The organism is Thermosynechococcus sp. HY213 (assembly GCF_031460975.1).
GTDB lineage: Bacteria > Cyanobacteriota > Cyanobacteriia > Thermosynechococcales > Thermosynechococcaceae > Thermosynechococcus.
This window is the reverse complement of record NZ_JAVKVB010000011.1, coordinates 393,273-434,800: the sequence shown is the minus strand read 5'-3', so window position 1 is coordinate 434,800 and position 41,528 is coordinate 393,273. Positions and strand designations below refer to the sequence as shown.

Sequence of the window (41,528 nt, the reverse complement as noted above, 5' to 3'; positions counted from 1 at the left end):
TATGCCGAGGCACAAGAGGAAGGGTTACAACGGGGCTTACGGCAGGGATTGGAGCAAGGATTACAGCAAGGACTGCAACAGGGATTGCAACAGGGATTGCAACAGGGATTGCAACAGGGATTGCAACAGGGATTGCAACAGGGATTACAGCAGGGAGAAGCACTGGTTGTTTTGCGCTTCCTCAGGCGACGGTTTGGGGATTTACCGGCTGACCTTGAAGCAGCAATTCGCCAACTCCCATCCACCCAGATTGAGACTTTGGCAGAGGCACTCCTTGACTTTGCGACCCTGGAAGACCTGAGGGACTGGCTCAGGAATCTCGGTTAGGGAGAATCCTCCTTTAGTAAAGACTTGCAAACAAGCGTGAAGGAGGCTCAAGAATCCTGATACAACAATTGATGGAGTTGCAGCCGAACGTCAACCGATTCCTATGAATATTGCTGTCATTGGCTTGAGTCACAAAACCGCCCCTGTGGATGTGCGCGAAAAATTGAGTGTGCCAGAGGATGTGCGGGAGCGGGCACTGCAACATCTATGCGGCTACGCCCATATTCAGGAAGCGACCATCCTTAGCACCTGTAACCGCTTAGAAATTTACATTGTTACTAGTGACACTGAGGTGGGCGTGCGGGAAGTGCATCAGTTTCTCAGTGAGTGGAGTCATATTCCCCTGCCCCAACTGCGTCCCTACCTCTTTATCCTGCTGCATCAGGATGCGGTGATGCACCTCATGCGGGTGGCTTCGGGTCTGGATAGCTTGGTGATTGGCGAGGGGCAAATTCTCTCCCAAGTGAAGCGCTGTCATCAGTTAGGGCAGCAGTACAAGTCCATTGGGTCTATTCTCAATCGCCTCTTTACGGGGGCGATCGCGGCCGGTAAACGGGTACGCACAGAAACCAGCATTGGGACGGGGGCGGTCTCCATTAGCTCAGCGGCGGTGGAACTCGCCGACCTGCGGTTGCAAAATCTCCAGAACTGCCGCATTGCCATTGTCGGTGCGGGCAAAATGTCCCGCTTGGTGGTGCAACACCTGATTGCCCGAGGGGTGAAAGAAATGAGCATTATCAACCGCTCCTTGGAACGGGCACAGGAACTGGCGCAGCAGTTTCCCGAAGTACGCTTTGAACTCTTTACGATGACAGATCTACTGCCGATTGTGGCAGCAATGGATTTGGTCTTTACGGGTACAGCAGCGACACAACCCCTCTTGGATCGCGAGAATTTAGGGTCGGTGCTCACGGGCGATCGCCCCCTATCAATCATTGATATTTCCGTGCCCCGCAATGTCCATGCCAACGTGACGGAATTGGCCTCCGTACAACTGTTTAATGTGGATGATCTCGAAGCAGTCGTCGCCCAAAACCAAGAGGCGCGACGCCAATTGGCTCAAGAGGCCGAGGGTATCCTTGAGGAAGAATTAGAGACCTTTTTGGCTTGGTGGCACGCCCTAGAAACGATTCCCACCATCCGCAGTCTGCGCCAAAAAATGGAAGCGATCCGTACCCAAGAGCTGGAAAAAGCCCTCTCCCGCTTAGGCAGTGAGTTTGGTGAGAAACATCAAGGGGTCATTGAAGCAATGACGCGCACAATTATTAACAAGATTCTCCATGATCCAACGGTGCAACTGCAATCACAGCGGGATTTAGAAAGTCGTCAACGCGCTATGCAGACCCTCCAAGACTTGTTTAATCTCGAACCCATTGAAGCCTAGGGCCTATGCGCCACGTGGGCGATCGCGGGGAAGCGGTAGTTGTCGCGTGGCTACAAACCCAGCAGTGTCAAATTTTGGCTCAGAACTGGTCTTGCCCTTGGGGTGAGCTGGATATTGTTGCCTGTGATCCGCGGGGGGTGGTGCGCTTTGTCGAAGTGAAAACCCGCCGTTCCCGCAACTGGGATTGTGATGGCCTCGGTGCGATTTCCCCTAGCAAGCAACGCAAACTCATTTTGGCCGCCCAAGCCTTCCTAGAACGTCAGCCCCAGTGGCAGGATCATCCCTGTCGCTTCGATGTGGCCTTGGTGCGATACCAAGCAGGTACCTATCAGCTGCATCAATACTTGGAGCACGCATTTACGCTGGACGCCACCGATTGAGCACTTTACCAACTCAGCAGTTTTTGCAGGCGATCGCGAATCCAGTTAATCGGACGACTTTGATCCGCCTCTTGGCGACTCAGTTGCTGAAGCTCCTGTTGATGTTGCGCCAGCACATCCTGACGGCGGGCGATCGCCACGGCAATATCATCAGCAAGGGAAGGATGTTCTTTTAGCAACTGTTCAAATCCCTCCCGTGGTAGGACAAACAAGACCGTATCCGTCATTGCCATCATCGTTGTTGGGCAGGCCACCCCCAGCATTAGTGGTAGCTCGCCAAAGTGCTCCCCCGGATTAAACGTCATCATTGGCTTGAGTTCACCATTCTCCTCATAGACCGCCGCCATCTGCCCCTGCAATACGATGTAGAAGTTACTGATTGCCTCCTGAGCACGGAACAAAATTTCCTTCGCTGCCAAGTGCTTGCGGTAGCCCGATTCGATGAGAAAGCGTAATTGCAAGTCATTCATGCACTGAAAATAGCTCACCTGCTGAAGCAGCGACTTTAAAGAGGGCGTTGCCGGTGCCAAGGGCATGCCTACCGTTTCGGCTGGCTCATTGAGGGGAGAGAGCGCTGGCGCATTGCGGATCCAGATGTCCCGTTGCGGGAAAGGAATCGAGATATTATGCTGCCGAAAGTAATAATCAATCTTGAAATTGAGACTGCTCTTGATGAACACTCGCCGCTCAATGGCATCCGTCCATACCCAGAGTTCAAACTTAAGGGCAGAATCGCCAAATTCACGGAAAATCACCCGCGGGGCTGGCTCCCTGAGGACATCTGGTTCAGAATGCGCAATATTGAGCAAGACTTCCGTCACCAAAACTGGATCTGTCCCATAGGCCACCCCAATGGCAATATCAATACGACCGCGATGGGTTTCGTAGTACCAATTCAGCACCGGACTATCGGCAAGGTAGGTATTGGGCACCACCACATTTGAACCGTTAAAGGTTTGAATCACCGTGGCTCGCATCGAGACTTCCTGAACGTAGCCGCTGATGTTTTCAATTTCCACAAAGTCGCCGACACGCACTTTGCGCTCAATCAGGAGCGTCAGGCCACTGATGAGATTGCGGGTGACATCCTGCAAACCAAAACCAATCCCCACCCCCAAGCCACCAATAATCACCGCTAGGGAATCGAGATTAATCCCCACTGCTTGCAAAACAATAATGTAGCCCAGTGCTCCCCCGGCACCACTCATCACAGTGGAAATGGCCTCACGGTTGCCTAAATCCAAACCAAGGCGCGGTAGGAGTTGATTTTTCAGCACCCCCTTGAAAAAGCGCGCCAAAATGGCAACGAGGATGAGCAACAGCACCACTTGAAACAGCCAACGCAGGGAAATCGTTTCCCGCCCAAGGCGAAACAACGGTGCATCGGCAATACTAACGAACGATGACCACAGTTCAATGACTTGGGATGGCATTCTCCACAGTCTCCTCAGGGGTTCACCAACTTAGACAGTGCCTAAGCTAACCCCCTCACTTTAGCAGGGGGCAATCGTCAACTGAAGGAACTTTCTCGCGCCATTAAGTGGCGATATTTTGGTCATCAAAGGCTTGGGTGCAGCATATCCCACAATAGCCAAAGGGCGATCGCCAAGAGACTACCACCCGTCAGCGTTTGTAATCGCTGTTCCGAGAGGTACTGTGATAGCCAGCGACCAATCAATACCCCAATCAAACTAGTGGTTACTAAGGCCAAAGCTGCTCCCAAAAACACCAACCAAGGGGAGGCAGCGCGGGCAGCCATGAAAAATACAGCAATTTGAGTTTTATCGGCAAATTCAGCCAAAAAAACGGTTAAAAACGCAACCCCGAACTCTCGCCATGGCAACGCGCGCTTAATCACCGACTGCCCTCTAGGCGTCCGTCATTTCCTCAACCGTCTCGGTGGTTTTCGTCTCTGGGCGATTCTCCGTATTTAGGCGGCGGCTGTAGCGACCCGAAGAACGCTTGCGAAACTTGCGAGCATAGGCTTGGTTACGAAGAGCTTTTTCTTTCTTGGGATTGCGGCGTTTGGCCATGCTTACCTCAATGGTGGGGTGGTCTCAGCACTCAACAAAAATTAAGGACAGAAACTTTATTCTATCGGAATTTTTCCCCTAGCACAAGAAGCCTGTGATCGAAAAAACTGTGACTATACCCCCTCACAAAAATGAGAAACCCCCTAAGCTTTCACCTAGGGGGAGGAGGAGTCTTGTTCTGGCAGAAAGTTGCGAATTTAAGGGACTACTTGGTTTCCGAAAACTCAGCGTCAATCACTTCGTCACCACCACCACTGCTACCGCTGCTGCTGGAGCCAGTTCCATCACTGGACTGCGCACTTTGATAAACACTGGAGCCGACGCTGTAGAGGGTTTGTTGCAGATCCTGCATCAGCGATTTCACCCGTTCAAAATTAATGGATTCAATGGGTTTCTTCTCGGCTTCAGTGCCGATTTCCGAGCGCAGGTTAGCAATGAGGGCGGTGAGGCGGTCTTTATCGCTGGTGGAGACTTTGTCAGCCAATTCGGATAGTTGTTTCTCCGCTTGGTAGCAGAGTTGTTCCGCTTGGTTTTTGGTCTCGATTTTCTCGCGTTTGGCTTTATCAGCAGCGGCATTCATTTCCGCTTCGCGCACCATGCGTTCTACTTCATCCTTAGGCAGCGTTGAGGCGCCGGTGATGCTAATGGACTGCTGTTTGCCGGTGCCTTTGTCGCGAGCGGTGACGTTGAGAATACCGTTGGCATCAATATCAAACGTGACTTCGATTTGGGGCACACCGCGGGGTGCCGGCGGAATGCCATCCAAACGGAAGGTGCCGAGGCTCTTGTTATCGGCGGCCATTTCCCGCTCCCCTTGCAGGACGTGGATCTCCACATTGGTTTGACCATCAACCGCAGTAGAGAAGACCTCGGATTTTTTCGTCGGGATCGTGGTGTTGCGGGGAATAATTTTCGTCATCACGCCGCCAAGGGTTTCCACCCCCAAAGACAGCGGTGTGACATCAAGGAGAAGAATGTCTTTCACTTCCCCTGCCAGCACCCCAGCTTGAATAGCGGCACCCACCGCCACGACTTCATCGGGGTTCACAGTCTGGTTGGGGTCTTTGCCCAATAGCCGTTTGACCAGCTCTTGGATGGCAGGAATGCGGGTAGAGCCACCCACCAGTACCACTTCGTCAATTTGATCTTTGCTGAGTTTGGCATCCCTGAGGGCTTGCTCAACGGGTACGCGACAACGGTCAATGAGGTCAGAGCAGAGTTCCTCAAATTTGGCGCGGGTGAGCGTCATGTCGAGGTGCTTAGGCCCATCCTGCGTTGCAGTAATGAAGGGCAGGTTAATTTCCGTTTGCATGACGCTGGAAAGTTCAATCTTGGCTTTTTCTGCCGCTTCTGTCAGCCGTTGCAGCGCCTGTTTGTCTTTGCGCAGGTCAATGCCTTCTTGGGCACGGAAGGATTCAGCCAAGTAGTCCACAATTTTCTTGTCAAAGTCGTCACCACCAAGGTGGGTGTCCCCGGAGGTGGCGAGCACTTCAAAAACGCCATCACCGACTTCAAGGATGGACACGTCAAAGGTACCACCGCCAAGGTCAAAGACAAGGATGGTTTCATTGGCTTTTTTATCTAGGCCATAGGCCAAGGAAGCGGCGGTGGGTTCGTTGATGATCCGCAGCACTTCAAGACCGGCAATTTTGCCAGCATCTTTGGTGGCTTGGCGCTGCGAGTCGTTGAAGTAGGCGGGCACAGTAATCACCGCTTGGGTGACTTCCTCGCCAAGGTATTTGCTAGCATCCTCTTTTAGTTTGCGCAGGACTTGAGCAGAAATTTCTTCGGGGGCAAACTGTTTGCCAAGGGCGGGGCAATCCAGCTTGACGTTGCCATTGACGTTCAAAACTTTGTAGGAGACCTCGGTGGCTTCGTGGGTCACCTCATCAAAGCGACGGCCAATAAAGCGCTTCACAGAATAGAAAGTATTTTCGGGGTTCATCACTGCTTGCCGTTTGGCAATTTGACCCACGAGGCGATCGCCATTTTTGGTGTAGGCAACAACGGAGGGCGTTGTCCGAAACCCTTCAGCATTGGCAATAACCGTGGGCTTGCCCCCTTCCATGACGGCCACACAGGAGTTGGTGGTCCCCAGATCAATTCCGACAACTTTTGCCATAGCGACGAAAACTCCCTTTGCAGGCTAACTTCGATGCGGGGCACAGCACCCATATTGGGCTTAACCCTCTCTCCTTCCTATAGTGCGATCGCTCCCGCTCTCTGCAAAAGGGGGATTTACCGAACCTACACAGGGTGGTCAGCCGCGTAGGGCAAAGGATCCACAAGCCCTAATTCGGCAAAGGCCGCTAAACGCAATCGACAGGCATCGCAGCGACCACAGGCCTGTTGGCCATCGCTGTAACAGGACCATGTTTTTTCCCAAGGAACGCCGTACTCATTCCCCAGACGAATGATGTCTTTTTTGTGGAGTTCAATGAGGGGGGTGACAATTTCAATGGGCTGGCCTTCACGCCCCTGCTTGGTACCCAAGCGATAGACCTCCTGCATTGCAGCAATATAATCAGGCCGACAGTCGGGATAGCCAGAGTAATCGAGGGCATTGACGCCAATATGAACCGTTTGCGCCCCTAGGGCTTCGGCATAGGCAAGGGCAACACTCAAGAAAATCGTATTGCGGGCGGGGACATAGGTAATGGGAATCTCTTGGCTCATGGTAGCCAGATCGCGATTGCGAGGCAAGTCAATCGTTAAATCAGTCAAGGCAGAGCCGCCCCACAACTGCAAATTCAAGGAGACCATTTGATGCTGAATCACGCCGGCGGCGGTGGCAATGGCGATCGCGGCTTCTAATTCCCGCCGATGGCGCTGCCCATAGTCAAAGGAAAGGGCATAGCAAGCATAACCCAGTGCCTTGGCACGAAATAACACCGTGCTGGAGTCTAACCCCCCTGAGAGCAACACGACGGCCTTTGGTGTCGTCATCATAGCTGTCTATCAAAACCTTTACATTTGGCAATGCTGTGGTAGCATCTTTCTGAAAATGTTCATTCTGTGAGTTGCTACTTACGGCGGGCGATCGCCAACACCAAGCCTTTCCCCGGTTGCGTAGAGGAGTGAAATAACTAGACATGAGTTCTGCCGTCCGTCCCCAGCCCGAACCACTGCGCATTGGCGTTATCGGTGTTGGCAACATGGGTCAGCACCATACCCGTGTTTTGAGTTTACTCAAAGATGTCGAACTTGTGGGCATTTCTGACGTGAATCTGGAGCGGGGCATTGATACCGCTAGCAAATATCGGGTGAAATTTTTTGAAAACTATGTGGATTTACTGCCCCACGTTGAGGCGGTGTGTATTGCCGTGCCCACCCGTCTCCACCATGAAGTGGGCATTACCTGCTTGCGCCACGGGGTACATGTCTTGGTGGAAAAACCGATTGCCGCCAGTATTAGCGAAGCAGAATCGCTCGTCAACGCAGCAGCGGAGTGCCAGTGCATCCTCCAAGTCGGACATATTGAGCGCTTTAACCCTGCATTTCAAGAACTGAGCAAAGTTCTGCGCACTGAGGAAATCCTTGCCCTTGAAGCCGATCGCATGAGTCCCTACTCCGATCGCGCTAATGATGTCTCAGTGGTTCTCGACTTAATGATCCACGATATTGACTTGCTATTGGAACTCACCAATTCCCCTGTGGTGCGCCTAACGGCCGCCGGCAGTCGCTCTGCCAACTCTGGGTATCTGGACTACGTGACCGCCACATTGGGCTTTGCCAACGGCATTATTGCCACCCTCACGGCCAGTAAAGTCACCCACCGCAAACAACGACGCATTGCTGCCCACTGCAAAAATTCCCTCACGGAGGCCGATTTCCTGAAAAACGAGATTCTCATTCACCGCAAAACCACCGCATCGTGCAGTGCCGATCATGGCCAAGTTCTCTACCGCCAAGACGGTCTCATTGAGAAGGTCTATACAAGCAATATTGAACCCCTCCATGCTGAATTGGAGCACTTCGTCAACTGTGTTCGTGGTGGTCAACCTCCCTCGGTGGGTGGAGAGCAGGCACTCAAAGCGTTGCGCTTGGCCAGTCTCATTGAGCAGTTAGCCCTTGATGGCCACAGTTGGGGACAGTTGGATGCTTCCTTGGCGGCACTGATTCGTTAGCACGCATCGCCCTCGTTTCCTTGCGCTAGGGTAGTAAGTACAGCAGCGAGGGTTGTGTCAATGACGGATCTGGAAGGTTGTGCCTTTTTGGCAGCCCAAGCAAAGGTGAAGTCCTATCTCGCCTACTGGTTTCAGCTGGGCAAACGGCTGTGTATTTGGGGCGGAGCGCATACGGTGCTGCCGCAACCTGTCCTTCAGGGCGATCGCTACAGTCAAGCCTTTGAGGCCTGCTGGGCCTATGTGATCTCTGGTCAGGCAGGAGACTGCTTTCTTGAGGACACGGCGGAGACGATTACGCAACTCTTGAGCGACTGTTGGGACATTACCCCCTGTGCCCGCTGCCAAATGCCTGTGCCTCTACCCTGTCATGGGTTACCCCCTGTACACTGTCCCTGTGCCAGTCTGCCCAATTGGCCGAATTTTGAGTTACCGCTGCCCCGTAGCCCCATTAATCCCCGCACTCACCTATTGTCACTAAAAAAACGCCTCAGTCTTTAATGTGTGGGATTTGCCCCTACCCCCGATTGTTGCCCCTCAATGGCAGGCGCCACACGACAATCTCACCTTGTATTCCCATGCGCTGCATCTTTGGTGGTTAACGCTTCCCCCTGATGTGCCCCGTGAGGTTACCCTGCGCGCCTATTTACGACGCTATCAGCCGAATCTTGGCGAGAAGCCTCTACCGCGTACCGCTGGGGGTAAGCCCTATTTGGATGCTTTGGAATTTAATTGGAGCCATAGTGGTAACTTAGCGGTGTTGGCCGTGAGTGGCCGGGCGGCTGTAGGGGTAGATGTAGAAATATTGCGCCCCTGTCCTCAGCGTTCAGCCATTAGTCGGCGGTTTTTTGGGGCGGCTCTGCAACAAAGGATATTAGAGGGGAGCGATCGCTCGTTTCTACAGGCTTGGACATACTATGAAGCGTGGCTCAAGGCTCAGGGGATCGGGGTATGGCAGCGGACGGCGGCTCAGCCTTTAGAACATTGGGCAGTCAGTTTCCCCGTGGGCGATCGCGCCATTGCCAGTGTTGTTGTGCTAACGCCAACGCCGCTCCAGTGTGTCTTTTTTCGGCCAGAAGTAGTGGGATAAATGAATGTTCACACTTGAAAACGACGTAGATGCTCCAAGATATTCATCGACGCTTTAACCTGCTACTGCTGACCATGAATAGATGAGATGAGGCTGCCACTCACTGGGGGGCTGTTGGGTGTAGGCTTGGCGATCGAGATCCATCGGTAGGTTGAGCATTGGATCGCTGCCGGTGGCCACGAGAAACTCAAATCCCTTCAGGGTTGGCCATTGGCAAAATTGCCGCAGCAGGGTTTGCACCGCCAAGACATAGGGATGTTCTGGCTGCTGATACCACTGGCGATCGGCCACATGGGGTTGGTCAAAGCCAAAGTGAACAATCAGGTCAGGATGTCCAAAGATGGCCTGCGCAACGGGCCGAGCTTCTTCGCGCACTAGCAAATGGACGCCTGCGGCCAGATGACGTATTTTTTCCAACCGCTCATAGCGATCGCCCGCATCTAATTGCGACTCCTGCCAGCGAAAGGCCACTGTGATCAGGTAAGTTTGTAGCAGTAGATGCCCCAGTTTCTCCGCCTTAGTCGTCAAGTAGGGGGTGTTGTAGGGCGTCGCTTCAATCAGCAGGGGCACCCGATCCACCACTTCGAGGCCATAGCCCTTGAGGCCAGCAATTTTACGGGGGTTATTGGTAATCAGGCGAATCTGCTTCACTCCCAAGTCATTGAGCATTTGGGCGCCAACGCCATAGTTACGCAAATCCGCTGGGAAGCCGAGGTGCTCATTAGCTTCCACGGTGTCCATTCCCAAATCTTGCAGGGAATAGGCACGTAGCTTGTTGACTAGGCCAATGCCACGACCCTCTTGGCGCAGATAAACCACCACACCGCGTCCTGCCGCGTTAATCATTTTCAGAGCCGCTTGCAGTTGCATCCGACAATCGCAGCGCAGTGAACCGAGGGCATCGCCCGTCAAACATTCAGAATGAACGCGCACCAGCACGGGTTGCTCGCTAAACGTGGCAGGATCTCCTTTGACAATGGCGACGTGCTCCGATTGATCGAGGGAATTGCGATAGCCATAGATTTGAAATTCACCGAACTCCGTCGGTAGCTTGGCCACAGCTTCGCGGCGGACAAAACGCTCATGCTGGAGACGATAGCTAATTAAGTCGGCAATGCTAATAATCTTCAGTTGGTGGGTGCGAGCATATTCAATGAGTTGGGGCAGCCGCGACATGGTGCCGTCGGGATTTTGAATCTCACAGATGACCCCCGCTGGGTAGAGACCTGCCAACCGTGTCAGATCGACGGCGGCTTCGGTATGGCCGGCTCGCTTGAGAACCCCCCCAGGGCGCGATCGCAGGGGAAAGACATGGCCGGGGCGACGTAAATCTTGAGGCTGGGTCGTCGGGTCAATGAGGGCTTGAATGGTGCGGGCACGGTCTTCGGCGGAAATGCCTGTGGTCACGCCCCAACGGGCACCGGCATCAACACTCACCGTAAAGGCAGTTTGGTTGCTATCGGTATTTGTTGTTACCATTAAGGGCAAATCCAATTCATCGAGGCGATCGCCCTCCATGGCGAGGCAAATCAATCCTCGGGCATGAACCGCCATAAAGTTAATCATGGCTGGGGTCACACGCTCAGCGGCACCAATGAGATCCCCCTCATTCTCACGATTTTCATCATCCACCACGACGATAACTTCACCCCGCCGCAGGGCATCCAACGCAGATTCAATCGAGTCAAACACAGGCACATCCGCCAAGGCAGTTCCTTCCAGAATTTTTAAGGCTCCTTATTATTAAGTTACAGCCTTTTTCACGAGGATTGGGTGCCCGCAGCACTAGCAGGTAGGATTGCACCAACTTTTCAAGATAGTATTGAACAGCGTACGATCTCCCACGAAAACCCATCTGTGGCTCTTTCCCTTGTGGAAATGCTAAAAACCTCGTCATCATAGTGAAAGGTTTCACCAGCCAATCTGCTGCATGTCTCATCTATTGCTCATACTGGTTATCATTGTTGGCGCGTTAGTCCTCCTAGGGTTAGCGCTTTATCTCCTGTTTCCTCGCAAGTACGAGTCTGCCCGCTCTGTCGCCGAGTCCTATGACGACTGGACCAATGACGGCATTCTTGAATTTTACTGGGGTGAGCATATTCACCTTGGCCACTATGGTTCGCCCCCCCGTCGTAGGGACTTTCGCCAAGCAAAGGCAGATTTTGTCCATGAAATGGTGCGCTGGGCGGGTCTCGATCGCCTGCCGCCGGGGACAACGGTTTTGGATGTGGGCTGTGGCATTGGCGGGAGCAGTCGTATGCTAGCGCGTGACTATGGCTTTCACGTGACGGGAATTACAATCAGCCCTGAACAGGTACGGCGGGCGCGGGAACTCACTCCTGCGGATCTCAATGTGCAGTTTCAGGTGGATGACGCTCTAGCCTTGTCATTTCCAGATGCCAGCTTTGACGTGGTTTGGTCAATTGAGGCCGGCCCCCACATGCCCGATAAACAGCAGTTTGCTAAGGAATTACTCCGTGTCCTAAAGCCGGGGGGGATTCTTGTGGTTGCCGATTGGAACCAAAGGGACGATCGCCAGCACCCCTTGAACCTCTGGGAGCGGCTCATTATGCGGCAGCTATTGGATCAATGGGCACACCCCGCCTTTGCCAGTATTGAAGGCTTTGCCGAAGCCCTTGCCGCAACGGGTTTAGTGGCTGGAGAGGTAATCACCGCCGACTGGACGCAGGAAACGCTCCCCTCGTGGTTGGATTCAATTTGGCAGGGAATTGTGCGACCAGAGGGGCTGATTCGCTTTGGCCTACCGGGGCTAGTGAAATCTTTGCGGGAAGTACCCACCTTTCTGTTGATGCGGCTTGCCTTTGGCATGGGACTGTGCCGCTTTGGCATGTTTCGCGCCGTGCGAGCAGAAGTTCCTGCGGTCTCCCTTGACCCAGCCTCTCAAGTTAACTGCTGATAGATGATTGGATACATCATGCCCCAAATGGCCGGCTGTACATCCTTGAGAGCGTGATCACTGTCCAATTCCACCCGACTCACCCAAGGGCGGCCTTCACAGTAGCGACGACTGGCTTCGATGGGAATCACCTCATCCTGAAGACCATGGAAAATGAGGGTAGGCACAGGCCGCTGCAGCTGGCGATCGTCGTACTCTAGTAAATCCTTGGCAAAGCCATAGCTAAGGGGGAGCAGGCGCTCTTGCGTGTAGTGATACACCTCCAGCACACCCGTTTCTTGCCAGCGGCGGTATTGATCGCCCAAGCGCGGCAGCCAATGGATCGCAAACTCAAAGGCAGGTGCCAGCAGAAACAGTTGCACCACTTGGGAATGCTTTTGCGCTAGCCAAGCAGCCGTCAGGCCACCAAAACTGGAGCCAATCAATGTGACGGGTTCCTCTGGGGCGAGCAGCGCTTCTACTTGGTCAATTTGACGACTTAAGGTCAAATGAAAAAAATCCCCCTGATTGAGATCAGGAATGAGTAGCGGTTGACCGAGTTCCGCAAAGCGATCGCGAAAATACTGAGCTTTACTTGAGCGCGGCGACGAGGCAAATCCATGGAGGTAGAGATATTGCATTGCTCAATAATCCCTTGTGAGGAGCGGACATATTTTTGTCGCACTTTGTCAATAATCTTAACAAATTAGCCCTTTAGCCATAGGTTGTTCAAGGGTGATCATTGAAAATAATTCAGAATGCTGATCAAACAGCTCAACAACAATTCCTTATTTTGAAGGAACTGTTACAGTTTCTCACAACTCGCATCAACACCGCGATTTCAATGCTACGATGCCGTTGAATCTGGCTACAGCCCTTTTCGCAAGGAGGGCAAACGCTCAAAACTGCGAAAGCCCCTATGGGAGAGGATTGCATCCCCTTTATGGTTCCCATATCCAAGAAAAGGGTTGTATCTGGCCGATCTTAAGAATGAAAACGTGAGAGATTGAGGATCGAACGCATGACAACACTCACTGGGCAACCCCCGCTCTATGGTGGCAGCACCGGCGGCCTCCTCAGCGCAGCGGACACCGAAGAGAAATACGCCATCACCTGGACAAGCCCCAAAGAGCAGGTTTTTGAAATGCCGACGGCTGGGGCTGCGGTTATGCGTGAAGGGGAAAATCTTGTTTACCTTGCCCGTAAGGAGCAGTGCCTTGCCCTAGCCGCTCAGCAACTGCGTCCCCGCAAAATCAATGACTACAAAATCTACCGCATTTTCCCCGATGGTGAAACGGTGTTGATCCATCCCAAGGATGGTGTTTTCCCTGAGAAGGTGAACCAAGGGCGTGAAGCCGTCAACTCAGTGCCCCGCTCCATTGGCCAAAATCCCAATCCTTCGCAACTGAAGTTCACCGGCAAGAAGCCCTACGATCCATAGGTCGGTGCTGAGCTATCTCCTGATGACCCCCTATGGATCAACCATGGGGGGTATTGATTTTAAAGCAACGTTGTGATTGAGCAGTGCTGCTGTAGAGGTTTTTAACTCATCGGGATTCAAGAGTGCTGCCGTAGAAGCCTTTAACTCCCCATGGGTTTGGCGCAGGGTTCTCAGGTTCTGCGCAAGGGTGAGGATCGGCTCAATGGCTGCCTTGGCATCGGCATACCCTTGTGCTTGCAGGGCGGCAATGCGATCGCTCCGGAAATCGAGCAAGCTTTCTAGACTCCCCAGTACAACCGTGTTTGAAGTATTCAGCACTGTCTGTGGTCGAATCTCAATGATTGTCAAATTAGGGAAGTCATAACGATTCCAGGGCACCCCATCCTCAAGGTGAATGACAATGGCATGGGTACAGCCCCGCTGCGCCAACGCTCCCAAGGGCACATTATCCTGAAGTGCCCCATCCACATAGGTTTGACCATTGACCTGTCGCTGCGGAAAGGCCAAAGGAACGGCCGCACTCGCCAGCAGCAAGTTCAATAACGTCTCTGGGTCATCCATATCCTGTGCCCGCAGCCACTCAGCTTTTGTGCCTGTCCAAACGCGACACATGTCAATCAATGTCATCAACAGGTTATAGCCCAGACCCGGAATTTGCAATGAGGGAAAAACCGTTACCCAAAGCTCCGTACCCCGTTTCAGTTGGTTGTAGTTTACATAGGAGTGCACAAGTTCTTCGATCGGGCGCGGGTCAAAGAAGGAATAGCATTTGGGGAGAATCCCCGTCACTGTCAAAAAAGTATTGATCCATCCCCCAAATTCAGGTAAGGCAGATTGGATGCCATAGCTGATGAGAATGCTGAGCCAGTTGGGGTTGGCGGAGATGATATTGGCGGCACCAATCTCACGCCAAATCTCCTCGAGCTTGCTCACACCCCGAGCCAATTGCTGGGGATAGCTGGCAATGATGGCGCCATTGAGGGCACCGATACTGGTACCTGCAATAATGTGCGGTTCAAATCCCTGTTCAGCGAGGTAGCGCAGTGCCCCCACTTGGTAAGCACCTTTGGCACCACCACCCGTGAGGACTAAACCAACTTTTGAACCAGTGTTTAGCATAATCACTCCTTGGATTTCAGAGACTGGAGGGAATGCAACGTTGCAGCGGCAGTTTCATGAACAATCCGCTGAATGACTTCTTTGGCATCTAGGGTATAAGGAGGGTGCTGAAGGACAAAGGAAGGCTGCTGTTGGCAGTATAGTGTTGACATATTGTGCAGCAAGGGATAGGAGTCTGAATAGCGGCAACTCGCCAGAATGTCGTAAACGATCTCTGTATCCTCTTGTGCTGTTGCTTGCCGAGTTACTTTTAGCAGCGTTGCGGTACTGAAGAAATGCTTGGGTAAGTAGTGCCGCTGGTGCGCCAAAATTTCATTCACCAGTAGGTCGCGATAATAAGTGACTTGTTGTTCAAGTTCTAGGTAGGCAATGGAACTGTTGTAGATTTCGCGGGCTAAAAATAGGATTTGGATAGCCCAAGGGAGATCGTGATAGCTTTGGCCACTTCGCCAGAGAGAGAAAATGCGATCGAAATCTTCCCGTGCCGTCACTCGCCGTTCAAGGGTAGCAATACGTTTCTCTTGCTCTTGAAACTTGCGATCGCAGGTCTCAATTAAACTATTCAATAAACTATTCAATGCCTGCGTGTTGTGATTAAGCCCCTCACGAGTTTCTCGAAGAGAGTGCTGCGTAGCTACAAGACATTCACGAGTTTCTCGGAGGGAGTGTTGGGTAGTGACAAGAGCATACTCAGTAAATTGCAGCTTTTCAATCAGTTCATTGGTAATGCTCAGTAATGCTTCCTGTCCTCGGGTCAAGTTTTGGGCAAGAAGGGTATCTTGCTGGTAAGTGCGACCTGTTAAACTATCCAGTAACCTACCCAAAAAACCTCGATTGGCGCGATACGCTATCAAAGACTGATTTGTGTGAATGCTGTTAGCTAAATCAATCAGTAGCTGATCATTGGCAAGAGGGATTCGCTCTTCAATGGCTAAGTAATTCATAAAATCTACAACGCAAAAAATTACTTTAATCGACTTAAATAAATCGGCATCATCAGCAGTCAGGGAGTACTGGGGGCTAGGTTAGCACAAAAGATAAAAAGTGTTGACACTGTAGGGTAAGGAAAGTCGAATCTGCAATAAAATTTAATAATTTGTCAACTCAGTATTCACCTTCAATACTGCTGATCAGAACTTGCTCTACTCGGCTCGAATAAATTGAAATATCACACTTCACTTTTTGAGCATCCTCCTCGAGCTGCTCTAGTTGCTTCATCACTTCTTTTTCAACCTCAAGTATACCTAGGGTTGCTTGATAGCTTCTTTTTCGCAAATTAATGTCTTCAAGAAGCTTATGAATAAAGCCGTGAGTGATGTTTAGAGATTCCCTGATTACTTTCGGTGCAGCAATTTTAATGAGTTCACTAATCACTTTAGTGAAAAACTGATAAAATCCTGAGCGTTCATACCACTGCTTTCTAGCTTTCTTAGTAAACGCGTCTTTGTCAATCTCTTTTAAGTTTTGTTCCCAGTCATCCCTAAGAATTTCTCTTGCCAAGTCTTTGGCTTCAGGTCGAGTCCGCCAGTCTTCTCCTAAGCCATGCTGCTTCAGGAAACGAGCAGCACAATAGGCTCGTTGGGCAGATACCTCGAAAACATGAGAGCTAGGAATTCTAAATTCCTGCTGCACAAACTCCCGCACTTCTTCAGGAGTCATATCCCCTCTGCGTCGTTGATCAACTTTGTTTACGAGGGCATAGATATTTTCAGTTCCACCACGAATCTCAGCAATTGCCTGAACGGTTTCTTGAACACTTTTAGCCGCTTCGGTCTTGAGCTGGGTAAAGTCTAGGACAACCAAAATGAGACTACTACGCTCAAGTTGTTCAGCAAAAATATTCTTGATTTCTAAGTTCTCGCCTGCTTCGTTAGGACCTGGAGTGTCAATAATGACAAGGTTGCCCAAAGCGGTGTTGATAGCCTCGCCTTCAGAGGTAAAAGGTGCTACTCTGATCTGGGGTAGCTCCCGCATCCGCTTTACAGGGTTGTAGGCAGGAACTATTTGGCTGGCTAAACGTACCAAATCATTCATTAGTTGCAGGGCTTCACGCACACTTTCGACACCTGTTGTTTCTTCTTTGAACAAAGTGCCGTCATTCCTGATAATGTTTTCAAATGTGGTGTCAAGATGAGGATATTTCTGTAACTTAGCTTTAACGTTGTCACGATTCCTATTGTATTCTTGGCGGATTTTCACCGCTGCCTTTTTGAATAAAGCGAGGGTTTCTTCGGGGACAAAGAGAACAGGTTCAGGGTAGTTTGTATCTAAAACGATTTCCGTTGCAGTAGCGGTCATGGCAGTATTGCGAGCAGGCAAAAGCGGTTGACCGACAATTGCATTGATAATCGTGGATTTGCCGGCTTTCATGGGGGCGACCACGGACATGCGTAGAGCCATTTCCTCAACGTTGGTGAGGGCTTGCCGAATCGCTGCTGTACCTGAAAATTCTGTTTTTTCTTGAGATGAATCCCTCTCTGCTGTTTTATGGAGGCTGTTGTAGCGTTCAACAATGCCAACGGTCTGTTTCAGCAAATGAATGACATCTTGGCGCAAGTCTTCTAGTAGGGTCTCACTTGGCTGAACGTCTTGGGGAATGCCGGGGGGGATAGCCGTAGCCATACAATCAGCAATTAAGAGCAATTAAAAGAGAACTGATGCCTATGGTAGCACAAAGAATAAAAACTGTTGTAATCTACAGCTCTTTCCTAAAAGAAAAAGGACACGCTCCCTGTAAACATTGATTTTGGCTGCTTTGAGCGCATTCAGGACTTAGGGAAAAGACCGTTAGGGTTTTAGTTCTTAACAAAAATTAATGATTAGCCTTCTATGGGTGAGCCTGATCCTTGTCCACAGGTGTTTTCCCGATTACTATCCCATGATCGGTCTGTTTTAGCGATCGCCCCCCTTGACTGGTACAAATAGAGTGAATGAAAAAGCGGTGACCTAAATGAGTCGTACCCCCTTAATTGAACGTCTTGCGGCTGAAATTGGCCGCGATATCTATATGGATGTGGCCAAATGGCATCTGTATCTCGCTGATGCCAAGCTGGCAGCCCCCCTTGCCGAAGCCTTTTTGCCCCTCCTAGAGCAGGGGGAGGTTAATTCGGCGCAGGTCACGAGTGTCTTGCAGGAGGTTTCAGTTCCCCTTGGCGGGGGTCAGCAGTCCCTTTCCCTCGATCGCCTGATTCCCAAGGCCAACCAAGAGCTGCTGGTAGAACTACTCAACCGTTTTCGCCAAGAGGAGCTTTAGCCCTAGTGCACGGTGCCCCATTCCTGTTGGGCATTGACGGGGGGCAAGAGATACAGGCGCAACAGGTGGCCGGCGATCGCCAACTGGTGAGGAAGCTTCCGCAAGGCCTTCAGCCACTTGGGTTGCTTGCTGGCTTCAATGGCTTGGAGTTTTTTATGGATTTCGACACAGCGTTGCAGCCGCGGATAAAAGTCAGGGTGATCGACATTGAGCACCACCGAGAAGGTGCGAGCGGCCGTTTCATTGGTTTTGGCAATGACCTCGCGATCGAATTCCGTGGCATCAAGACCAAGGGCTTCATAGAATTTGGCACGCTCATGCACCGTCAGCGTATGGGTGGCAAACACCGTCAGCAGGAAGAAGCGCATCCATAGTTTGGCACCCCAGCCTTGAATCAATTGGGGTTGGGAGTGGATCAAGGCCTTGAAAATATCGCCGTGGCGGTTTTCGTCTTGGCACCAACTTTCAAAGTAGTTAAACAGGGGATAGAAGGAATGTTCGGGGTGCTTTTCTAGGTGACGGTAGATGATGATGTAGCGCCAGTAGCCAATTTTCTCCGATAGATAGACGGTGTAGAGCACCCATGGCAGGGGGAAAAACGTGTAGGTACGCGCCTTAGAGAGATAGCCCAAGTCCATGGCATGGCCAAAATCCATCATTGCCTTGTTGAGAAACCCTGCGTGCCGCGCTTCATCCCGTGCCATGAGGTGAAAGATTTCCGCCAAGAGAGGGTGGCGATTCTTCAGCTTGCGCGAGAGTTCCTTAAAGAGCAAAAACCCTGAAAACTCAGAGACACAGGAGCGCTCGAGGTAGTCAATAAAGGCTTTGCGGGTCTGTGCATCCAAGGTGTCCCATGTGCCTTTGAAGGCGTCGTCGCGGACAAAGTGATGGCGGTTGTAGTCTGCCCGCATTTCCGCCAACATTGCTTCGAGTTGTTCCTGCTGGCGACTCAGGTCAAGTTTTGCTGCCTGTTCAAAATCTGTTGTGTAAAAGCGGGGGGTTAAAAGGTTTTCGCGAATAGTTTTAACGCTCTGACTCGCATCGGGATTGGGGGCGATCGCCACCATAAGCCTTTCACTCCTATAGAACTAAACCTATGCAGGTCATACCGTTTTACTATACTATATCCCTCAGGACGGTCAATAACCGTCTTGACGATTTTGCAAAAGTAGGCAGTTTTGTAATGTTTTTTGAAGTTTCGCTTGACAGCCATATGGTCAAAAAGTAATACTCACCCTTAGTTTGCCCTTCTGCCCCCGTTCAGCCCACGGCCATTCGTCGTTGGCAGGATGAACTCATCTCAAAAAAGATTGTTAAAAACTGATTTCAGGAGTTACAGGTATGACCGTGCTCTCCCTTGCGCTGCGGGAAGGAACTGCTGAGGCTCACAGCTTGGCCGAACACACCGCCTTCATGAAATGTTTTGTCCGCGGGTTGATTACGCCGAGCCTCTTCCGCCAGTTCTTGGCCAATCTCTACTTTGTGTACACTGACCTCGAAGCTGCCTTAGCCAGTGCTACGAGCGATCGCCTGCGGGCGATGTATTTTCCCGAACTCAACCGCAGTGGCCAACTGGCCGAAGACTTGGCCTTCTACTACGGCGACAATTGGCGCGATCAGATTACCCCCCTCACAGCCACTCGCGTTTACCTCAGTCGCATTCATGACCTCGCCCAAAGTGATCCTCTGTTGCTCATTGCCCATTCCTACACCCGCTATATGGGGGATCTCTCTGGGGGACAAGCCCTGAGTAAAATTGTGCGTTCCCAGTTAGCGCTCCCCGAAGGCAAGGGCACCGCCTTTTACGAGTTTCCAGCCCTGCCGACCCCAGAAGACAAGAAAGCCTTTAAGCAGCGGTATCGGGAAACCTTGGATAGCCTCAGCCTCGATGAGGTCGCGATCGCCCGCATTGTCAAGGAAGCCAACTTTGCCTTTACCCTCAACTGCCACCTCATGCACGCCCTAGAGTCGGAGCTAAAAGCCACCGTTGGCGAGCAGGTCTGGCAGTCCGTTGTTGAGAACCAACCGAGTCGGCGGGAGCAACCCCGTCCTGAAGCTGTTGCCGTTTAAGGCCCACTGTTGATCTTGTTAGGAGCTTGCAAACATCCATGAGTGTGGTTCAGCCAATTCAATTTGATGGGGCATTGCTGCAAAAATACGATCGCCCCTTGCCCCGCTATACCAGCTATCCCACGGCTGCCGAGTTTACTGCTGACTTTGATAGCCATTGTTTCCAGCGGGAACTGCTGCGGAGTAACGCAGGGCATCTGCCTCTGTCCCTATACGTGCATATTCCCTTTTGCCAAACCGCCTGCTATTTTTGCGGCTGCAATGTCATCGTCACCCAAAGCCAAACGATTGCCAAAACCTACTTGGATGCCTTAGCAGAGGAAATTGCCCAAGTGGCGGCACGGCTGGATCGCACTCGTCCAGTGATTCAAATGCATTGGGGCGGCGGTACCCCCAACTATCTCACCATTGACCAAGTGGAATCCCTGTGGCGGACGCTCACCCACCACTTTGAATTTGCCAACGATGCCGAAATTTCCATTGAGGTCAATCCCCGCTATATCGACCGCGAGTATCTCTTTCGCTTGCGCGATCTGGGCTTCAACCGCATTAGCTTTGGTGTGCAAGACTTTGATCCTCAAGTTCAGCTGGCTGTCAATCGGGTGCAGCCGGAGGCGTGGCTCTTTCAAGTGATGGAGTGGATCCGCGCTGCTGAGTTTGAGAGTGTCAACATTGACCTGATCTACGGCCTGCCTTTTCAAACGGTGCAATCTTTTGAAACCACAATTGCCAAAACAGTGCGCCTTGACCCCGATCGCATTGCGGTCTTTAACTTTGCCTATCTTCCCAATTTGAAACCCATCCAAAAGCGAATTGACCCTGCTACCCTACCCGATGGCACGACCAAACTGGCCATTTTGCAGCGGGTCATTGAAACGCTAACTAGCCAAGGTTATCAGTACATTGGCATGGATCACTTTGCCAAGCCCACGGATGAGCTGGCGATCGCCCAAGCAGCAGGAACGCTCAAACGCAACTTTCAGGGCTATACGATCCTGCCCCCTGCAGATTTGATTGGCTTTGGTCTGACCTCAATTAGCATGTTGCAGGAGGCCTATGCCCAAAATCAGAAGCATCTAGCCACCTACTTTAGTGACATTGCGGCGGGGCAATTGGCTACAGAACGCGGGATTCAACTGCGCCCTGAGGATCTGCTGCGCCGCACCATCATCATGGCACTGATGTGCCAATTTACCTTGGACAAGGGGGCGATCGCTCGCCAGTTCCAGCTGGACTTTGATGCCTACTTTGCTCCAGAGTTGGCCGCACTCCAGGACTTGGCTGCCGATGGCCTGATTCATTTAGGGCGCGATCGCCTAGAGGTCACCCCCGTAGGCCGACTCCTCATCCGCAATGTGGCTGCCGTCTTTGATACCTACCTGCAACACAAATCTGGTAAGACATTTTCTAAGGCCATTTAGGCTCAGCCGAGGATTGCCCTGAGGATTGTCTTGGTGGCTCAGATTCTCTAGATTACAACTTGATTTCAACTTGCGTCTAAATCTGCACACGGTGTTGAGGAGTGCCCATGTCATCATCCCTAGAACTCCAACCTGAAACTGCCCGCCTCAATTGGGCCTTTGTGCTTTTTTTAACGACGGTTCATGTCTTGGCCGCGGTTGCTCTCTTCTTTTTTTCTTGGTCAGCCTTGGCGGTCACCATCTTTCTCCACTGGCTCTTTGGCAGCATCGGCATTTGCTTGGGATACCATCGCCTCCTGAGTCACCGCAGTTTTCAAGTGCCCCAGTGGTTGGAATACATCATTGCTGTTTTGGGTGCCTTGGCCATGCAGGGAGGTCCCATTTTTTGGGTGGCCGGTCACCGCTTGCACCATGCCCACACCGAAGATGAAGTCAAAGATCCTTACTCAGCGCGGCGGGGCTTTTGGTGGAGCCATATGCTCTGGCTGGTCTATCCCCATCACCAATTTTTTGAGGCTGAGGAGTATGCCCGCTTTGCCCCAGACTTGGTGCGGCATCCCTTTTACCGCTGGCTGGATCGCTACTTTTTGCTGCTGCAAGTGCCCCTTGCTTTGCTCCTCTATGGCCTTGGGGGTTGGTCATGGCTGCTGTGGGGGATGTTTGTGCGGGCGGTCTTCCTCTGGCACAGCACGTGGTTGATTAACTCCGCCACCCACAAGTGGGGCTATCGTCGCTTTGAGACCGATGATAACTCTCGCAATCTTTGGTGGGCAGCCCTCCTCACCTACGGCGAAGGTTGGCACAATAACCACCATGCCTATCCCCACGTGGCCAAGGCCGGCTGGTACTGGTGGGAAGTGGATCCCACTTGGTGGGTGATTCGCACACTCCAAGGACTGGGGCTTGCCTCCAAGGTACAGTTGCCCCCCTCCACCGCCCTGTCTAAGTTACCGTAAATTGCGCCGGCTGCGGTGGGCGATCGCCAAATTGCTCAGGCGATCGAGGCCAACCTCCTCAGCGGTCATTAACTCTGTCCACAGGGCATTCACCTTGGGGTCAGTTGGCTGTTGCTGCCGCAGTTTGACCAATGTCTCGAGGGCATCGTACCACAGGCCATGGCTAGCCAGCAGGTTATAGCGTTCTACAGGACTGACCTGGGGCAGTTGCTTGTTCGGGATCCTTGGTAGTGTTACCCGCCGTACCCAGCCTTCCACAAAGCGAATCTGTGATGGATCAGGATCTCGGGGATTGCAAATGAGACTCACCGTCCAGCGGTAGTCCACCCCCTCCTGTAGGGGCGGTACGTCACCCGCCAACGTAATACTGTCTAGGCGCGGGCGATTGGCCATCGGAAACTGCTGCTTGTAAATTTGCACCTGCGTCCCGTCGGCAAGGTTCTGAAAGAGGGCAAACTCAAGAGCTTGGTAATTATTGGCGGGTAAATACCAGTAAAACGTGGGGCGATTAACTGCCGTTAAACCAATATTACTTGCTGGTACTAGGGCGATTAAATCCGGTTCGTTCGCCGCTGTTTGCACTCTACAGACGCCGCGGGTGGCTGCCCCCTCCCGATTCCCCGGCCGGGATAGGTTTTTGGGGGGCGTAAATCCCGCCCAACTCAGACCCGCATTGAGGATGAGTACGGCCAAGCTCCAAGGAACGAAATATCGCAGTGACGTGAAAATAGGGCGTTTCATAGGTCAAGATCCTTAATGAAAAGCGGTAGCGGGAAGTGTTAGGGGGGCCTATCGTTAATCTTTGGTCATTTCCCTACCTGCCACACTACTACCATAGGAGTTGGGTGTGGGCTGCGGGGTGATAGCGCCAACGAGATGGTGATGATGTCCATCACGTACTGGTATTGCGCTGGCTCACAACCTGAGTAGTTTTCAAGACGAGGACAGCACCCTAGCAGTTCCAAAGTGGCGCGGGCATGATGTCAGCAGCAGGCATATTAGCAAAGGGCTATCTCTATACTGGAAAGTACCTATAGAATTTTTGCGCTGAGCGCTGTTCCCACTACTTTTCTAAATTTCTTGATCTAGTGGTGTTGCGTGACTCCTCGCTGTGAACACTCTCTCCCTTAAGTGGTTTCTCTTGCCCCCCTTCAGTGTTGTGGCGGGTCTCAGCATCTTTTTGGTGGGATCAAGGGGGCTGTCGGCAACGGCAGCAGAACGGATTATTTTTCGCTATGGCCCCTTCGAGCGATCGCTCCCCATTGCTGATTTAGAACGCTTTGCTACCACTGGCCAAGCCTCCCCAGAACTCGCCAGCTATTTACGGTTATTGCCGCCTGTGCATCAGCAGCAATTGCGGTTGGCCTTACAAGAACGGCTGCGCCTCTCGCCGGTGGCTGTTGCCCAACTCCTGTATTCCCCCCTTGGTCAAGAATTGATGGTGCAAGCGGGCCGAATTCTCGAAACCCAAAGCCGCCAAGAAAACGCCCGTGCCCTGCGATCCGCCCTGATTCTCGCTGCCACTGATCCCAAGGGTCTGACCGCGTTGAGTGTGATGCGCCATTACCCCTCCCCCAGTATCCGCTTTGATCTCAAGGAAGGACTCGCGATTCTCAAAAACTTCCAGCATACAATCCGCGAAACAGAGACAATTCTGGATGTTGTTCGTCAACAGGCGATCGCAAATCAGCCAGAATCTATTCCTGCCAGTGTGCAATCACTGCCCCAACCGGGGCCTTGGCGGTGGCTAGAGATGCCTTGGACAGCAGTGGATGCATCGCCTCGGCGGTTGCAGTTGACGGGACATTCCCGCCCCATTGCAGCGGATCTCTATCTACCCATCGTTCCTGCGGGACAGCGGGTTTCAGTGGTCATCATTTCCCATGGATTGGGAGCCAATCGCTACAGTTATCGCTATTTGTGTCAACATCTGGCCTCCCATGGGTTTGCCGTCATTGCCCTAGAGCATGTGGGCAGCTCCACCCGTCAGTTGCTGTCCTTTGCCATAGGCCATGTCACTCCTAGGGTGGCGGCTCAAGAATTTCTGGATCGCCCCCTCGATGTCACGTTTGTCCTCAATCGTTTAGGGACATTTCCTGAGCAACTCTATCCTTGGGCAGGGCGGCTAGATTTGGAGCGGGTGGCAATGATTGGTCAGTCCTTTGGCGGCTACACGGCTCTCGCCCTCGCGGGGGCACCGTTGGATTTTCAACAACTGCGGCGACATTGCACAAGAAGTGTTCTCGACTCGTTTAATGTGTCACTGCTGCTCCAATGCCAAGCGCAAGCATTACCACCAAAGGTCTATTCCCTACAGGATCCCCGTGTGCAAGCGGTGATTGCTGTTAACCCGATTACCAGTGCTGTCTTTAGTCCTGAATCCTTGAGGCAGTTGAAAATTCCCGTTATGTTTGTGGCTGCCAGTGACGATCCGATCGCCCCAGCGGTCGAGGAGCAAATTTATCCCTTTACATGGCTGACGACGCCCGATCGCTACTTGGTGTTGATAGACGATGCCACCCATTTCTCAACCATTGGTGAGGCGGGTCAAAATGAACCGGTGCTGCCTGTGCCCCAGTCCCTTGTCGGTGCCATGCCCCCGCGATCGCGCACCTATCTGCGAGGATTAAGCTTAGCCTTTTTACGCTTGCACCTTCTAGGGGATGAACAGGCACGGCAATGGCTGACACCGGCCGCAGCAATGGCCTTGAGTTCGCCCACCCATGGCCTGAACCTGACTCAATCCCTAGCCCCGGAACTGTTGGAAAAGGTCCCACAGGCAGCGAAGTAATGATCAACTCGACCATGAATGCTAAATCCCTGATGGTGGTGGGCACCAGCTCCCATGCCGGTAAATCTCTCCTCACAGCGGTGATTTGTCGTTGGCTGGCGCAGCAGGGCTACCGTGTCACTCCCTTTAAGGGACAGAATATGGCCTTGAATGCTTACGTCACCCGTGAGGGCGGTGAAATTGGCTATGCCCAAGCAATGCAGGCCTGGGCGGCAGGGATAGAACCCGAAGTGGCGATGAACCCGATTCTCCTCAAGCCCCAAGGCAACATGACCTCCCAAGTGATTCTCAAGGGGCAGGTGGCGGGGGTCACCCAAGCAGCAGACTACTATCGGGACTATTTTGAGCGGGGTTGGCAGGCGATTACCGAGGCCTTGGCGGATCTGCGACAACGCTTTGACTGGATTGTGTGTGAAGGTGCAGGGTCACCCGCAGAAATTAATCTCAAGCACCGCGATCTCACCAATATGCGGGTGGCGACGTATCTTGGGGCACCGACGATCCTTGTGGCGGATATTGATCGGGGGGGCGTCTTTGCCCACATTGTCGGGACATTGATGCTTCTTGATCCTGCTGAGCGATCGCTCATTCAGGGGATTGTCATTAATAAATTTCGTGGCCAGCGATCGCTCCTTGACAGTGGTGTGCAATGGCTAGAGGAGACCACAGGAGTACCGGTGTTAGGGGTGATTCCCTGGCTCGAGCGCCACTACGCTGCCGAAGATTCCCTTGATCTATGGGATCCGCGTCCCCAACGCCAAGGGGCAGACTTGAAAATTACAGTCATTCGACTACCGCGTATTGCCAACTTCACCGATGTCGATCCCCTGCTGGCGGAACCCAGTGTCTCCCTTGAGTTTCTACCCCCCCATCGTCCCTTGGGGCAACCCGATGCCGTGATCCTGCCGGGGACGAAAACGACGATTGCTGATCTCCACGTCCTACAGCAAACGGGGATGGCAGCGCAACTACAAGCCTACGCTGCCCAAGGGGGAACCATTCTCGGTATTTGCGGTGGGTGGCAGATTTTGGGTACCACCATCAGCGATCCTCTGGGCTTAGAGGGCTGCCCCGGCACCTATAAAGGACTGGGACTCATGCCGCTGCACACGCAATTGGGGGTAAGCAAATGTACCCAGCAACAACAAACCCAATCCATTTATTTCCCCGGTCCTGAGCCGATCGTGGGCTATGAAATTCACCAAGGCCAAAGTGAATACACAGGCGATCTCAACGGTTGGCAGCCCCTTTTTTCTGCCTCAGAACTCGGCCTTGTTAACACGGCGGGCACGCTTTGGGGCACCTACCTGCATGGGCTATTGGAAAATGGTGCTTGGCGTCGCCATTGGCTAAATGGGTTGCGATCGCGCCGGCAATTACCCCCCCTACCCACAGCCATTCCCCACTATGCCGAGCAACGGACTGTTGTACTGGATCAACTTACAGAAGCCGTGATGGCTCACCTGAACCTAGAGAGCATTTGTAAATTATGTTGATGTAAAAATTTCAAATTGTTAGCAATTGTCATCCCTTGCAAATGACTCCCCTAGACTGAGGAACGATGTGCTGATGATAGGGAGTGCAAAAGGACAATGACAGTGGCTGCTTCTTGGTCAGTGGGAACCTTAATTGTTTCAGCGATCGCCGCCCTGAGTGGCTTAAGCTGGCTCTTGTACACAGCTTATCAAGAGGAAAAACAATGTCCCCTGCGGGAGTATTCCCCCCAAGAGGCCTATGGTGAAACCCTCTGGCGCATGATCTTTGTCTATTGGCTCGTCTATTGTGGTGCGCGGGGTCTGCAAATCGCTGTACCATTAGAAGGCACTGATTTAGGTCAAATGTGCAAAATCACCGCACTCTTGGCCTTTTTGCTCACCACCTCTTCGCTGCTTTGCTTACCGATGCACTATTGGCAGGCACGCCAGCGCCAGCAACAACTCAATTAACCCTCGATTCGTCTCCTCCAAGGTTCAATTAAGGTTCAATGTGGTCTGACCTGCTCCAACAACTCCTCGATCGCCAAGCCCTGACGCAAGAGCAGGCCACCCAGTTAATGCAAGGATGGCTGGCAGCAGAAATTCCCGATGCCCTCGCCGGTGCCATTCTCACGGCATTACAGTTCAAGGGGCTGACGGTTGAGGAACTCACGGGTATGGCCAAGGTATTGCTGGCGCAGTCCGCCGCTGCACCGCTAAATTTAGCCGAACCCCTCATTGATACCTGCGGCACCGGGGGCGATCGCGCGGGTACCTTTAATATCTCCACAGCGGTTGCCTTTGTTGTCGCAGCAGCCGGTGTCAAAGTGGCTAAGCACGGCAATCGTTCCGTCTCTAGCCGCGTCGGTTCAGCGGATGTCCTTGAGTGCCTTGGGATCAATCTTGCTCACAGCGATCCCGCCTTTTTGCTCAAGGAAGTGGGGATTACGTTTCTCTTTGCCCCCGGTTGGCATCCCGCCATGAAAGCCGTGGCTCCCCTGCGCCGTACCCTGAAAATTCGCACCGTCTTTAATCTCCTCGGTCCTTTGGTGAATCCGCTCCACCCCACAGGGCAGGTGATTGGTGTCTTTAGCGATCGCTATCTTGAAGCCATGGCCGGCGCCCTCCAACGTCTCGGACGCCAACGCGGGATTGTCCTCTATGGTCGCGAAGGAGTGGATGAAGCCACCCTCGGCAATATGACCGATCTTGTCATGTTTAGTAGCCCTGAGGAATCGCTGCGCCAAGAAGTCCTTGATCCCCAAGCCTTGGGACTCGCCAGTGCCCCCCTGAGGGATCTGGCTGGAGGAGATGTCCAGACCAATGCCGAGATTCTTACCCAAGTTCTGCAGGGCAAAGGCACAACGGCTCAGCAGGATGTGGTGGCGCTCAATGCCGCCTTAGCTCTCTACGTGGCAGCAGTCGTTCAAGATTGGTGGGAAGGGGTGGATCGGGCAAAGGCGATTCTGGCCAGTGGCGCCGCATGGGACAAGTTACAGACATTGGTGACGCTCTCCAATGAGTCCTAGGGGGTCTGCCTATTTGCCGCCGTGGTGTGTCCTAGATCCCCTCTTGGATCAATGGTTACAGGAGGACATCGGGCGGGGCGATCGCACCACCCAAGCCCTGCATCTCCAAGATCGCCAAGGAAAAGCCCATATTCGTCTCAAAAGTCAGGGAGTGATTGCCGGTCTGCCCATTGTGGAGCGGGTGTTCCAACGCCTGACAGCAGCAGTAGTGTTTACCTACGAGCAGGCCGAGGGCACCCTTTGTGAGGCGCCGACAATTGTTGCTCGCATTGAAGCTCCCCTAGAAACCTTACTCCTAGGTGAACGGCTGGCTCTCAATTGCCTGATGCGCCTCAGTGGCATTGCCACCCTCACCCGTACCTACGCCCAGCAAATTGCTGACTTGCCAACGCAACTCGTCGATACCCGCAAAACAACGCCCGGACTGCGCCTGTTAGAAAAATATGCAGTGGCGGTGGGGGGCGGTGTCAACCATCGCTTTGGCCTTGACGATGCAATTATGATTAAGGATAACCACATTGTGGCAGCGGGGGGCATCACGGCTGCGGTTGAACAAGTCCGCCAATCCAGTCCCTTTCCCTTGGCCATTGAGGTGGAAACTGAGAGCCTAGAGCAGGTGCGCGAAGCCCTCTCCTTGGGGGTAGAGGTGATCATGCTTGACAATATGCCGATTCCAGAGATGACCCAAGCCGTGGCGATGATCCGCGCCGCAGCCCCCCACACTAAAATTGAGGCCTCTGGCAATATCACCCTAGAAACCTTGCGAGCAGTGGCCTTGACAGGGGTGGACTACATTTCTACGAGTGCGATAATCACGCGATCCCCTTGGCTAGACTTTAGTTTGACCATTCTTTGAGTCCTCTCTACCTCTTGCCCACAACGTTAGTACCTATTTTGGGAGGTTGCCCGATGTTGAAATCCATGAGAATGCCGCAGTTGGTGCAGCTCAAACCTTGGGAGTTAGTGGTGTCACTGATTGCAGTGGTCATTGCGATACCGATTTTGGTCATTCTCAGTCAACTCTTTGTGAATACGGGTGACACTTGGCATCATTTGGCCACAACCGTTTTACCCGACTATTTACTCAACTCCCTCTGGCTAATGTTGGGGGTGGGAGCAGGGGTGATTGTCATTGGTGTCAGTACTGCTTGGCTGGTCACCAACTGTCAGTTTTGGGGGGTGCGCTGGTGGCAATGGCTACTGTTAACCCCCTTGGCAGCACCCGCCTATGTTTTGGCCTATACCTATACGGAGTTTTTTGCCTTTGAAGGTTCGATTCAGGCATGGCTACGGGAACTAACGGGCTGGGGCTACGGTGACTATTGGTTTCCCAATATCCGCTCCCTTGGCGGGGCGATCGCCATGCTCACCCTCGTTCTCTATCCCTATGTCTTTCTCTTGGCGCGGGTAGCCTTTTTGGAGCAGGCCACCTGTAGCTTAGAGGCCAGTCGTTCCCTTGGCTGTGGGCCTTGGCGCAGTTTTTGGACGGTGGCGTTGCCCCTTGCTCGGCCAGCCATTGCTGCCGGCACCAGCCTAGCGCTCATGGAAACCCTGAATGATTTTGGTACTGTGCAGTACTTTGGCGTGGATACCTTTACCACAGGCATCTATCGCACATGGTTTGGCATGGGCAATCGCGTGGCCTCAGCTCAGTTGGCAGCTGTTTTGGTGGTGATTGTTTTTGCCCTGCTGCTCGTGGAGAAATGGTCTCGGGGCAAGGCACGCTATTACAATCGCGGGAGCGATCGCCCCATTCCCTACGTGCTCAAAGGCTGGCGAGCGGCTTTGGCTTGGCTGGCCTGTGCCCTACCGGTGTTCTTTGGTCTTCTACTCCCCGGCGGGTTGCTCCTCTACTTGGCCATCAGCTACCAACAACTGCACCTCAGCCGTGAATTTTTAGAACACGCCAGCCACAGCTTGATTTTGGCCACCCTCTCTGCGGTTTTGGCGGTGGGCATTGCCCTGCTCTTGGCCTATGGGCATCGCTTGCTGCCAACGGTTTGGGTGCGTTGGGGAACACAGATTGCGGCGATGGGCTATGCCATTCCCGGTACGGTGATTGCGGTGGGGATTCTCATGCCCTTGGGGTGGCTAGATAACATCATTAATGATGTCACTGAGCACCTGTGGGGGGTGGAAGTGGGCTTGATTCTCAGTGGCACCATCACCGCACTGATCTATGCCTACTTGGTACGCTTTTTGGCGGTTTCCTTGGGCAGTGTGGAGGCCAGCCTAGTGAAGATTCGTCCGTCCTTGGATGAGGTGGCGCGGACATTGGGGCGATCGCCCTGGAATATTCTGCGCACGGTTCACTTGCCGCTGATGGTGCCCGGCCTTTTTACCGCTGCCCTGATGGTCTTTGTCGATGTGATGAAGGAATTGCCGGCCACATTGGTGATTCGCCCCTTTAACTTTGATACCCTAGCCATACAGGTTTACCGCTTTGCCTCTGATGAGCGACTTCCCGAAGCCGCCTTAAGTGCTTTGGCCTTGGTGGTCGTCGGTCTCATTCCGGTCATTTGGCTGGGACGGCAAACCCGCTGGGCAGATTAGGGAGTTCGGTTTACCGTTTACCAATCTTCTTAATAATTCGTTACATTAGAAACAACGTTCGCTAGGTGTGCTATGTACTTAGAATTTAAGGCCAGCCAATCTGTGCGCCTCAGTATTGCAACGCCCACGGCCCTTCTGCAGCACTACCTGCGCCAACCCCAGCGGCTGGTGTATGCCCTGACTGACCCAACACGGGTGGAATTTTTGGGTAGCGATCGCTTTCGCCTCAAGATGCGTCCCCTTAACTTTCTCATGGTCAGCTTGCAGCCCACGGTGGATCTGGCTGTCCATGCTAATAGCGATGGCTCTTTACAATTGCGCTCCCTCGGCTGTGAAATTCGCGGCGTGGACTACATTAATCGCCGCTTTCACCTTGCGCTCCAAGGCTATTTGTCTCCCCAAGCAACGGCAAACGGCACGGATTTGATTGGTCTAGCTGACTTGCAGGTGGGCGTGGATATTCCGCCGCCTTTGGATCTCACACCGCGCCCGATTCTCGAAGCCACCGGCAATGGCTTACTCAAGAGCGTTCTGTTAACGATTAAACAACGCCTCAGTCAACACCTTGTCGCCGATTATCAACGCTGGCTCACGGAAGTGGAAACCAATGGCAGTGGCGATTGGCTCACGCCTGTCCCTGTCAGTTCCAGCTAAAATTTCCCTACAGATAGACCTGCTTGGTGCTGAGTAATTGCCCAAGGCCAAAGAGTCCCCGCTGGCAACCCCTTGCAGCAGCACCAATGGCCAAGGCATCCAAGCGCTCTAGTTGGGGGGGACGATTGACAAAAACCAGGGGAGTTTGCACCTGCTGATAAAAGGCACGGCAGTCTTCGTAGCTGCTGGCAATAATCCCACTGGCGGCGCTGCCATACTGGTGAATCCAATGCACTGCGGCGGTGAGATCCTCTTCGTAGTGCCACGCCAAGCGTCGATCCAGATAGGGGAGTGGCCACTCACTGGCGTCCACGAGGGGAATTTCAGGATAGTTGCGGTGTAAGTGCTCATCCACCCCCTGCTTGTAGCCCGCTTGGGTGAGTTCATTGATCACAAATGCCAGATGGGAGGGATTGACATTACCGAGCACAATGACCTTTTCAATGGCAAGGGCGCGATCGGGATTGGCTTGGTGGCTGTGCTGAATACAGTTGAGGACACTCTCTGGCGACACCGAACCATCCCAAACCAGATAGGTATTCCCAAGGGAAAGAGAGACCAAGGGACAGCGAGCAGCAGCGCGTTGCTCGGCCACAAAGCGGGAGCGGCCATAGACAAGGGCGAGATCAACAGCGACGGGATCCGCAAGCCAACTGGTTGGACTCAGGGAGAGGGTTTGAATGGTGGCTTTGGGCAGACTGGTTTTACTGAGGGCGGCCTCGATGAGACTGGCGATCGCCCCAGCAGTATAGCGGCTACTTTCACCACTCCAGAGCACAAGGGCATTTCCCGTTTTGAGGGCCATGCCGGCCAACATCAGACTCAAAGTGGGTAGCCCTTCATAGACCAAGGCCACCACCCCCAAGGGAACGGCGTACTGAAACCGCTCGGGTCGCGTTGGCAACGGCTGATGCCACGGATCTGGCGCGTGGTAAAGGTGCTCTAACCACTGCCGAATGCGGTGGAGGCGCTCATGGGTCAGCCGCAGCCAGCCAAGAACAATCTGGGACACTGCTAAATCGCGACTGGATTCAAGGTCAAGGGTATTTTGCTCCAACAGGAGGGGTTCTGCTGCTTCTAACTCAGTGATTAATTGCCCTAAAGCTTCCTGACGCAGGGCATAGCTGGCTTGACTGAGGTGTGTACTGGCGACCCGCGCCCCCCTCAACGGCTCGGGCAACATAGCGGAACGTGGCTCAACGACGAGAGAGGGCAATCCACACTAAAAATGCGGGCATCAGTGCAATTAGCAGGGAGGCAATAATCCATAGCAGCCCTTCAGGTTTTAAGGACAATTGTAGAAGTAAGGGCAGCCAGAGGAGAATAGGCATCAATAAAAAGAAGCTCAGGCCAATCGCAAAATACCAATAGCTTTCTGAGAAGCCCCGCTGCAACTGATTCCACTGCAATCCTGTCCAATACCATGCGCGTTTGTAGGGATAGGTGGTGGCCAACTGCTCAATCGAATAGCCATCGGGACGGACGACAAAAATTTGCTGACAGCGCCGACAGCCAAAAGCTTCCGTGAGGGCGATCGGCATCAACTCCCCTTGGCGACGACAGGGACAGGGGTAACTTGCATCGAGATCCAGTTTGTGAGGTTTAATCGGAGCCACGGTGGCTGTCCAAAACGCAAACGACAGAAAATGATTCGATGGCGGGCGATCGCTCGCCTACTGATACAGCATACAAAGAGAATTCTGTTTTGCCTGTGACTTATACAATTTGTTAAAGATAGCCGCGAAAGGGGGATATTTCGATTTTTCTGCAATGAGAGAATGTAGGCTAGGATACAGTTCTGCTGCAACCCCTCCTGATCATGATTCCCCAAGATTTTCTCGACCAAATTAACCCCGATCGCTACATTGTTCCCGTGGGGGGGAAATTTCACTGGCAGGACTATGATCCTGCGGATACCGCTGGCCTCAAAAGCAAAGTCGAAGCCCAAGAACTCCTTGCCGCTGGCATTAAGAAGCTAGCCGCTTACCAAGATGTTCTCTATGCCCAGAATATCTATGCGCTGCTGATTATTTTCCAAGCGATGGATGCAGCGGGCAAAGACAGCACGATCAAACACGTCATGAGTGGCATTAACCCCCAAGGCTGTCAGGTGTATAGCTTTAAGGCACCGAGTGCCGAGGAGTTGGATCATGACTTTTTGTGGCGCGCCAACCGCGCATTGCCAGAGCGAGGCTGTATTGGTATTTTTAATCGCTCCTATTACGAAGAAGTTCTTGTGGTGCGGGTGCACCCAGAGTTGCTGAACCGTCAACAACTTCCCCCCGAAACCAAGACCAAGCACATCTGGAAAGAGCGCTTTGAGGACATTAATCACTACGAACGTTACTTAACCCGCAATGGTATTCTCATCCTCAAGTTTTTCCTGAATATCTCCAAAGCAGAGCAGAAAAAACGCTTTTTGGAGCGCATTAGTCGCCCGGAAAAAAACTGGAAATTTTCCATTGATGACGTGCGCGATCGCGCCCACTGGGATGACTATCGAGACGCCTATGCCGATGTCTTTCGCCACACCAGTACCGAATGGGCACCGTGGCACATTATTCCCGCCAATCGCAAGTGGTTTGCCCGCCTCATGGTGGCTCACTTCATTTATCAAAAGTTGGCGAGTTTGAACCTGCACTACCCAATTGTTAGTGAAGCCCACAAAGAGCAGTTACTGGAAGCCAAGGCATTACTGGAAAACGAACCTGACGACGAGGAATAACGGCTGCCACTGCCTCCCGAAATCGAGGAGCTTGGGAACATCCTTAGGCAGCTCCATCCCCTTGGGGAACCTCTTGCCATAGGGAGGTTGTTTCCCGCAGACTTTGGTAATCGCCATTGCCGAGAATTAAGTGGTCAAGCACCGGAATGCCCATAATTTGTCCCGCTTGCAGAATTTGTTTTGTCAAATCCAGATCCGCTTGACTGGGGACTAAACTTCCTGAGGGATGGTTGTGGGCAATGATCAGGCGGCTCGCATTGCGACGCACTGCTTCACGGAAAACTTCGCGGGGATGGACAAGGGTTTCTGTGGCGGTTCCCACCGTAATCACATGAGACCCCAATAGGCGATGGCGCACATCCAACAAGAGAACGGCAAAGCGTTCCGTCGGTTGCCACATGAGATCAGTACTGAGGACAGCAGCGGCAAGGGCAGGATTGTCAATGATCGTTTGCTCCCCCGGTCGCGACTGAAAGACCCGCTTCCCCAACTCCACAGCTGCCAGAATGGTCGTGGCTTTGGCGGGGCCAACACCAGGGATGGCCATCAATTCCTCTGGGGTAATGTCGCGTAAAAGGCTCACGGCATCGGTACTGTTACCACTGCGCTCCCCCAACTGTTTGAGGATAAATTGTCCTAAGCCCACGGCTGAGAGTTTGCCCGCCCCTTGACCAGTCCCCAGTAAAATCGCCAACAGTTCTGCGGAACTGAGATAGCGGGCACCTTGGCTGAGTAGCTTTTCACGGGGGCGATCGCCGACGGGCAGATCAGCAACACGGAGGGAGTAGGACATGACAGCAGCGATCAAGGGAATTGCTAAAAAGCATATCAAGATTTGCTTGTGGCAGCGTTGGGACTGATTTAGAGAAATTTGCAAGAAGTAGTTGACTTTTATTTGCAAATAGTTCAAACTACAGAAGGTAAAGAAACTGCTTTTCTCTGTTCAGCCTCAATGAACGTCTTGCGAATCTACTCCTAACTTTTCCTAGGGGGCAGGTGAGAGTTGCCTGTTCAGAAGTGCTGGGGGCGATCGCCCGATTGCCCTTGAATATCCTATAAATTGAGGCTTGCAGATACTTTGATCATGATTGAGGAGTGAACAATGGCGAGATCGATCGCGGTCTGGCTGGGGCTAGCTTTGGCTCCTGCTTGGGGAATGTCAGCGGCATTAGCTGGGAATCAGTTGCAAGACACACCCCATACGAGTGATGTGAGTGCCTCTAGATTTCTTGATGATGACTTGCAACAAGTGACTCATTCAGTAAAATCACCCTTGCAAGTGGCACAAGTGCCAGCAGTGGCGGACTTAGAGGCTCAAGCTCCCCGACTCCCTGCCCCCGCGCCGTCTTTGGGAATGCAGCGGACAATGCCGCAAGTAACCTCAGTGAATCAACTCTCGGATGTGCGCCCCACGGACTGGGCCTATCAAGCCTTGGCCTCACTGGTGGAGAAATATGGCTGTATTGCCGGTTATCCCGATGGCACCTTTCGCGGCAACCGTGCCGCCACACGCTTTGAGATGGCTGCAGCCTTGAATGCCTGCCTCGATGTAATTAGCGATCGCTTTGCCAGCAAGGAAGATCTGGCCACCCTTCAGCGGCTGGCGGAGGAGTTTAGTAGCGAATTAGCCGTGATCAAGGGACGGGTGACGAATCTGGAAGGCCGCGTTGCTAACCTTGAAGCGACTCGATTTGCCACCACTACTAAACTACGCGCTTCAGTCATCTTCAATGTGTCCGATGTCCTCACGGGCACCCGAGCCGTTGCCGCTCCCGGTCGTGGTCCCACCATCGAAGACAATCCCGTTGCTACCTACCGCGCTCGGCTGAACTTTGACACCAGCTTCTATGGCAAGGATGTCCTGCGGGTGCGCATTCAGGCGGCCAATATGCCCAGATACGACGGTGCTAATCTTACAAACACAAATATGGCGCGTCTTGGCTACGACACCAACACCGATGGGCAATTCCGAATCGACGACCTCTACTACCGCACCCCTCTGACCAAACGCCTGTTCCTTGCCTTTGACGCCGCAGCAGGAAACTTCGATAAGAATGTCTTCACCTTTAACCCCCTCTTGCAGTCTGCTGAAACGGGAGCCATTAGCCGGTTTGGTCGCTTTAACCCCCTCTATCGCTTCGGTGGCGGGGCTGGCTTAACACTGCGCTATACCCTCCTTGAAAATAAAGAGCGGGGCACTGGCCTAACCCTAAATCTGAGCTATCAGGCACCGAACGCAGCTAATCCAAATCAAAATACACCAAATACCAATGGTCTCTTCGGCGGTGCCTATGCCGCCTTGGCCCAACTCGACTGGCGACCTGCGAAGAACCTCGCCATGGGATTTACCTATGTGCGCTCCTTTGGTGTCGGTGTTGCTGGCGGAACAGGAAGCAGTGGGTTTAACGGCTCTGCTGCCAACCCCATCGGCATTAATAATAATCCCAATGCAGCCGCCGATAACTTTGGCTTTCAGTTTACCTACCGCCCCATTCAAAAATTCAACATTGCAGGCTGGGTCGGCTACTCCAATGTCTATCAGGTACAAGGCACAGGCCCACGGCGAGAAGCAGAAGTCTTAAACTGGGCCGCCACCTTTGCTGTACCGGACATCTGGCGCAAGGGCGATGTTCTCGGTTTGATTGTCGGCCAACCCCCACAAACCATTAGCGTTCGTAATGTAGGAGGTGCACCGCCTGCAACCTTTAACTCCTACCACATCGAGGGGTTGTACCGTATTCCGATCTCGCGGAATATTTCAATTACACCTGGCCTCATTGCCGTGGTCAATTCCAACAGCAACAGTAACAACGCGCCGCTGCTTCTGGGGGTTGTGCGAACGACATTTAGCTTCTAACGCCTTGCATCTTCCCTGCCCAATGGGGCGGGGTTTCACTTTAATCTTTAGGGGGTTAGGGCACTCTAAAAGGGCATCTGCTAAGGTAGGGGTACAGCCCTTTTCTGGGGCGCACAAAATAATTGCTAAGGTTGTTGAGTACTCACTTGGGAGCATTGCCCTATGTCCGAAGAACAAGTTTCGCCACCAGAGTCCCCGACTCCCGAACCTGAAACAGAAGCCGTCAGTCCAGAAGAGGTCACCGAAGCGGCAAAAGCTCTCCTTGCTGCTCTGCAACGGTTTGCCGCCGCTCAAATCAAAGCCCTACCAGCAGATGTACAAAAAGCCCTTGAAACGGCGATCGCAGAGCTGAAGTCGAATGCTGATACCGTCTCTAGCCATGTCAAGGATTTTGAGGAGCGACTCAAAGCGGCGTGGGAGGTGCTAACAGCAAAGAAAGAGTTGCCCAGTGGTGGTGATGGCGAGTCCTAGTCCGTTATTGCTTGAGCCATTCCCTTGGCAGGAGACCCTCCAGTGGCAACCCACACCCCAACAGCAGGAACAGTTCCAACGCTTCTATGGGGCAATCCTCGCAGCCAACCAAGGGATCAACTTGACGCGGATTACGGCAGTCCCTGATTTCTGGGAGAAGCACCTCTGGGATTCGTTGCGGGGGATTTTGCCATGGCTTCAGCCTACTGGGGGAACACCTTGGGGAACTAAGATTCAACAGGTCATTGATATTGGCAGTGGCGGTGGTTTTCCGGGGGTACCGGTGGCGATCGCCCGCCCCGATTGGTCAGTGACCCTCCTTGAAGCGACGCAAAAGAAAGTCAAGTTTTTGCAATCCCTACCGCAAACAGTTGATTTAGCGAACATTCACCCTGAATGGGGACGGGCGGAAACCCATGGCCGCCGCTATGATTTGGCGCTCATGCGAGCCGTGGGAAACCTTCGTCGTTGTTGTGCCTACGGTTTGCCCCTATTACGGTTGGGGGGCATTTTAGTCCTGTACCGGGGTCAGTGGAGCAAAGAGGATGCCCAAACCCTAGGAACCCTGCTGCCGCGATACCGTAGTCAACTCCTAGAGATTCAGGCCTTTACCACCCCCTTGAGCCATGCCCAGCGCCACTGCGTTTACCTTCAGCGTCAGGGTTGAATGAGTGATCTTGTCCTCGTGGGGACTCTTGATGTAAATAAATATGACAATTGATGGTTTGGAATTTTCGCCATACACATTTAGGGGGGGATCAGTTATACACAAATAGAGAGCAAACCAACAGATGTATTGAATTGATTGGTTGGGGCAATTTGGCAAGTTTCGGAGGAATGACCGTCAATGTTTAGCGATAATAATACAGGTTTTACAAACTGGCTCGCCGATCTCGTCAATGGAATCGGTCTGGCATGGTGGGTCAAGATAGACACGAAAACACCCCCCTGCACCTACTACTTTGGCCCTTTTTTGACCCAAGCTGAAGCAGAAAGGGAGAAGCAGGGCTACATTGACGACCTGAGGGCTGAAGGAGCAGAGGGCTTGGAAGTGACGGTGATGCGCTGCCGCCCTGAAAAGGTGACCATTGAGGTCGAAAAAAAGACGCGGGTGCCCCTTAGTGTCGGCACGACATAGTCACCTGAAAACTGGTTCTAAAACTCTCCCTTTGAGGGCAGTGCACTCTCTCAGTTTTCTCCTAAACAGCGCCACTGGATGCCAACCCCAACAGGGCTATGTTCAGCAAGATGACTAAGGCGGATGCGATTCTCTGGGCGATCGCCTTTATTACGGGGTGTGTTTTCAGTTTCTTTCAGTGGGGCTGGCTGGGGGTCTTGGCTCTAGGCGGGATGCTTTACAGCGGGCGGCGCTGGGGCGGCAAGATTTGGCTGCGCCTGCCTTCGAGTCAAAGTTTTGCGATCGCGACCCTCGTTGCCCTTTTGGCAATGGCCTATGTGTGGCTGCGCACCCCCCAGCCGGGGGTGAATGACATTAGCGGTTTAGTGCCGCGTCTTGAGGGGTTGAACCTACCGTCAACGGTGCTCGTCGAGGGGCGTGTTGAAACCACACCACTGCCTAATCGCGCTGGGCGACGACGCTTTTTCCTAGGGGTGGAGCGTTATCACAATCTCAGTCCAGTACCGGCCCAAAGTGGGGTGCTGCAAGGGAGAGCCAGTGGCCGCCTCTATGTGACACTGCCAGCAGCGGCAGGGGCAAAGCTACATCCCAGCCAACGGATCCAGATTTCGGGGCGGCTCTATCTACCTCGTGGGGGGGGCAGTGAGTTTTTTCGTGCCTTTAACTTTCGGCGACAGCTTCAGTTACAGCACACCTTTGCCGGCTTAGCAGGCAACAAGGTCACGATTTTGGATCAGGGATCACCTTGGGGGTTGTGGGCACTGCGGCAGCGGATTATTCAAGTCCATGCCCAAGGGTTGGGCGATCGCTATGGTGCGGTGGTCTCGGCAATGGTGCTGGGGAACCGCGCGGTGGCCATTCCCTTTGAGGTGCGCGACAGCTTTCGGCGCGTGGGGCTATCCCATGCTCTGGCGGCCTCGGGGTTTCATACGGCGATTTTGTTGGCGGTTGTCTTGGCGTTGACCCGTCCCTTGCCACAGCAGTGGCGCTATGGTTTGGGGGCTGGGGTCTTGGTGCTCTTTGCCTGTTTGAGTGGGTTTGCCCCCTCAGCAATTCGCGCTGTGTTGATGGGCTTGGCGGGGTTAGTGGCTTTGGTGAATGGTCAAAAGGGGCAACCCCTCGTGATCCTGCTGGCGATCGCCACTGCCATGCTGATCTACAATCCCCTGTGGATTGAGGACATTGGCTTTCAGTTAAGTTTTCTGGCCACATTGGGTCTCATTGTCAGTGCTCAACCGATTAGCGATCGCCTCGATTGGTTGCCAACACCCCTGCGCAACCTTGTCGCGGTGCCCCTCGCGGCCACCCTTTGGGTACTGCCCCTCTCTTTGGCAATCTTCGGTATTTTCCCGGTGTATGGTCTGCTGGCCAATGTCCTTGCCCATCTGCCCCTGGTTCTCTTGACGGTTGGCGGCTTCATCAGTGCAATGGTCGGCCTCCTCGTTCCGCCTGTGGGATCGGCGCTTGCTTGGCTCCTCTACTACCCCACAGCTTTCCTCCTGTGGCTGATTCAAACCATTGGCCAGTGGCCGGGGGCAACGATCGCCCTTGGGAGTCTGGGTTGGCTGCAAGTTGTTGTTCTCTACGGCCTGATTGTCCTTGTGTGGCTGAGTCCTCGCTGGCGGCGCCGCTGGTTTTTGCTGTTTACCTTTGGTGTCACTCTGGTTCTCGTGCCCTTTATTCTGCGCCAAAACACGCTGTTTCAAGCTACGGTTCTCGCCAATACACAGGTGCCGACACTGGTGATTCAGCAACCAGCGGGGACAGTGGTGATCAATGGGGGGGATTCCCAAGGGCTAACGGCTTTCTTGGCTCAAGAGGGCATTAACCGCATTGATTGGGCGGTGGCCAGCGATCGCCAGTACCGTCAACAACAGGGCTGGCGCGACATTCATCGGATCACCCCAATTCGCCAGTTTACGGATGTGCCAACGGCCAAGAGTGATCCTGCCTACCGGGAAATGTTGGCCACCCTCAAGGTGCCCCATCAATCGCTTCCCCTGCGGCAACCCGTTCAACTGGGTCAGGTGAAAATTACTGTCCTGCGGGCGGATCCGGCTATCTTGACCTTGGAGATGGGCAACAGTCAGTGGCTCTTTGTCAGTGATCCCAGTCGCGATGCCGCGCAAACCGATTGGCTGGCCGTGACGCCCGTGGAGCCACCGCAGGTTCTCTGGTGGTGGGGGCGAAAATTGACGCCACGCCTCTTTGAGATTGTCAAGCCACGCAGTGTCATTCTCAGTCGCAATGCCCTTGATCCGGCGATCGCCCGCTATCTAAAGGAGAAAGAAATTCCCTATTTTGTGGTCGGAGAAGCCGGGGAAGTGCGCTGGCAGGCAGATGGCTCCCTGAAGGCCAATGCCCCTCAAAACGATGGCTTGATTTAGGACTCGCTTTGGCGCAAGCGTAAATGTGCGGTTGCCAATGTTTCTTGGAGTACCTGCTGAATGCGCTGCGGATCGGGAGTTTTGCCCCCCATCACGTCGCCAAAATAGACACAGGCGGCTTCCCCCAAGGCCCAAGTATAGGCCGCCGCCCAAGAGGCAGAGAGCACCGATCCCAAACCTGGAATAAATTTAATCAACTGTTGCCCCACCAACCGCGCCACAAATCCGCCACCAATTGTGGTCAAGATGCCCGCGGCTTGGGAAGGCGAAAGGGTCTGACCGTACAACTGCCCCAGCAGCACCACCATCACCACCTGCACCCCCACAAGGACTGGCATCGTGGCAAAGGGCAAAGGCACTGCCGCCAAGGTTCCTGCCATCACTGCAAAGGGGGCAATGTAGCGCCGCCCCACCTGACGATAGAGGGGAGCTAGTTGATCACTGAGATGGGATT

At 53.1% G+C, this 41,528-nt stretch carries 41 protein-coding genes (1 of these 41 only partly in view); 25 read left to right on the top strand and 16 right to left on the bottom strand.

Going from position 1 to position 41,528, the window contains the following annotated elements:
- The 3 genes from RHK62_RS07620 to RHK62_RS07610 form a co-directional block, all read left to right on the top strand.
- Nucleotides 1-327: DUF4351 domain-containing protein (locus RHK62_RS07620; RefSeq protein ID WP_310453521.1), on the top strand; the 327-nt coding region annotated here is incomplete at its 5' end.
- A gap of 103 nt (nt 328-430) precedes the next feature.
- Nucleotides 431-1,711 carry a glutamyl-tRNA reductase gene (locus tag RHK62_RS07615; RefSeq protein ID WP_206200238.1) on the top strand — a complete coding sequence of 427 codons (1,281 nt, stop codon included), beginning with the start codon at nt 431-433 and terminating at the stop codon, nt 1,709-1,711.
- A gap of 5 nt (nt 1,712-1,716) precedes the next feature.
- A complete protein-coding gene (locus tag RHK62_RS07610; protein WP_310453520.1) occupies nt 1,717-2,091 on the top strand; it encodes a YraN family protein in 375 nt (124 codons plus the stop codon).
- Nucleotides 2,092-2,096: 5 nt separating this feature from the next.
- Here RHK62_RS07610 and RHK62_RS07605 read toward each other — a convergent pair whose 3' ends face one another.
- The 5 genes from RHK62_RS07605 to queC form a co-directional block, all read right to left on the bottom strand.
- Nucleotides 2,097-3,524, bottom strand: coding sequence for a mechanosensitive ion channel domain-containing protein (locus tag RHK62_RS07605; RefSeq protein WP_310453519.1), 1,428 nt, complete (start codon nt 3,522-3,524; stop codon nt 2,097-2,099).
- A gap of 125 nt (nt 3,525-3,649) precedes the next feature.
- Nucleotides 3,650-3,949 carry a TMEM165/GDT1 family protein gene (locus RHK62_RS07600; RefSeq protein ID WP_206200235.1) on the bottom strand — a complete coding sequence of 100 codons (300 nt, stop codon included), beginning with the start codon at nt 3,947-3,949 and terminating at the stop codon, nt 3,650-3,652.
- Between the two features lie 10 nt (nt 3,950-3,959).
- The gene (locus RHK62_RS07595; protein WP_011057571.1) at nt 3,960-4,124 is read right to left on the bottom strand and encodes a hypothetical protein; all 165 of its coding nucleotides are present in this window, start codon (nt 4,122-4,124) and stop codon (nt 3,960-3,962) included.
- A 205-nt stretch (nt 4,125-4,329) separates the two neighbouring features.
- Nucleotides 4,330-6,246, bottom strand: coding sequence for a molecular chaperone DnaK (gene dnaK / locus RHK62_RS07590; protein WP_206200234.1), 1,917 nt, complete (start codon nt 6,244-6,246; stop codon nt 4,330-4,332).
- 125 nt (nt 6,247-6,371) lie between these two features.
- Entirely contained in the window at nt 6,372-7,073 is a 702-nt protein-coding gene (queC, locus tag RHK62_RS07585) for a 7-cyano-7-deazaguanine synthase QueC (protein WP_310438504.1), read from the bottom strand.
- Between the two features lie 143 nt (nt 7,074-7,216).
- On the opposite strand from queC, the gene RHK62_RS07580 reads away from it, so the two are divergent.
- The 3 genes from RHK62_RS07580 to RHK62_RS07570 are packed head-to-tail and all read left to right on the top strand — an operon-like array spanning nt 7,217 to nt 9,338.
- Complete coding sequence (locus RHK62_RS07580; protein ID WP_149819497.1) at nt 7,217-8,251, top strand: Gfo/Idh/MocA family protein; 1,035 nt, start codon at nt 7,217-7,219, stop codon at nt 8,249-8,251.
- A 60-nt stretch (nt 8,252-8,311) separates the two neighbouring features.
- Nucleotides 8,312-8,749 (top strand): hypothetical protein, encoded by a 438-nt coding sequence (locus RHK62_RS07575; protein ID WP_226971906.1) that lies wholly within the window; start codon nt 8,312-8,314, stop codon nt 8,747-8,749.
- A gap of 10 nt (nt 8,750-8,759) precedes the next feature.
- Nucleotides 8,760-9,338, top strand: coding sequence for a 4'-phosphopantetheinyl transferase superfamily protein (locus RHK62_RS07570; RefSeq protein ID WP_310453518.1), 579 nt, complete (start codon nt 8,760-8,762; stop codon nt 9,336-9,338).
- Between the two features lie 54 nt (nt 9,339-9,392).
- On the opposite strand, the gene ribBA is transcribed toward RHK62_RS07570, so the two are convergent.
- Nucleotides 9,393-11,036 carry a bifunctional 3,4-dihydroxy-2-butanone-4-phosphate synthase/GTP cyclohydrolase II gene (ribBA, locus tag RHK62_RS07565; RefSeq protein WP_225901720.1) on the bottom strand — a complete coding sequence of 548 codons (1,644 nt, stop codon included), beginning with the start codon at nt 11,034-11,036 and terminating at the stop codon, nt 9,393-9,395.
- A 232-nt stretch (nt 11,037-11,268) separates the two neighbouring features.
- Here ribBA and RHK62_RS07560 point away from each other — a divergent pair, with 232 nt between their 5' ends.
- Entirely contained in the window at nt 11,269-12,255 is a 987-nt protein-coding gene (locus tag RHK62_RS07560) for a methyltransferase domain-containing protein (protein WP_206200230.1), read from the top strand.
- Here the strand turns inward: RHK62_RS07560 and RHK62_RS07555 are convergent.
- Nucleotides 12,240-12,875, bottom strand: a complete 636-nt coding sequence (locus tag RHK62_RS07555; protein ID WP_310438501.1) for a YqiA/YcfP family alpha/beta fold hydrolase — start codon at nt 12,873-12,875, stop codon at nt 12,240-12,242. The two genes, RHK62_RS07560 and RHK62_RS07555, sit on opposite strands and share 16 nt — an antisense overlap.
- A gap of 380 nt (nt 12,876-13,255) precedes the next feature.
- On the opposite strand from RHK62_RS07555, the gene RHK62_RS07550 reads away from it, so the two are divergent.
- Entirely contained in the window at nt 13,256-13,675 is a 420-nt protein-coding gene (locus tag RHK62_RS07550; protein WP_149819488.1) for a photosystem I reaction center subunit II PsaD, read from the top strand.
- Nucleotides 13,676-13,705: 30 nt separating this feature from the next.
- On the opposite strand, the gene RHK62_RS07545 is transcribed toward RHK62_RS07550, so the two are convergent.
- From RHK62_RS07545 to RHK62_RS07535, 3 genes are all read right to left on the bottom strand, one after another.
- Entirely contained in the window at nt 13,706-14,794 is a 1,089-nt protein-coding gene (locus tag RHK62_RS07545; RefSeq protein WP_302678328.1) for a patatin-like phospholipase family protein, read from the bottom strand.
- 2 nt (nt 14,795-14,796) lie between these two features.
- Nucleotides 14,797-15,738, bottom strand: coding sequence for a diguanylate cyclase regulator RdcB family protein (locus RHK62_RS07540; protein WP_310453517.1), 942 nt, complete (start codon nt 15,736-15,738; stop codon nt 14,797-14,799).
- Nucleotides 15,739-15,898: 160 nt separating this feature from the next.
- Complete coding sequence (locus RHK62_RS07535) at nt 15,899-17,416, bottom strand: dynamin family protein (RefSeq protein ID WP_310453516.1); 1,518 nt, start codon at nt 17,414-17,416, stop codon at nt 15,899-15,901.
- 328 nt (nt 17,417-17,744) lie between these two features.
- Between RHK62_RS07535 and RHK62_RS07530 the strand changes: the two genes are divergently transcribed.
- Nucleotides 17,745-18,047 carry a DUF3181 family protein gene (locus RHK62_RS07530; RefSeq protein ID WP_206200224.1) on the top strand — a complete coding sequence of 101 codons (303 nt, stop codon included), beginning with the start codon at nt 17,745-17,747 and terminating at the stop codon, nt 18,045-18,047.
- 2 nt (nt 18,048-18,049) lie between these two features.
- Here RHK62_RS07530 and acsF read toward each other — a convergent pair whose 3' ends face one another.
- Nucleotides 18,050-19,114, bottom strand: coding sequence for a magnesium-protoporphyrin IX monomethyl ester (oxidative) cyclase (gene acsF / locus RHK62_RS07525; protein WP_302677543.1), 1,065 nt, complete (start codon nt 19,112-19,114; stop codon nt 18,050-18,052).
- 274 nt (nt 19,115-19,388) lie between these two features.
- Between acsF and RHK62_RS07520 the strand changes: the two genes are divergently transcribed.
- From RHK62_RS07520 to RHK62_RS07510, 3 genes are all read left to right on the top strand, one after another.
- Nucleotides 19,389-20,117 (top strand): biliverdin-producing heme oxygenase, encoded by a 729-nt coding sequence (locus RHK62_RS07520; RefSeq protein ID WP_310453515.1) that lies wholly within the window; start codon nt 19,389-19,391, stop codon nt 20,115-20,117.
- Between the two features lie 38 nt (nt 20,118-20,155).
- Nucleotides 20,156-21,538, top strand: coding sequence for an oxygen-independent coproporphyrinogen III oxidase (gene hemN / locus RHK62_RS07515; RefSeq protein WP_302678321.1), 1,383 nt, complete (start codon nt 20,156-20,158; stop codon nt 21,536-21,538).
- Between the two features lie 107 nt (nt 21,539-21,645).
- Nucleotides 21,646-22,494, top strand: a complete 849-nt coding sequence (locus RHK62_RS07510; protein ID WP_310453514.1) for a fatty acid desaturase — start codon at nt 21,646-21,648, stop codon at nt 22,492-22,494.
- On the opposite strand, the gene RHK62_RS07505 is transcribed toward RHK62_RS07510, so the two are convergent.
- On the bottom strand, nt 22,486-23,235 hold the full coding sequence (locus tag RHK62_RS07505; RefSeq protein WP_206200219.1) for a DUF928 domain-containing protein: 750 nt from the start codon (nt 23,233-23,235) through the stop codon (nt 22,486-22,488). The genes RHK62_RS07510 and RHK62_RS07505 overlap by 9 nt on opposite strands.
- A 370-nt stretch (nt 23,236-23,605) precedes the next feature.
- Here RHK62_RS07505 and RHK62_RS07500 point away from each other — a divergent pair, with 370 nt between their 5' ends.
- The 7 genes from RHK62_RS07500 to RHK62_RS07470 all read left to right on the top strand — a co-directional run bounded on the left by RHK62_RS07500 (nt 23,606) and on the right by RHK62_RS07470 (nt 31,496).
- The gene (locus RHK62_RS07500; RefSeq protein WP_206200218.1) at nt 23,606-25,285 is read left to right on the top strand and encodes an alpha/beta hydrolase; all 1,680 of its coding nucleotides are present in this window, start codon (nt 23,606-23,608) and stop codon (nt 25,283-25,285) included.
- A 14-nt stretch (nt 25,286-25,299) separates the two neighbouring features.
- A complete protein-coding gene (locus RHK62_RS07495) occupies nt 25,300-26,781 on the top strand; it encodes a cobyric acid synthase (RefSeq protein WP_310453527.1) in 1,482 nt (493 codons plus the stop codon).
- Between the two features lie 96 nt (nt 26,782-26,877).
- The gene (locus RHK62_RS07490) at nt 26,878-27,231 is read left to right on the top strand and encodes a hypothetical protein (protein WP_310453513.1); all 354 of its coding nucleotides are present in this window, start codon (nt 26,878-26,880) and stop codon (nt 27,229-27,231) included.
- Nucleotides 27,232-27,269: 38 nt separating this feature from the next.
- Entirely contained in the window at nt 27,270-28,289 is a 1,020-nt protein-coding gene (trpD, locus tag RHK62_RS07485; protein ID WP_302678320.1) for an anthranilate phosphoribosyltransferase, read from the top strand.
- Entirely contained in the window at nt 28,279-29,145 is an 867-nt protein-coding gene (gene nadC, locus RHK62_RS07480) for a carboxylating nicotinate-nucleotide diphosphorylase (RefSeq protein ID WP_206200214.1), read from the top strand. Before trpD ends, nadC begins: the two co-directional genes overlap by 11 nt.
- A 53-nt stretch (nt 29,146-29,198) precedes the next feature.
- On the top strand, nt 29,199-30,842 hold the full coding sequence (locus RHK62_RS07475; RefSeq protein ID WP_302677552.1) for an iron ABC transporter permease: 1,644 nt from the start codon (nt 29,199-29,201) through the stop codon (nt 30,840-30,842).
- A gap of 72 nt (nt 30,843-30,914) precedes the next feature.
- A complete protein-coding gene (locus tag RHK62_RS07470) occupies nt 30,915-31,496 on the top strand; it encodes a DUF1997 domain-containing protein (protein WP_206200212.1) in 582 nt (193 codons plus the stop codon).
- Between the two features lie 7 nt (nt 31,497-31,503).
- On the opposite strand, the gene RHK62_RS07465 is transcribed toward RHK62_RS07470, so the two are convergent.
- A complete protein-coding gene (locus RHK62_RS07465) occupies nt 31,504-32,679 on the bottom strand; it encodes a hypothetical protein (RefSeq protein WP_310453512.1) in 1,176 nt (391 codons plus the stop codon).
- A 13-nt stretch (nt 32,680-32,692) separates the two neighbouring features.
- A complete protein-coding gene (locus tag RHK62_RS07460) occupies nt 32,693-33,112 on the bottom strand; it encodes a hypothetical protein (RefSeq protein WP_286625107.1) in 420 nt (139 codons plus the stop codon).
- 203 nt (nt 33,113-33,315) lie between these two features.
- Between RHK62_RS07460 and RHK62_RS07455 the strand changes: the two genes are divergently transcribed.
- Nucleotides 33,316-34,221 (top strand): polyphosphate kinase 2 family protein, encoded by a 906-nt coding sequence (locus RHK62_RS07455; protein WP_206200209.1) that lies wholly within the window; start codon nt 33,316-33,318, stop codon nt 34,219-34,221.
- A 43-nt stretch (nt 34,222-34,264) separates the two neighbouring features.
- On the opposite strand, the gene radC is transcribed toward RHK62_RS07455, so the two are convergent.
- Nucleotides 34,265-35,014 carry a DNA repair protein RadC gene (gene radC, locus RHK62_RS07450; RefSeq protein ID WP_206200208.1) on the bottom strand — a complete coding sequence of 250 codons (750 nt, stop codon included), beginning with the start codon at nt 35,012-35,014 and terminating at the stop codon, nt 34,265-34,267.
- Between the two features lie 309 nt (nt 35,015-35,323).
- Between radC and RHK62_RS07445 the strand changes: the two genes are divergently transcribed.
- The 5 genes from RHK62_RS07445 (at nt 35,324) to RHK62_RS07425 (ending at nt 41,074) form a co-directional block, all read left to right on the top strand.
- A complete protein-coding gene (locus RHK62_RS07445) occupies nt 35,324-37,078 on the top strand; it encodes an iron uptake porin (protein ID WP_310453511.1) in 1,755 nt (584 codons plus the stop codon).
- Between the two features lie 162 nt (nt 37,079-37,240).
- Entirely contained in the window at nt 37,241-37,549 is a 309-nt protein-coding gene (locus tag RHK62_RS07440; RefSeq protein WP_206200207.1) for a hypothetical protein, read from the top strand.
- Nucleotides 37,536-38,216, top strand: a complete 681-nt coding sequence (rsmG, locus tag RHK62_RS07435; RefSeq protein ID WP_255521457.1) for a 16S rRNA (guanine(527)-N(7))-methyltransferase RsmG — start codon at nt 37,536-37,538, stop codon at nt 38,214-38,216. Before RHK62_RS07440 ends, rsmG begins: the two co-directional genes overlap by 14 nt.
- A 180-nt stretch (nt 38,217-38,396) precedes the next feature.
- Complete coding sequence (locus RHK62_RS07430; protein WP_206200206.1) at nt 38,397-38,687, top strand: DUF1816 domain-containing protein; 291 nt, start codon at nt 38,397-38,399, stop codon at nt 38,685-38,687.
- A gap of 110 nt (nt 38,688-38,797) precedes the next feature.
- Nucleotides 38,798-41,074 (top strand): ComEC/Rec2 family competence protein, encoded by a 2,277-nt coding sequence (locus tag RHK62_RS07425; RefSeq protein ID WP_310453510.1) that lies wholly within the window; start codon nt 38,798-38,800, stop codon nt 41,072-41,074.
- Here RHK62_RS07425 and RHK62_RS07420 read toward each other — a convergent pair.
- A protein-coding gene (locus RHK62_RS07420; protein WP_225901573.1) for a GTPase family protein crosses the window boundary here: on the bottom strand, nt 41,071-41,528 show its 3' portion. 751 nt of this gene lie beyond the right edge of the window; only the last 458 of its 1,209 coding nucleotides appear in the window; the start codon falls outside the window, past its right edge — the gene reads right to left on this strand; the stop codon is at nt 41,071-41,073. The genes RHK62_RS07425 and RHK62_RS07420 overlap by 4 nt on opposite strands.

Excerpts from the sequence above, each read along its gene's own strand:
- RHK62_RS07615 (WP_206200238.1), top strand. The coding sequence starts at position 431 with ATGAATATTGCTGTCATTGGCTTGAGTCACAAAACCGCCCCTGTGGAT.
- RHK62_RS07610 (WP_310453520.1), top strand. The coding sequence starts at position 1,717 with ATGCGCCACGTGGGCGATCGCGGGGAAGCGGTAGTTGTCGCGTGGCTA.
- RHK62_RS07605 (WP_310453519.1), bottom strand. The coding sequence starts at position 3,524 with ATGCCATCCCAAGTCATTGAACTGTGGTCATCGTTCGTTAGTATTGCC.
- RHK62_RS07595 (WP_011057571.1), bottom strand. The coding sequence starts at position 4,124 with ATGGCCAAACGCCGCAATCCCAAGAAAGAAAAAGCTCTTCGTAACCAA.
- dnaK (WP_206200234.1), bottom strand. The coding sequence starts at position 6,246 with ATGGCAAAAGTTGTCGGAATTGATCTGGGGACCACCAACTCCTGTGTG.
- queC (WP_310438504.1), bottom strand. The coding sequence starts at position 7,073 with ATGATGACGACACCAAAGGCCGTCGTGTTGCTCTCAGGGGGGTTAGAC.
- RHK62_RS07580 (WP_149819497.1), top strand. The coding sequence starts at position 7,217 with ATGAGTTCTGCCGTCCGTCCCCAGCCCGAACCACTGCGCATTGGCGTT.
- RHK62_RS07575 (WP_226971906.1), top strand. The coding sequence starts at position 8,312 with ATGACGGATCTGGAAGGTTGTGCCTTTTTGGCAGCCCAAGCAAAGGTG.
- RHK62_RS07560 (WP_206200230.1), top strand. The coding sequence starts at position 11,269 with ATGTCTCATCTATTGCTCATACTGGTTATCATTGTTGGCGCGTTAGTC.
- RHK62_RS07555 (WP_310438501.1), bottom strand. The coding sequence starts at position 12,875 with ATGCAATATCTCTACCTCCATGGATTTGCCTCGTCGCCGCGCTCAAGT.
- RHK62_RS07550 (WP_149819488.1), top strand. The coding sequence starts at position 13,256 with ATGACAACACTCACTGGGCAACCCCCGCTCTATGGTGGCAGCACCGGC.
- RHK62_RS07545 (WP_302678328.1), bottom strand. The coding sequence starts at position 14,794 with ATGCTAAACACTGGTTCAAAAGTTGGTTTAGTCCTCACGGGTGGTGGT.
- RHK62_RS07540 (WP_310453517.1), bottom strand. The coding sequence starts at position 15,738 with ATGAATTACTTAGCCATTGAAGAGCGAATCCCTCTTGCCAATGATCAG.
- RHK62_RS07535 (WP_310453516.1), bottom strand. The coding sequence starts at position 17,416 with ATGGCTACGGCTATCCCCCCCGGCATTCCCCAAGACGTTCAGCCAAGT.
- RHK62_RS07530 (WP_206200224.1), top strand. The coding sequence starts at position 17,745 with ATGAGTCGTACCCCCTTAATTGAACGTCTTGCGGCTGAAATTGGCCGC.
- acsF (WP_302677543.1), bottom strand. The coding sequence starts at position 19,114 with ATGGTGGCGATCGCCCCCAATCCCGATGCGAGTCAGAGCGTTAAAACT.
- RHK62_RS07520 (WP_310453515.1), top strand. The coding sequence starts at position 19,389 with ATGACCGTGCTCTCCCTTGCGCTGCGGGAAGGAACTGCTGAGGCTCAC.
- hemN (WP_302678321.1), top strand. The coding sequence starts at position 20,156 with ATGAGTGTGGTTCAGCCAATTCAATTTGATGGGGCATTGCTGCAAAAA.
- RHK62_RS07510 (WP_310453514.1), top strand. The coding sequence starts at position 21,646 with ATGTCATCATCCCTAGAACTCCAACCTGAAACTGCCCGCCTCAATTGG.
- RHK62_RS07505 (WP_206200219.1), bottom strand. The coding sequence starts at position 23,235 with ATGAAACGCCCTATTTTCACGTCACTGCGATATTTCGTTCCTTGGAGC.
- RHK62_RS07495 (WP_310453527.1), top strand. The coding sequence starts at position 25,300 with ATGAATGCTAAATCCCTGATGGTGGTGGGCACCAGCTCCCATGCCGGT.
- RHK62_RS07490 (WP_310453513.1), top strand. The coding sequence starts at position 26,878 with ATGACAGTGGCTGCTTCTTGGTCAGTGGGAACCTTAATTGTTTCAGCG.
- trpD (WP_302678320.1), top strand. The coding sequence starts at position 27,270 with ATGTGGTCTGACCTGCTCCAACAACTCCTCGATCGCCAAGCCCTGACG.
- nadC (WP_206200214.1), top strand. The coding sequence starts at position 28,279 with ATGAGTCCTAGGGGGTCTGCCTATTTGCCGCCGTGGTGTGTCCTAGAT.
- RHK62_RS07475 (WP_302677552.1), top strand. The coding sequence starts at position 29,199 with ATGTTGAAATCCATGAGAATGCCGCAGTTGGTGCAGCTCAAACCTTGG.
- RHK62_RS07470 (WP_206200212.1), top strand. The coding sequence starts at position 30,915 with ATGTACTTAGAATTTAAGGCCAGCCAATCTGTGCGCCTCAGTATTGCA.
- RHK62_RS07465 (WP_310453512.1), bottom strand. The coding sequence starts at position 32,679 with ATGTTGCCCGAGCCGTTGAGGGGGGCGCGGGTCGCCAGTACACACCTC.
- RHK62_RS07455 (WP_206200209.1), top strand. The coding sequence starts at position 33,316 with ATGATTCCCCAAGATTTTCTCGACCAAATTAACCCCGATCGCTACATT.
- radC (WP_206200208.1), bottom strand. The coding sequence starts at position 35,014 with ATGTCCTACTCCCTCCGTGTTGCTGATCTGCCCGTCGGCGATCGCCCC.
- RHK62_RS07445 (WP_310453511.1), top strand. The coding sequence starts at position 35,324 with ATGGCGAGATCGATCGCGGTCTGGCTGGGGCTAGCTTTGGCTCCTGCT.
- RHK62_RS07440 (WP_206200207.1), top strand. The coding sequence starts at position 37,241 with ATGTCCGAAGAACAAGTTTCGCCACCAGAGTCCCCGACTCCCGAACCT.
- rsmG (WP_255521457.1), top strand. The coding sequence starts at position 37,536 with ATGGCGAGTCCTAGTCCGTTATTGCTTGAGCCATTCCCTTGGCAGGAG.
- RHK62_RS07430 (WP_206200206.1), top strand. The coding sequence starts at position 38,397 with ATGTTTAGCGATAATAATACAGGTTTTACAAACTGGCTCGCCGATCTC.
- RHK62_RS07425 (WP_310453510.1), top strand. The coding sequence starts at position 38,798 with ATGACTAAGGCGGATGCGATTCTCTGGGCGATCGCCTTTATTACGGGG.